Origin of the sequence: Microbacterium sp. RD1, assembly GCF_052220165.1 — a bacterium.
Classification (GTDB): Bacteria; Actinomycetota; Actinomycetes; order Actinomycetales; family Microbacteriaceae; genus Microbacterium.
On sequence record NZ_JBQPOL010000001.1, the window covers coordinates 1 to 56,643 of the forward strand.

Annotated in this window: 53 protein-coding genes (1 of these 53 only partly in view); 14 read left to right on the forward strand and 39 right to left on the reverse strand. The window is 68.9% G+C overall.

The genetic code is table 11. From position 1 onward, the window contains the following. Positions 1-78: 78 nt before the first annotated feature. Positions 79-834, reverse strand: coding sequence for an IclR family transcriptional regulator (locus ACTU3I_RS00005; protein ID WP_442923534.1), 756 nt, complete (start codon positions 832-834; stop codon positions 79-81). 96 nt (positions 835-930) lie between these two features. Between ACTU3I_RS00005 and ACTU3I_RS00010 the strand changes: the two genes are divergently transcribed. Continuing rightward, entirely contained in the window at positions 931-3,138 is a 2,208-nt protein-coding gene (locus ACTU3I_RS00010; protein WP_442923535.1) for a malate synthase G, read from the forward strand. A 73-nt stretch (positions 3,139-3,211) separates the two neighbouring features. Here the strand turns inward: ACTU3I_RS00010 and ACTU3I_RS00015 are convergent, their stop codons facing one another. From ACTU3I_RS00015 to ACTU3I_RS00060, 10 genes are all read right to left on the reverse strand, one after another. After that, positions 3,212-4,534 carry an MFS transporter gene (locus tag ACTU3I_RS00015; protein WP_442923536.1) on the reverse strand — a complete coding sequence of 441 codons (1,323 nt, stop codon included), beginning with the start codon at positions 4,532-4,534 and terminating at the stop codon, positions 3,212-3,214. Continuing rightward, positions 4,531-6,483: a hydantoinase B/oxoprolinase family protein gene (locus ACTU3I_RS00020; protein WP_442923537.1), complete on the reverse strand. Its 1,953-nt coding sequence runs from the start codon at positions 6,481-6,483 to the stop codon at positions 4,531-4,533. The genes ACTU3I_RS00015 and ACTU3I_RS00020 overlap by 4 nt, the downstream gene beginning before the upstream one ends. Before the next feature lie 24 nt (positions 6,484-6,507). After that, positions 6,508-8,535: a hydantoinase/oxoprolinase family protein gene (locus ACTU3I_RS00025; RefSeq protein ID WP_442923538.1), complete on the reverse strand. Its 2,028-nt coding sequence runs from the start codon at positions 8,533-8,535 to the stop codon at positions 6,508-6,510. A gap of 33 nt (positions 8,536-8,568) precedes the next feature. After that, positions 8,569-8,799 (reverse strand): hypothetical protein, encoded by a 231-nt coding sequence (locus ACTU3I_RS00030; protein WP_442923540.1) that lies wholly within the window; start codon positions 8,797-8,799, stop codon positions 8,569-8,571. 37 nt (positions 8,800-8,836) lie between these two features. Further along, entirely contained in the window at positions 8,837-9,598 is a 762-nt protein-coding gene (locus ACTU3I_RS00035; protein ID WP_442923541.1) for an SDR family NAD(P)-dependent oxidoreductase, read from the reverse strand. 41 nt (positions 9,599-9,639) lie between these two features. Further along, positions 9,640-11,067 (reverse strand): aldehyde dehydrogenase family protein, encoded by a 1,428-nt coding sequence (locus ACTU3I_RS00040; RefSeq protein ID WP_442923542.1) that lies wholly within the window; start codon positions 11,065-11,067, stop codon positions 9,640-9,642. Positions 11,068-11,179: 112 nt separating this feature from the next. Then, complete coding sequence (locus ACTU3I_RS00045; protein WP_442923543.1) at positions 11,180-12,415, reverse strand: acyl-CoA dehydrogenase family protein; 1,236 nt, start codon at positions 12,413-12,415, stop codon at positions 11,180-11,182. After that, on the reverse strand, positions 12,408-12,899 hold the full coding sequence (locus ACTU3I_RS00050; protein WP_442923544.1) for a MaoC family dehydratase: 492 nt from the start codon (positions 12,897-12,899) through the stop codon (positions 12,408-12,410). The genes ACTU3I_RS00045 and ACTU3I_RS00050 overlap by 8 nt, the downstream gene beginning before the upstream one ends. Beyond that, on the reverse strand, positions 12,896-13,870 hold the full coding sequence (locus tag ACTU3I_RS00055; protein ID WP_442925289.1) for an HpcH/HpaI aldolase/citrate lyase family protein: 975 nt from the start codon (positions 13,868-13,870) through the stop codon (positions 12,896-12,898). The genes ACTU3I_RS00050 and ACTU3I_RS00055 overlap by 4 nt, the downstream gene beginning before the upstream one ends. A gap of 2 nt (positions 13,871-13,872) precedes the next feature. Further along, a complete protein-coding gene (locus ACTU3I_RS00060) occupies positions 13,873-15,117 on the reverse strand; it encodes a CaiB/BaiF CoA transferase family protein (RefSeq protein WP_442923545.1) in 1,245 nt (414 codons plus the stop codon). A gap of 100 nt (positions 15,118-15,217) precedes the next feature. On the opposite strand from ACTU3I_RS00060, the gene ACTU3I_RS00065 reads away from it, so the two are divergent. Next, positions 15,218-16,564 (forward strand): MmgE/PrpD family protein, encoded by a 1,347-nt coding sequence (locus ACTU3I_RS00065; RefSeq protein WP_442923547.1) that lies wholly within the window; start codon positions 15,218-15,220, stop codon positions 16,562-16,564. Here ACTU3I_RS00065 and ACTU3I_RS00070 read toward each other — a convergent pair. The 16 genes from ACTU3I_RS00070 to ACTU3I_RS00145 form a co-directional block, all read right to left on the reverse strand. Beyond that, positions 16,556-17,293, reverse strand: coding sequence for an IclR family transcriptional regulator (locus ACTU3I_RS00070; RefSeq protein ID WP_442923548.1), 738 nt, complete (start codon positions 17,291-17,293; stop codon positions 16,556-16,558). The genes ACTU3I_RS00065 and ACTU3I_RS00070 overlap by 9 nt on opposite strands. 129 nt (positions 17,294-17,422) lie before the next feature. Continuing rightward, a complete protein-coding gene (locus tag ACTU3I_RS00075; RefSeq protein WP_442923549.1) occupies positions 17,423-18,571 on the reverse strand; it encodes a TetR/AcrR family transcriptional regulator in 1,149 nt (382 codons plus the stop codon). Between the two features lie 26 nt (positions 18,572-18,597). Beyond that, positions 18,598-19,206 carry a PaaI family thioesterase gene (locus ACTU3I_RS00080; RefSeq protein WP_442923550.1) on the reverse strand — a complete coding sequence of 203 codons (609 nt, stop codon included), beginning with the start codon at positions 19,204-19,206 and terminating at the stop codon, positions 18,598-18,600. Positions 19,207-19,208: 2 nt separating this feature from the next. After that, complete coding sequence (locus ACTU3I_RS00085; RefSeq protein ID WP_442923551.1) at positions 19,209-20,060, reverse strand: enoyl-CoA hydratase; 852 nt, start codon at positions 20,058-20,060, stop codon at positions 19,209-19,211. A gap of 10 nt (positions 20,061-20,070) precedes the next feature. Beyond that, positions 20,071-21,234: an acyl-CoA dehydrogenase family protein gene (locus ACTU3I_RS00090; protein WP_442923552.1), complete on the reverse strand. Its 1,164-nt coding sequence runs from the start codon at positions 21,232-21,234 to the stop codon at positions 20,071-20,073. Then, positions 21,231-22,055 carry an SDR family NAD(P)-dependent oxidoreductase gene (locus tag ACTU3I_RS00095; RefSeq protein WP_442923553.1) on the reverse strand — a complete coding sequence of 275 codons (825 nt, stop codon included), beginning with the start codon at positions 22,053-22,055 and terminating at the stop codon, positions 21,231-21,233. Before ACTU3I_RS00095 ends, ACTU3I_RS00090 begins: the two co-directional genes overlap by 4 nt. Positions 22,056-22,107: 52 nt before the next feature. After that, entirely contained in the window at positions 22,108-22,515 is a 408-nt protein-coding gene (locus ACTU3I_RS00100) for a MaoC/PaaZ C-terminal domain-containing protein (RefSeq protein ID WP_442923554.1), read from the reverse strand. Further along, a complete protein-coding gene (locus ACTU3I_RS00105) occupies positions 22,512-22,979 on the reverse strand; it encodes a MaoC family dehydratase N-terminal domain-containing protein (protein ID WP_442923555.1) in 468 nt (155 codons plus the stop codon). Before ACTU3I_RS00105 ends, ACTU3I_RS00100 begins: the two co-directional genes overlap by 4 nt. Next, the gene (locus tag ACTU3I_RS00110) at positions 22,979-24,163 is read right to left on the reverse strand and encodes a lipid-transfer protein (RefSeq protein ID WP_442923556.1); all 1,185 of its coding nucleotides are present in this window, start codon (positions 24,161-24,163) and stop codon (positions 22,979-22,981) included. The genes ACTU3I_RS00105 and ACTU3I_RS00110 overlap by 1 nt, the downstream gene beginning before the upstream one ends. A gap of 81 nt (positions 24,164-24,244) precedes the next feature. Next, the gene (locus tag ACTU3I_RS00115; protein ID WP_442923557.1) at positions 24,245-25,015 is read right to left on the reverse strand and encodes an enoyl-CoA hydratase/isomerase family protein; all 771 of its coding nucleotides are present in this window, start codon (positions 25,013-25,015) and stop codon (positions 24,245-24,247) included. Next, on the reverse strand, positions 25,012-26,550 hold the full coding sequence (locus ACTU3I_RS00120; RefSeq protein WP_442923558.1) for a long-chain-fatty-acid--CoA ligase: 1,539 nt from the start codon (positions 26,548-26,550) through the stop codon (positions 25,012-25,014). The genes ACTU3I_RS00115 and ACTU3I_RS00120 overlap by 4 nt, the downstream gene beginning before the upstream one ends. Positions 26,551-26,613: 63 nt before the next feature. Next, a complete protein-coding gene (locus tag ACTU3I_RS00125) occupies positions 26,614-27,714 on the reverse strand; it encodes a CaiB/BaiF CoA transferase family protein (protein ID WP_442923559.1) in 1,101 nt (366 codons plus the stop codon). After that, the gene (locus tag ACTU3I_RS00130) at positions 27,711-28,430 is read right to left on the reverse strand and encodes an ABC transporter ATP-binding protein (RefSeq protein WP_442923560.1); all 720 of its coding nucleotides are present in this window, start codon (positions 28,428-28,430) and stop codon (positions 27,711-27,713) included. Before ACTU3I_RS00130 ends, ACTU3I_RS00125 begins: the two co-directional genes overlap by 4 nt. Before the next feature lies 1 nt (position 28,431). Continuing rightward, positions 28,432-29,187 (reverse strand): ABC transporter ATP-binding protein, encoded by a 756-nt coding sequence (locus ACTU3I_RS00135; RefSeq protein WP_442923561.1) that lies wholly within the window; start codon positions 29,185-29,187, stop codon positions 28,432-28,434. Beyond that, complete coding sequence (locus ACTU3I_RS00140) at positions 29,184-31,178, reverse strand: ABC transporter permease (protein ID WP_442923562.1); 1,995 nt, start codon at positions 31,176-31,178, stop codon at positions 29,184-29,186. Before ACTU3I_RS00140 ends, ACTU3I_RS00135 begins: the two co-directional genes overlap by 4 nt. A 23-nt stretch (positions 31,179-31,201) precedes the next feature. After that, positions 31,202-32,452 carry a hypothetical protein gene (locus tag ACTU3I_RS00145; protein WP_442923563.1) on the reverse strand — a complete coding sequence of 417 codons (1,251 nt, stop codon included), beginning with the start codon at positions 32,450-32,452 and terminating at the stop codon, positions 31,202-31,204. Positions 32,453-32,657: 205 nt separating this feature from the next. On the opposite strand from ACTU3I_RS00145, the gene ACTU3I_RS00150 reads away from it, so the two are divergent. After that, a complete protein-coding gene (locus ACTU3I_RS00150; RefSeq protein WP_442923565.1) occupies positions 32,658-33,398 on the forward strand; it encodes an SDR family NAD(P)-dependent oxidoreductase in 741 nt (246 codons plus the stop codon). Between the two features lie 71 nt (positions 33,399-33,469). Here the strand turns inward: ACTU3I_RS00150 and ACTU3I_RS00155 are convergent, their stop codons facing one another. Both ACTU3I_RS00155 and ACTU3I_RS00160 read right to left on the reverse strand, forming a co-directional pair. Beyond that, complete coding sequence (locus tag ACTU3I_RS00155) at positions 33,470-33,934, reverse strand: DUF1772 domain-containing protein (protein ID WP_442923566.1); 465 nt, start codon at positions 33,932-33,934, stop codon at positions 33,470-33,472. After that, a complete protein-coding gene (locus ACTU3I_RS00160; protein WP_442923567.1) occupies positions 33,931-34,362 on the reverse strand; it encodes an ester cyclase in 432 nt (143 codons plus the stop codon). Before ACTU3I_RS00160 ends, ACTU3I_RS00155 begins: the two co-directional genes overlap by 4 nt. Positions 34,363-34,483: 121 nt before the next feature. On the opposite strand from ACTU3I_RS00160, the gene ACTU3I_RS00165 reads away from it, so the two are divergent. The 4 genes from ACTU3I_RS00165 to ACTU3I_RS00180 all read left to right on the forward strand — a co-directional run bounded on the left by ACTU3I_RS00165 (position 34,484) and on the right by ACTU3I_RS00180 (position 38,997). Continuing rightward, the gene (locus tag ACTU3I_RS00165; RefSeq protein WP_442923568.1) at positions 34,484-35,086 is read left to right on the forward strand and encodes a TetR/AcrR family transcriptional regulator; all 603 of its coding nucleotides are present in this window, start codon (positions 34,484-34,486) and stop codon (positions 35,084-35,086) included. A 59-nt stretch (positions 35,087-35,145) separates the two neighbouring features. Further along, positions 35,146-36,234: an alpha/beta fold hydrolase gene (locus ACTU3I_RS00170; RefSeq protein ID WP_442923569.1), complete on the forward strand. Its 1,089-nt coding sequence runs from the start codon at positions 35,146-35,148 to the stop codon at positions 36,232-36,234. A gap of 120 nt (positions 36,235-36,354) precedes the next feature. Further along, positions 36,355-37,200 carry a class I SAM-dependent methyltransferase gene (locus ACTU3I_RS00175; protein ID WP_442923570.1) on the forward strand — a complete coding sequence of 282 codons (846 nt, stop codon included), beginning with the start codon at positions 36,355-36,357 and terminating at the stop codon, positions 37,198-37,200. Between the two features lie 75 nt (positions 37,201-37,275). Continuing rightward, a complete protein-coding gene (locus tag ACTU3I_RS00180; protein ID WP_442923571.1) occupies positions 37,276-38,997 on the forward strand; it encodes an acyl-CoA dehydrogenase in 1,722 nt (573 codons plus the stop codon). 32 nt (positions 38,998-39,029) lie between these two features. Here ACTU3I_RS00180 and ACTU3I_RS00185 read toward each other — a convergent pair whose 3' ends face one another. Both ACTU3I_RS00185 and ACTU3I_RS00190 read right to left on the reverse strand, forming a co-directional pair. After that, a complete protein-coding gene (locus ACTU3I_RS00185) occupies positions 39,030-40,142 on the reverse strand; it encodes an FAD-dependent oxidoreductase (RefSeq protein WP_442923572.1) in 1,113 nt (370 codons plus the stop codon). Beyond that, positions 40,139-41,530, reverse strand: coding sequence for a M20/M25/M40 family metallo-hydrolase (locus ACTU3I_RS00190; RefSeq protein ID WP_442923573.1), 1,392 nt, complete (start codon positions 41,528-41,530; stop codon positions 40,139-40,141). The genes ACTU3I_RS00185 and ACTU3I_RS00190 overlap by 4 nt, the downstream gene beginning before the upstream one ends. Positions 41,531-41,619: 89 nt before the next feature. On the opposite strand from ACTU3I_RS00190, the gene ACTU3I_RS00195 reads away from it, so the two are divergent. From ACTU3I_RS00195 to ACTU3I_RS00215, 5 genes are all read left to right on the forward strand, one after another. Continuing rightward, positions 41,620-42,795 (forward strand): aminotransferase class V-fold PLP-dependent enzyme, encoded by a 1,176-nt coding sequence (locus tag ACTU3I_RS00195; protein WP_442923574.1) that lies wholly within the window; start codon positions 41,620-41,622, stop codon positions 42,793-42,795. Continuing rightward, positions 42,792-44,273 carry a carboxylesterase/lipase family protein gene (locus tag ACTU3I_RS00200; protein ID WP_442923575.1) on the forward strand — a complete coding sequence of 494 codons (1,482 nt, stop codon included), beginning with the start codon at positions 42,792-42,794 and terminating at the stop codon, positions 44,271-44,273. The genes ACTU3I_RS00195 and ACTU3I_RS00200 overlap by 4 nt, the downstream gene beginning before the upstream one ends. Positions 44,274-44,400: 127 nt before the next feature. Next, positions 44,401-45,324, forward strand: coding sequence for an amino acid ABC transporter permease (locus tag ACTU3I_RS00205; protein WP_442923576.1), 924 nt, complete (start codon positions 44,401-44,403; stop codon positions 45,322-45,324). Next, positions 45,321-46,109 (forward strand): amino acid ABC transporter ATP-binding protein, encoded by a 789-nt coding sequence (locus ACTU3I_RS00210; RefSeq protein ID WP_442923577.1) that lies wholly within the window; start codon positions 45,321-45,323, stop codon positions 46,107-46,109. Before ACTU3I_RS00205 ends, ACTU3I_RS00210 begins: the two co-directional genes overlap by 4 nt. Positions 46,110-46,187: 78 nt before the next feature. Continuing rightward, positions 46,188-47,087: an ABC transporter substrate-binding protein gene (locus ACTU3I_RS00215; RefSeq protein WP_442923578.1), complete on the forward strand. Its 900-nt coding sequence runs from the start codon at positions 46,188-46,190 to the stop codon at positions 47,085-47,087. A 62-nt stretch (positions 47,088-47,149) separates the two neighbouring features. Here the strand turns inward: ACTU3I_RS00215 and ACTU3I_RS00220 are convergent, their stop codons facing one another. Then, a complete protein-coding gene (locus ACTU3I_RS00220) occupies positions 47,150-48,217 on the reverse strand; it encodes a helix-turn-helix domain-containing protein (protein WP_442923579.1) in 1,068 nt (355 codons plus the stop codon). A gap of 320 nt (positions 48,218-48,537) precedes the next feature. On the opposite strand from ACTU3I_RS00220, the gene ACTU3I_RS00225 reads away from it, so the two are divergent. Next, complete coding sequence (locus ACTU3I_RS00225; RefSeq protein WP_442923580.1) at positions 48,538-49,740, forward strand: FAD-dependent monooxygenase; 1,203 nt, start codon at positions 48,538-48,540, stop codon at positions 49,738-49,740. Beyond that, complete coding sequence (locus ACTU3I_RS00230) at positions 49,737-50,621, forward strand: fumarylacetoacetate hydrolase family protein (RefSeq protein WP_442923581.1); 885 nt, start codon at positions 49,737-49,739, stop codon at positions 50,619-50,621. Before ACTU3I_RS00225 ends, ACTU3I_RS00230 begins: the two co-directional genes overlap by 4 nt. 73 nt (positions 50,622-50,694) lie before the next feature. On the opposite strand, the gene ACTU3I_RS00235 is transcribed toward ACTU3I_RS00230, so the two are convergent. The 7 genes from ACTU3I_RS00235 to ACTU3I_RS00265 all read right to left on the reverse strand — a co-directional run. Further along, the gene (locus tag ACTU3I_RS00235) at positions 50,695-51,453 is read right to left on the reverse strand and encodes an SDR family NAD(P)-dependent oxidoreductase (protein ID WP_442923583.1); all 759 of its coding nucleotides are present in this window, start codon (positions 51,451-51,453) and stop codon (positions 50,695-50,697) included. Positions 51,454-51,507: 54 nt separating this feature from the next. Then, on the reverse strand, positions 51,508-52,485 hold the full coding sequence (locus tag ACTU3I_RS00240; protein ID WP_442923584.1) for an ABC transporter substrate-binding protein: 978 nt from the start codon (positions 52,483-52,485) through the stop codon (positions 51,508-51,510). A gap of 46 nt (positions 52,486-52,531) precedes the next feature. Continuing rightward, positions 52,532-53,311, reverse strand: a complete 780-nt coding sequence (locus tag ACTU3I_RS00245) for an ABC transporter ATP-binding protein (protein WP_442923585.1) — start codon at positions 53,309-53,311, stop codon at positions 52,532-52,534. Continuing rightward, entirely contained in the window at positions 53,304-54,110 is an 807-nt protein-coding gene (locus tag ACTU3I_RS00250) for an ABC transporter permease (RefSeq protein ID WP_442923586.1), read from the reverse strand. The genes ACTU3I_RS00245 and ACTU3I_RS00250 overlap by 8 nt, the downstream gene beginning before the upstream one ends. Further along, positions 54,107-54,928: an ABC transporter permease gene (locus ACTU3I_RS00255; protein ID WP_442923587.1), complete on the reverse strand. Its 822-nt coding sequence runs from the start codon at positions 54,926-54,928 to the stop codon at positions 54,107-54,109. Before ACTU3I_RS00255 ends, ACTU3I_RS00250 begins: the two co-directional genes overlap by 4 nt. A gap of 128 nt (positions 54,929-55,056) precedes the next feature. Further along, on the reverse strand, positions 55,057-55,632 hold the full coding sequence (locus ACTU3I_RS00260; protein ID WP_442923588.1) for a maleylpyruvate isomerase N-terminal domain-containing protein: 576 nt from the start codon (positions 55,630-55,632) through the stop codon (positions 55,057-55,059). A 5-nt stretch (positions 55,633-55,637) separates the two neighbouring features. Continuing rightward, positions 55,638-56,643 carry the 3' portion of a cupin domain-containing protein gene (locus ACTU3I_RS00265; protein ID WP_442923589.1) on the reverse strand. It continues 74 nt past the right edge of the window, so the window shows 1,006 of its 1,080 coding nt (coding positions 75-1,080); its start codon lies off the right edge, out of view — the gene reads right to left on this strand; the stop codon is at positions 55,638-55,640.

Genomic DNA, 56,643 nt, shown 5'->3' on the forward strand with positions numbered 1-56,643 from the left:
GAACCCCCACCACCCACGAAGGGTCACACCCAGCAGCATCCCGACACGGTCGCACCGCGTATCGCGACCCCTCGCGCCTCAGGCGCGCGCTGCCGCCCGCAGGGCCGCGGCCGCCTCGCGGAGGTGCTCGACGATACGGTCGGCCGACGCCCTGGTCACTCGGGCGGCCGGCCCCGAGACCGAGACGGCCGCCGGGACGACCAGCCCGGGCGCGAGGAGGGCGAAGCACCGCACCCCCTCCTCCTGTTCGCCCTCGTCGATCGCGTAGCCGCGGCGACGGATGGTCGCCAGCTCGGACAGCAGATCCTCCTCCGTCACCAGCGTGGACTCGGTGAATCCGGGCATCCCCGTCCGCCGGACGATCTCGAGCACCTCGGGATCGGTCCGCTGCGCGAGGAGCACCTTCCCCACCCCCGTGGAGTGGGGGAACACCCGCTGCCCCACCTCGGTGAACATGCGCATGGAATGCGGAGACGGCGACTGCGCGACGTATGTCGCCATGTCGCCGTCGAGCACAGCGAGGTTAGCCGTCTCCCTCGTCGAGTCGGCCAGCCGCAGCAGCGCGGGCATCGCCCACGCCGAGAGGCGGCGCGTGGCGGCGTCCCCGAGCCGCATCAGCGCGGGCCCCAGCGCGTAGCGGCGGGACGGCAGCCGCAGCACGTATCCGCGGCGGTTCAGTGTCTGCAGGATCCGATGGACGGTGGGCCCGGGCAGTCCGAGCGTCAGCGCGAGCTCGGCCACGCCGGACTCGCCGCCCGCAGCGCTCAGCGCCTCGAGCACTTCCAGTGCGCGTTGCACCGACTGGACGTTGTGCTCGCCGGGGCCCTCCGTCATCTCGATCCTCCCTCGCGATGCATTCCACGATATGGAATGCATATTCCATTGTCGAGCGTCTGGTTGCTAGCGTGGCGGTCGACCCAGGGAGCACCGATGACCTACAACACCTCGATCGACGCTGAGATCACCCCCGCCGAACTCCGCGCGTCGCGCGCGGGACTCGACGTGGCAGCGTCCCTCATCTCCTTCGTGGAGGACGAAGCGCTGCCGGGATCGGGAGTCGATCCGGAGGCCTTCTGGTCGGGCTTCGCGGCATTGATCGCCGATCTGACGCCGGTCAATCGTGACCTCCTCCGCACGCGCGAACGCCTGCAGGCGCAGATCGATGAGTACCACCGCGCGTCGCCGGGCACGCCCGACCCGCAGGACTACGAGGCGTTCTTGCGCGAGATCGGCTACCTCCTGCCGGCCCCCGAAGATTTCACGATCACCACCACCGACGTCGACGGCGAGATCGCCGCGCAGGCCGGCCCGCAGCTGGTCGTCCCCGTCCTCAACGCCCGCTTCGCGGTCAACGCCGCGAACGCCCGGTGGGGCTCGCTCTACGACGCCCTCTACGGCACCGACGCGATCCCCCTCGAGGGCGCCCTCGCGCCCGGCGCTGCCTACAATCCCACGCGCGGCGCCGCGGTGATCGCACGGGGCCGGGCGCTGCTCGATGAGGCCGCACCCTTGGCGCAGGGCTCCCACGCGGATGCTGCCTCCTACCGCGTCGTCGACGGCGCACTGCGGGTTCGCCTCGCAGACGGTGGAGAGACTCCGTTGCGGGATCCGCGCGTATTCGCCGGCCACCAGGGGTCACCGGCCGAGCCCACCGGCGTGCTCCTTCGCCACAACGATCTGCACCTGGAGATCGTGATCGACCGCGCGGGGGCGATCGGTGCGGCTGACGCTGCCGGCGTTCAGGACATCGTCCTCGAGTCGGCGATCACGACCATCATGGATCTCGAGGACTCCATCGCCGCGGTCGATGCGGAAGACAAGGTGCTCGCGTACCGCAACTGGCGCGGCCTCATGCGCCGCACGCTCTCCGAGGAGGTCAGCAAGGGCGGCCGCACCTTCGTGCGGAAGATGTCGCCCGACCGGGTGTACACCGGTGCCGACGGTGCCGAATTGATCCTCCCGGGCCGCTCGCTCCTGCTGGTGCGCAACGTCGGCCACCTCATGCAGACCGACGCCGTGCGCGACGCGGCGGGCGAGCCGGTCTTCGAAGGCCTCGTCGACGCCGTCTTCACCACGCTCGGCGCCCTTCCCGACCTGCGCGGCGACACCGCGGGCGGCAACTCGCGCACCGGATCGATGTACATCGTAAAACCGAAGATGCACGGCCCCGACGAGGTGTCGTTCGCGGTCGAGCTCTTCTCACGCACGGAGGATCTTCTCGGCCTCCCGCCGCGCACCCTCAAGATCGGAATCATGGACGAGGAGCGCCGCACGACAGTCAACCTTCGCGCGTGCATCGCTGCCGCATCCGACCGGGTCGTGTTCATCAACACCGGATTCCTCGACCGCACCGGCGACGAGATCCACACCTCCCTCTCCGCCGGGCCGGTAGTCCCCAAGAGCGTCATCCGTTCGCAGCCGTTCCTGCAGGCCTACGAGCGCGCCAACGTCGAGGCGGGGCTTCGGTCCGGGTTCCCGGGCCGCGCGCAGATCGGCAAGGGCATGTGGGCGATGCCCGAGCTGATGCACGACATGCTCGAGCAGAAGATCGCGCACCCCCTGGCGGGCGCGAGTACCGCGTGGGTGCCGTCGCCCACCGCGGCCACGCTCCATGCGCTGCACTACCACCAGGTGGATGCCCACGCCCGGCAGGCCGAACTCGCCGGCGACAGGCAGCCTCTGGCGCCGATCCTCGTACCGCCGCTCCAGGACGCGCCTCTCGACCCCGACGCCATCCGGTCGGAGCTCGACAACAATGTGCAGTCGATCCTCGGGTACGTCGTCCGGTGGATCGACCAGGGGATCGGCTGCTCCAAGGTCCCCGACATCCACGGCGTCGCCCTGATGGAGGATCGCGCGACGCTCCGGATTTCGAGCCAGCTCCTCGCGAACTGGCTCGAGCACGGTCTTCTCACCGAGGCCGACGTGGATGCAAGCCTGCAGCGGCTCGCGCCCGTCGTCGATCAGCAGAACAGCGGCGATCCGCTCTACGAGGCGCTGGTAGGCCCGGACGGCCCGGGACTGGCATACACCGCGGCGCGGCGTCTCATTCTCGAGGGCGCTGCGCAGCCCAGCGGCTACACGGAGCCGATCCTCCACGAGATGCGCAGGGCGAAGAAGGCCGAGGCTGCGCGGTAGCCCGACACTTGCGTGAATCGGCTGCTAAACCTCCCGGTTTAGCAGCCGATTCACGCAAGACGAGGGCCGGTCTTCACTCGAGCGGACGACCCTTGGTCTCGGGGGTGAGGAGAGTCCCGGCGATCGTCACGAGGCCCACGAGCACCGTGAAGCCGATGAGCGGCCAGACGGCGCCCGTCCACAGCACGAGAGCGCTGAAGATGGCCGGGCCGAAGCCTCCCAGGACCACGGCGACCAACTGGTAGCTGATCGAGATGCCGGTGTATCGCACCCGCGTCGGGAACAGCTCACTGAAGAACGCGGGAAGCGGCGCGTAGAGCATGGTGTGTATCACCGCCATGTAGAACACGATGCCGGCCACCACCGCCCACAGCTGCCCTGTCTGCACGAGCGCGAAGATCGGCCACACGGCGATGATGAGCAGCACAGCGCCCGCCTCGAGAATCCGCCTCCTGCCGAACCGATCCGACAGGGCACCGGCGACGGGCATCAGGGCGACGTTGAGCGCCGACCCGACGATCACGGCGGTGAGCCCGTAGTAGGCGGGGAGCTCCAGTGTCGTGGTGACGTAGGAGACCATGAACACCGTGAACATGTAGTACGTGCCCGCCTGGCCGAAACCCGACATGACGGCGATCAGCAGGCGCTTCTTCTGCGTGCGGAACACTTCAACCAGAGGCGCCCGCTCGCGCTGCTGCTCCGCCGCCGCACGCGCGGCCTGTGCCTGAAGGAACGCCGGACTCTCCATCGCGCGGAGCCGGATGTAGAGCCCCACGCCGGCGAGGAGGATGCTCGCGAGGAATGGCAGTCGCCATCCCCATGTGAGGAACTGGTCACCGGACACCAGCTGGGCCAGCGCGACGGCGAGGGTGCCCAGAAGCAGGCCGCTGGAGACGCCGATCTGCGGCCACGCCCCGTAGAAGCCCCGCCGGTCGCTCGGCGCGTTCTCCACCGCGACGATGGCTGCCCCACCCCACTCGCCTCCGACGGCGAACCCCTGCAGGATCCGCAGCGCGCACAGGAGGATGGGCGCAGCCAGCCCGATTGCCGCGAAGTCGGGGAGCAGTCCGATCGCGGCCGTGGCGATCGTCATGACGAGGAACGTGAAGATCAGCGTCGCCTTACGCCCGATGCGGTCACCGAAGTGACCGGCGACCCACGCGCCGATCGGACGGGCGACGAACCCGACCCCGAATGTCGCCAGCGCCGCGATCTGCGACGCCGCAGGGTTCTCACTGGGGAAGAACAGCGGACCGAACACGAGTGCCGCCGAGGTCGCGTACACGGTGTACTCGTACCACTCGACCACCGCGCCGACCGTGCTGGAGAACAGCGTCCGACGTCGGCCGACCGGAGCCTGTGTCGCCGAGGTCGCGGTCGTCGCCGCGACGCTCACCGGGCACCTCGGATCTGCGCCCGCAGCTCCGCCGTGCCCGACACGTCCACGCGCAGCCCCTCGGGATCGCGCGCCGGGTCGCCGACGATCACCACACCGTAGTCCCGACGGGCACCCTCGAGGCTCACGTACTCGTCGCGCACATCCTGGCGAACTCTCTCCGGATCGCGGGTGAGCGCATCGCCCCACCCCCCTCCGCCGTTCGTGACGTAGCGGAAGACCGTGTGGGGATCGGTCCTCCAGCTCGTGCGGCTGGCGAAGTGGAAGTACTGACCCTCGGGATCGACCGTCCGCGCCTCGGGGTCGAGCATGCCTGCCACGGGCTCCGAGCCGGCATAGATACCCGCGTCCACCGGCAGCAGCTCCTGCGCCTCCACGACGTCGAATGTCTCCGGCGGGAACATCCAGGCCGCGCCGAGCGCCCCCGTGCCGCCACCGTAGGCGCCGATGCCGCTGGGCTTTCGCGAGTGGAGTGGCGACGGGAAATGCTCGCCGGCGGTGAGATACAGCGTGTCTTTGCGAACGGACGCTCCCCCACGGTTGGCCCCGGGCCCGGCGGAGTCGATCACGTACTCCTTGCGCATGATCACACCGGGAATCTCCGCCTCGATCGCCTCGGTGGCGGGGTCGAGGTTGTTCGCCAGGTAGTAGACGGTGTAGCTGTCGGCGTCGCCGTGCTTGGTGGCGCCCCACGGCCCGTGCTCGCCGCCGGTCTGTCCGGCTGTGAGCCAGGGGACGCCCTCATCGGTCTGGCCCTGGGCGTTGTGCAGCGCGAGCGTGGCGAAATCCCCCCCGATGGCATCCTCCCCGAGCGCGTCGTTGAGCGCCGCGAAGATGGCCAGGAGCAGCGGCTCGGAGGTCTCCCAGTAGATGAAGACCGCCCCGTCCGGTGGCGTCGCGCTCACGAGGGTTCCCGGCGGAAGCACGATGTCGATGTCGCGGTAGGTACCGGAGGTGAAGGGCGTCTGGCGGTCGATGAGGAACTTCAGCGCGACACCGACCGCGGTCTTCGCATCCAGTGAGGTCCCGTTCACGCTCGACCGCGCCTGCGGCGACGTTCCGCTCAGATCCACTTCGATGCGTCCGCCGATCTTGGTGATCTTGACGCGGATGCGGTACTCCACCGAGTCGTCGACGCCGTCGGCGTCGATCCCGTCCTCGCCGTAGTACACGCCATCCGGCACCGCCTGGAGCGCGGTGCGCATCGCATCGGCGGAGACGTCGGTGCTGTAACGCACCGCGCCGAGGTAGGCCTCGACGCCGTAGCGCTCGATCGTCTCCAGGATGAGCCGCTCCCCCAAGAGCAGGTTCTGGTGGATCGTCTTGATGTCGGGCAGCAGCAGAGCGGCGAGGCGCGCGTTGTCGAAGATGAGGTTGAACGTCGACGGGATCGGCTTCTCATCCCGGTACAGCAGGGTCGGGGCGATCACGAGCCCGTTCTCATACACGCTCTGCTTCGCACCGCTGAAGCCTCCAGGGACGATGCCGCCCATGTCGAGCTGGTGCGCGCGCAGCGACACGAACGTGGTCAGCTTTCCGTCGACGAACACCGGCTTGATGAAGAGGATGTCATTGACGTGCGTCCCGCTGCGATACGGGTCGTTGCAGATGAGCACGTCGCCGGGACGCAGGTCGCCGCCGTGCTCCTCCACGGTGTTGCGCACCGCGTCGCACATCGTGCCGAGGAACAGGGCGAGGCTGTTGCTCACCGAGCACATCGGGTAGTTCAGCTCCGCCGGGCCCGTGATGGTGGCCGCGAAGTCGTACCAGTCGCGAAGGATCTGGCTGAACGCGTTGTTGAGCAGGCCATTGCACATGTGGTCGACGATGTAGCGGAGCCGATTCGACACCACCGTCGCGGTGAAGCGGTCGGTGTCGTACGCATCGAGGAACTGCTCGTCGGTGAGGTCTTTCAACGCGGTGGGCGCGGCGGTGGACGTCGTTGTCATTGCTGTCTCCAAGGATGGGTGATGCTACGAACGGGTGATCGTGATCTCGCCGAAGGATCCGACGGTGGCCGTCTGGCCGGGGACCATGAAGGTGGTCGACAGGGCCTCGCGGATGATGGCGGGACCGACGATGACGTCACCGTCTCGCAGATCGTCGCGGTGATACTCCGCGGCGGTGGTGTCCTCGCCGTAGAGGTACTTGATGGTCACGTGGCGCACCGCTGTCAGAGTCGAGCCGTCCTCGCGCGGCGGAAGCACCGGGTAGGACACTTTCTCGGACGGCACGACGGCCTGCAGGCGGTAGGTGACCCCCTGAACGGGGAGCATCTCGAAGCGGTTGCCCGCGCGCTTCTCGTACGCGGAGTGGAAGTTGGCCACCATCTGCTCGATCGCGGCGGCGTCGATCTCTCCGGAGGGGACGTCGATGAACGGGGTCTCCCAGCTCTGCCCAGCGAGGCGGCCGTCGAAGCTGCGCTTGAACTCGACGTCGCCGTGGCGGTCGCCGATCTGGTCGCGGAGCTTCGCCTCCATCTCGGCGTACACCGCCGCGACCGTGGGAGCGGCCTCCGGCGCGAGCATCGTGTAGGCGCTCTGGCTGTCGGAGTACACCAGATCGGAGCTGACCAGTCCGAGAGCGGAGAACAGTCCCGGATGCGGCGGGATGACGACGTTCTTCGCGTGAGTCTGCTCGAGAACCGCGGGGAGCATCATCGGGCCGGCGGCCCCGTATGCGACGAGGCTGTAGTCGCGGGGGTCGATGCCGTTCTGCACGGCGATGCCGAAGACCCCCTCGGCGACATTGGCGACGCCGATGTTGAAGGCGTACTGGATGCGCTCCTCGAGGCTGAGCGAGGAGTCGAGGTTCTCGAACGCGGCGAGCGCGTCGGCGGTGTTCAGCGACATGGCACCGCCCGCGAACGTGCCGGCGTCGAGGATCCCGATCAGCAGGTAGGCGTCGGTCATGGTCGGCTCGGTGCCGCCGTTGCCGTATGCGGCGGGGCCGGGGTACGACCCGGCGCTGGCCGGACCGACCTCCAACTCGCCACGGGTGTTGACCGAGATGATGCTCCCCCCGCCTGCCCCGATGCTGGTCACCTCGTTGGACAGGGCGTTGACGATGAGGTCGTGCTCGAGCTCGAACGTGGTGTTGACCGAGGGCTTGCCGTCGGTGACCAGGGAGATGTCGCAGGACGTGCCGCCCACGTCGGCGCAGATGAGGTTCGGCGCGTCGATCATGTTGCCGAAGTGCGCGCACGACATGGTCCCCGCCGCCGGACCGGCGAACACGATGCGGTACGGGTGCTCCATCGCGACGTCGGCGCGGACCAGCTGCGCCGAGCAGTCGGCGAAGTTGAGGTCGCCGTCGAACCCGATCTCCCGCAGCCCGCTGTCCAGACGCTCGGTGTACGAACCGTAGATGAGCTGCATGAACACGTCGACGGTGGTGGTCGATGCGCGTGCGAACTCCTTGGCCAGCGGCGAGACCTCGCTGGAGATGGAGACCGGGACATCGCCCAGCTCCTCCCTCACGATCTCGCGCAGGCGCACCTCGTGGGCGCGGTCGACGTACGAGTTGATCAGGCAGATGGCCACGCCCTCGACGTCGCATTTCGCCAGCACGCGCAACTCCGCGCGCGCCTGCTCTTCATCGAGAGGTATGAGGGTCGAGCCGTCGGCGAGCTTGCGCTCCTTGATCCCGCGCCGCAGGTAGCGGGGGACGAGGGGACGGGACACGTCGCCGAACGTGCGCCGCCACGACGGATCCATCAGCCCCTCGGCCGGCCGCCAGACCCGCCCCATGTCGAGGATGTCGCGGTGACCTCCCGTGGTGAGGAAGCCGATCTTCGGCAGGCGCCGCGTGATGATGGCGTTCAGACCGTGCGTGGAGGCGTGGTTGAAGACCGAGGAGTTCTCTACCCCGAGCTCCTTCGCGCCTCGAACGACGCCGCGGTCGGTGTGGCGGGCATCCGTGGGCACCTTGGTGGTCTTGATGACCCCGTCGTGAATCGCGACCACGTCTGTGAACGTGCCGCCGACGTCAACTCCGATCATTGCTGCTTCGCTTTCTCGTTCGTCATCGCCCGCTCAGGTGAGCGAGAGTCCGTGGGAGGTGAGGTGGATGGGACCCAGCAGGTCCCAGGTGTCGCGGCTGGCCGAGGCGAGGCAGCTCTGACACTTGGTGGTCAGGAACCACCCGCCCTCGGACAGCACGGGGTAGCGGGCGAGGTCGTCGGCGCCGCACTCGGCGCAGGTGCCGTCGACTTTCTCGCGGGTCACGGCGGGGCCGAGGTTGATGTCGGTGTGCGCATTCGGCATGGCGGGATCTCCTTTGACAGCGATGTGCGAGTGACGGTCAGGCGAGCGAGCCGCCGTCGACGGGCAGATTCACTCCCGTGATGAACGACGACTCTGAGCTGGCGAGGAACAGTGCGGCGTGAGCCACGTCGGATGCCTCGGTGAGACGCCCGAGCGGAACGTTCGCGACAGCGGCGGCGGTGGCCGCCTCGATGTCGGCGCCCTCGCCGAGGAACTGACCCCACATCTGCGTGTTGGCCGCGAGCGGGCACACCGAGTTCACCCGGATCCGGAACGGCGCGAGCTCCCGCGCAAGCGAGCGGGTGAGCATGACGGCCGCCCCCTTGGACGTCTGGTAGCCGGCGAGGTCGGCGCGCGCCTTGAGGCCCGACAGCGAAGCGGTGATGACGATCGAGCCACCGCCGCGCTCGATGAGCGCCTGCTTGGCCGAGCGGGCGGCGAGCCACGGCCCGCGCGCATTGATCGCCATCAGGCGGTCGAACTGCTCGACTGTCGTGTCGGTGATCGAGGTGAAGGTCTGGGGGATGCCGGCGTTGGCCCACACGATGTCCAGACCCCCGAAACGCTGGACGGCCTCGGCGACCGCGGCGTCGTTGTCGGCCTCGCTCGACGCGTCGGCGACGACGTAGTGCGCCGAGCCGCCCTCCGCGCGGATCGAGTCCACCGCCGCCGACAGAAGGCTCTCGTCGATGTCGGTCAGGAGCACGTTCGCTCCCTCCGCGGCGAAGAGCCGCGCTCCCGCCAATCCCATGCCGTTGCCGGCACCGGTGATGATTGCGGTCTTATCGGTCAGTCGCACTTCAGATCTCCTGTCGGGTGGGGTTGTCTGCTCGCGCGGGCTCAGAGCCGCACGGTGATCGTCTTGGTCTGGGTGTAATGCGTGAGGGCCTCCAGGCCCTTCTCGCGACCTATGCCGCTGGATTTGAATCCGCCGAACGGGGTCTCCACACCCCCGGCGAAGTACTCGTTCACGTAGACCTGGCCGGCGTCGATGCGGCGGGCTACGGCGTGGGCGCGTGAGAGATCCTTCGTCCAGATGCCGGCCGACAGTCCATAGGGGGTGTCGTTGGCGATCTGCACGGCCTCTTCGTCACTGGAGAAGCGGATAACGGACAGCACGGGACCGAAGATCTCCTCCTGCGCGATGCGCATGCTGTTGGAGACGCCGGTGAAGATCGTCGGCTCGATGAACAATCCGTCGCCGGTGCCCCGCTCCAGGACTCCGCCCCCCACCGCAACGGTGGCGCCCTCTGCCGGACCGAGCGCGAGGTAATCCGACACGCGATCGAACTGCGCACGGTTGGCGATGGACCCCATGTCGAGGTCCTCGATTCCGGGCCCCACGCGGGCGGCACGGGCCCGCTCGATCAGCAGCGCAACGAGTCGGTCGTGGACGTCTTCGTGCACGAGCAGACGCGTGCCCGCGGAGCACACCTGGCCCGACTTGAAGGTGAAGGCGCCGTAGGCGCTGGCGGCCGCCGCCTCGAGATCGGCATCTGCGAACACGATGTTCGGGGACTTGCCGCCGAGCTCGAGCGTGAGCGGCAGGATGCGCTCGGCCGCGCGAGCCATGATCGCCTGCCCCGTCGCGACCGATCCCGTGAAGGCCACCTTTCGCACGGCGGGGTGAGAGACGAGGGCATCGCCGGTGCGCCCATCCCCGGTCACGACGTTGAGCACACCGGCCGGGAGCCCCGCCTCGACGCAGATGCGGGCCAGGGCGAGGGTCGTCAGGGATGCGTCCTCCGCCGGCTTGGCGACGACGACGTTGCCGGCTGCAAGAGCCGGAGCGATTCCCCGTGCACCCTGATTGATCGGCGCGTTCCACGGGAGGATGACGGCCACGACCCCGAACGGCTCGTTCTCGGTGTACGACACGTAGTCCACCCCGAGGGGGATCGTCTCGCCGTGCATCTTGTCGGCGGCTCCGCCGTAGTACTCGAAGTACCGTGCGGCAGTCTCGACGTCACCGCGCGATGAGGTGAGCGTCTGCCCCATGTCCAGCGTCTCCAAGAGCGCCAGGTCGGCGGCCTGGTCGCGGATGCGCGCGGCCACGGCGAGGAGGATCCGTCCCTTCTCCGACGGCTTGACGCGCCGCCAGGCTGCCAGCGCGGCAGAGCTGCTTTCCACGGCGGCGCCGACCTCAGCGACGCCGGCGGCCACGAACGAGCCGAGCACCTCGCCGGTCCCGGGGTTGGTGGAGGCGAAGACATCCGCGGTTGCGGGACGCCAATCCCGACCGTCGACATACAGGCCGTAGTCCGTCATTTTCACTCCGTTGTGCGGTCTCATCTGTGCCGATATTCGGAACAGTGTTTCGTTCTGCGTTCAGTTGTAGGACATCACGCTGACTGTGTCAACAGCGGACTGCCCTGATCCGTCACCCCAGCGGACTCCGACCGAGCAGCGCATTGGCGATGCTCCGCTTCTGGATCTCACTGGTCCCCTCGAAGATCGTGGTGAGCCGCGCGTCCCGCCAATACCGCTCCACCCGGTGCTCCGTGGTGTAGCCGTTTCCGCCGTGGAGCTGCATCGCCGAATTCGTCACCCGCACGGCCATCTCGGTGGCCTGCAGCTTCACCATGGCCGCATCCTGCGCGCAGGGGCGGCCCTCGTCCATGAGGTGGGCGACCTGGCGGTAGTGCGCGCGGGCCTGGTCCACCTGGGCGGCCATGTCGGCCAGTTCGAACCGCACGGCCTGGAAGTCGCCGATCGGATGCCCGAACTGGCGCCGCTGAGTCAGGTACTCGGCCGTGTCCTCGACGGCCGCTCTCGCGAGCCCCACGGCACGTGCGGCCGTGTGCACACGGGCGACGTTCAGGAACGCCTCCGCCTTGCGGAACGCGGAGCCCTCGACGGGCGCCCCGGGCGCCGACGCGAACTCGTCGCTCAGGACGTTCTCGACGGGCACTCGCACACCCTCCAGCTGCAGTTCCCATGTGCGAAAGCCGTGATAGCCGATCTTGTCGATCGCATACCCCGTCATGCCGTCGGGAAACTCCCCCGGCGGCTTCTCCAGAAGAAGAGTCACAAGACCCGCCGAGCGACTCTCCCCCGGCTCGGGGTCGCGTTCTCGGCAGAGCATCTGGATGAAGTCGGCCGCCAGAGCGTTTCCCGCCCACCGTTTTCGCCCGGTGAGCACGAAGTGGTCACCGACCCGTTCGGCTCGCGTGCTGATCGCGGCCAGGTCCGACCCGGCCTCGGGCTCGGAGAGGCTCACCGCACCGATCCACTCGCCGCGCGCGCTCTTCGCCACCAACGCAGATCGTCGCTCGCGGTCGGGCACGTTCGTCCCCAGCCCTTGAGCACGGGCGAGGATGCTGCCGACGCTGAGCCACGCGCGAGCGAGTTCCTCGGCGACGAGGCAGTATTCGAACACGCCCAGGCCCATGCCGCCGCCGGCGGCCGGGATCATCAGTCCGAAGTAGCCGAGCTCCCCGAGCCGCCGAAGCAGCGACGGGGGCATCTCGCCTTTCACAGGGTCGAGCTCGTCGGCGACGGGCAGCACCTCTTCCCACGCGAAGCGGCGGGCCTGGTCGAGCAGCGCCTGACGCTCCGGGCTCCACCAGGGAGACGGAAGCTCCGGACCGGGAAGGGGCGTCTGCGGATCAGTCATGCGGCACCGGGCGTGCGGCCTGCTCGGGCGACTCCCCCTCGGGACGCGTGCCGACGAGCACTTTCCGACGGAACACGCACACGATCTGCCCGTCCTGCTTGTACCCGCGCGTCTCCACAGTCACGATTCCGCGATCGGGCTTGGATGTCGGTGTGACCGAGAGCACCTCGGTCTCGCCGTACAGCGTGTCGCCGTGGAAGGTCGGTTTGATGTGTCGGAGCGACTCGATCTCGAGGTTCGCGATCGCGGCCCCCGACACATCGCTCACCGACATTCCCAGGAGGAGCGAGTAGACGAGGTTTCCGACGACGACGTTCTGGCCGAACTGGGTGGACTCGGCGTAGTGCGCGTCCAAGTGCAGCGGCGCATGGTTCATCGTGATGAGGCAGAAGAGGTGATCGTCGTACTCGGTGATGGTCTTTCCCGGCCAATGCCGATAGACCTCGCCGACGGTGAAGTCCTCCAGATAGCGTCCGAAGGTCATGCCGCACCCGCCTCGGTGGCCTCGGGCGCCGACTCCGGCTGCCAGATGTCCGTTCGCGTCATGGCCGACGCTCGTCCCGCAGCCGCGACGACGAGCGCCATCTTCCGCGAGGCCTCGTCGATCATCTCCTCGCCGAGCATCACTGCGCCCTTCCGCCCCCCGGCATCCGATGTCGCCCAGTCGTACGCGTCGAGGATGTTCTCGGCGTGGTCGTAGTCGTCCTGCGTCGGCCGGTAGGCCTCGTTGGCCGCGTCGATCTGCCCGGGGTGGAGCACCCATTTGCCGTCGTACCCGAGCGCTGCCGACCGCCGCGCGACCGCCGTGAACCCCGCCACATCACGGATCTGGGCGTACGGACCGTCGATGGCCTGCAATCCGTGCGCGCGCGCGGCCATGAGGATGCGCATCAGCGGATAGTGGAACGCGTCGGCGCCCTCGTAGCCGGGCGGCTGCTCCCCGATCACGAGGGAGCGCATCTTCGACGTCGCCATGAAATCGGCGGGGCCGAAGATGATCGTCTGAGTACGCGGCGACGCGGCGGCGATCTCATCGACGGCCACGAGACCGGCGGGATCCTCGATCTGCGCCTCGATGCCGATACGGCCGATCTCGTACCCCATCGTCTTCTCGATCTGCGTCAGTGTGAGATCGAGCCACGACACGTGCGCGGCAGACTGCACCTTCGGCAGCATGATGCAGTCGAGGTTCGCGCCGGCACCTTCGACGACTTCGACGACGTCCTGATACGTCCAGGCTGTCGTGAGGTCGTTCACCCGCACCACGCGCAGCTTGTCGCCCCACCCTCCTTCGTTGAGCGCCGCGACGATGTTCTTGCGTGCTCCGGCCTTGGCCAGGGGTGCGACGGCGTCCTCCAGGTCGAGGAACACCTGGTCGCTGCCCAGGCCTCTGGCCTTGTCGATCATCTTCAGGCTGGAACCCGGCACAGCCAGGCACGATCGGCGCTGTCTCATCGTCACCGTGTCATCTCCTTTGTCGTCGGGGAAGTGTTCCCCGGGGTCGTATCCGCAGGTGCGGAGGGCGTCCTCTCACGGCCCAACTGCCGCAGCACAGACGTGGTGTGCTCCCCCAGCAGCGGCGCGCGTCGAAGCGGTTGGCGTGGTGTGCTGAGAAACCGCAGGGGCGAGTTCACGATCGTCACGGGTCGAGCCGATCCCGGATGCTCCACCTCGGCGAGCATTCCCCGCGCGATGACGTGGGGATCGGAGTAGACGTCGGCGACGGTGTTCACGGGGGCGACGGGCACTCGTCCGCCGAGGATCTCGACGATCTCGGCCTTCGTGCGCGTGCTCGTCCACTCCTCGATGGCGCCGCGCACCAGTTCTCGGTTCGCCAGTCGGCTCGTGTTGTCGATCGTGCGGGGATCGGTCACGAGGTCTCCGCGCGCCATGGCTCGGCACAGCGCCGCCCAGTGCACCTCGTTCGGTGCCGCGATGCTCACCCAGCCGTCGGCGCCCGGGTAGAGGTCGAACGGGTTGAGAAGGGGATGCGTGTTGCCCTGACGCGAGGGGACGGCACCGGTATAGGAGTGCTGGTAGATCGGCCGCTCGAGCATCGTGAGGAGGGTGTCGTACATCGCCACATCAACGAAGTCGCCCTTCCCGCTCAGGCGCGCCCGGTGCAGGGCGGCCAGTGCTCCGACGACGCCGAACAGCCCGGGGATGAGGTCGCCGACTCCGGGCCCGACCTTCATCGGCGGCCCATCCGCCTCCCCGGTCAGGTCCATGAGGCCGCTCAAAGCCTGAACTGTCACGTCGTACGCGGGCCACGCCTGCATGGGGCTCTCCCCCGTCCGCTCGTCGCCGAATCCCCGAACGGCGACGTAGACGAGCGCCGGGTTGACGGCGCGCAGGGTCTCGTAGGAGATCCCCAGCGCGTCCATCACGCCGTTGCGGAAGTTCTCGACGATGCAGTCGGCGCCTGCGGCGAGATCCTTGAGAGCCTCGACGCCCTCCGGGGTCTTCAGATCGAGCACGACGCTGCGCTTGTTGCGGTTGACGCTCTGGAAGTAGCCGCCATAGTCGCGAAGGTCGTCGTCCTCGGTGAACGGCCCCTGCTGACGGATGAAATCCCCCCGCGGCGGTTCGACCTTGATGACGTCGGCGCCCAGATCGGCCAGCACCATCGTCAGGAACGGCCCGGCGAGCATCGCGGTCAGATCGACCACGACGAGGTCCGACAGGGGTCCTTCGGCGGGCATCGACATCTCTTCCATTCGCATCGGCCTTGACGGGGATCCGGGGGTACCGGAGACTAACTGTGCCAATTATTGGCATAGTGTTTCGATTTAGGGAAGCCCAATGACCAATTCCACCGCCACGCTCGCCGCACACGTCGCTGCACTTCGCTATGAGGATCTGCCTCCCGACGTCGTCACCGTCGCCAAGCAGTGCGTGCTCGATCTCGTCGGAGTGACCGTCGCCGGCGCCCGCGAACCCGCACCCTCCGTCCTGTCCGACGTGCTGCGAGGCTCCGCGCCTGCGGGCACGAGCCCCCTCATCGGCGGCAACGGATTCGCGTCGCTCCTGGACGCCGCGCTCATCAACGGCACGGCCGGCCACGCGCTGGATTACGACGACGTATCCGTCCCGATGGTGGGGCATCCCACCGTCCCGGTGCTCCCCGCCGTCTTCGCGCACGCGGTCTCCCGCGAACTCACGGGCGCACAGTTCCTCACTGCCCTGGTCGCCGGCCTCGAAGCGGAGATCCGGCTCGCGCGTGCTCTCGGCTCAGATCACTACGCGCGCGGCTTTCACACCACGAGCACGACGGGTGCCGTCGGCGCCGCGGCGGGGTCGGCGCATGCGCTCGGACTCGACGCGGCAGCTACGGCCACGGCGCTCGGCATCGGTGCGACACAGGCATCCGGGATCAAGGCGAGCTTCGGATCCGATGCCAAGCCGCTCAACGCCGGCCGCGCCGCCGCCGCGGGAGCGCTCGCCGCCCTTCTGGCCGAGGCCGGGTTCACCGCATCCGCTGACGCCCTGGGATCACCGCAAGGCATGCTCGCCGCCTTCTCGGACGCGACTGACACCACCGAGCTCGAGCGGGCCTTCGGCCCGCACTGGGAAGTCCCCGACCTGCTGTTCAAATACCACGCCGCCTGCTATCTGACCCACTCGTCCATCGACGCGAGCCTCGCCCTTCGCGACGCGGTGTCGGTCGACGATATCGAGCGCATCGTCGTGGACATCCCGACCGGCCACCTCGACGTGTGCGCCATCGCCGACGCGCGCACCGGCCTGGAGGGCAAGTTCAGCCTGGCCTACGTGTGCGCACGGGCACTCGTGAGCGGGAAGGTGGGGATGTCGGAGTTCACCGACGACGCCGTGGCGGATCCGGCCGTGCGCGCGCTGGCGGCCCGCGTCGAACTGCGCCCGGACACCGGCCGTGCCCGCTTCACATCGACGGTGTCGATCTTCTCGGGCGCAACGGAGACCAGCCGGTCCTTCGATGTCAGCCGGCGCCGCTGGACCTCGCGTCCCGAGGAGCAGTGGGAGCCGCTCCGAGTGAAGTTCCTCGACCTCGTCACCCCGGCGCTCGGTGAGAGTGCGGGCTACGGGCTGTATGACGCGATCGTGGCGTTGGAGTCGGCGGAGAATCTGGAGGCGGTCGCCGCACTCGTCAGCGCGGCGCGGTCACAGTAGTGCGGCGATCCGGCGAGCGGCCGTCGTCACCTGCGCGCCCCACTCGGGGATGCGCTCGGGGTCGAAGCGCCCCTCGGGCACCGAGATCCCCACCCCCGCCACCGGCGCACCTCGGGAGTCGAGGACGGCGGCGCCGACGCCGCGCACGCCGGCGCGGTTCTGCCCGAGGTTGACGGCGTACCCCTTCTCCCGCACCTCCGCGATCATCTTTCGCAGCGCCGCCGGATCGGTGACCGTGTCGGGAGTGCGCTGCTCGATCGGCGCTGACAGCACCTCGTCGACCTGAACGTCGGGCAGCGCGGCGAGGATCGACAGGCCGCCGGAGGTCATCGTGATCGGGGTCACCGAACCGATGTCGATGAAGGTGCGGACCGCTTGGAGCGACTCCACGCGTTCGATCTGCACGGTCTGAACAAGCCCGTCCCTCACCTGAAGCGATGCGGACTCGCCGGATTCGTCGCGGAGCAGCCGCAGGGGCTCCATCGCGACAGTGCGAAGGTCCCCCGCGCCCAGCACGCGCTGCCCGATCCGCAGTGCCACCGGAGCGAGGCGCCACCGGGTATAGCCGGCGGGGTCCTCTTGAATCCATTCGGCGGCGGCGAGCGCGACGAGCGTCCGCTGCATCGTAGACTTCGGCACGCCCAGCCTCTTCGCCAGCTCCGTCACACCCACCGGCTGCAGGTCAGCGATGAGCTCGAGAGTGCGCAAACTGCGCTCGATTCCATGCATGTGTGAATCGCACCTCCTGTGCCAGTATGCGGCACAATGAACGCAATCTGCTAGGCCCACCCTGCCACGCGCAGAATCAGCGTCCGAAATCGCCGCGTCGCGTCTGCCGTCGCGAGCCGCGAAGCCTTCTCACGCCGTCAGCAGGGCGAAGAGGGCGGCCGCGAGGTTCGCTTCGTACCGCTCGTACCCGTTCACCGTCGGAGTGCGGCTGAGATCGTCGGCGATGGCGAACGCGGTGAGCACGCGCAGGTAGGCGACGGGCTTGGCGAGATCGGGGCGCGCCAGCAGAAGCAGATGCACCCACTCGCGCACGTAGTCCGCCTGCGCGCGCCGCCCGACCGTCAGAACGTCGTCCCCGCCCAGCGGCGGCAGCCGGGTCTGGATCCACAGCTTCGGCAGCGCGGCGTGCACTCGCGTCATCCTGTGGAGGGCATCGACAGGGTCGGATGCCTCGGCATAGACCTCCCCCAGTTTCAGCCAGGCGGCATGGACGCCGCGACGGAAGGCGAACGTGAACAGCTCCGCCTTGCTTTCGAAGTGGGAGTAGAGGTTGGGGCCGGTCACTCCGACCGCGGCGCCGATCGCCGACATGGACGTGGCGTCATATCCGTCGGCGCCGAACTGATCGATCGCTGCGAGCAGGAGCCGTTCCCTGATGGACGCGACGGTGACCTGGGGTTCGACCACGACTGCCGGGCCGCCGCTGGGCTCCAGCTCGGCCGCGAGGAGTCCTCCTGCCATGTCCTTCAGCGCCCGCAGCAGCTGCTCCCGTCCGAGCGCCTCCCGCGCGTCGTTCGGCGCGGTGAGCACCGACTGCATCGCCCAGCCGATGAGCTTCGCCTGGCCGTCGTCGAGTTCGGGGCGTTTTCTGCGGACCAGATCGACGAAGGTCTGGACCCACGCGTTGAGTTTGTCGCGAAGCGCCTGCTGCGACTCGGGCGGAAGATAGCGTCGATCCCACCGCCAGAGCTCCGCGACGTACGAGTGGTCTCCGACGCGCTCGAATGCGGCATCCATGAGAACGTCCGGGTCGTTCTCGGGAGGAAGAGGCGCGTCCAGGTGACTCAGGTTGTAGGTGAACACCTCGTCGAGCAGGGTCGCCTTGTCGGCGAAGTGCCGGTAGATCGCTCCGGCCGTGATGCCGACCCGCTCCGCCACGTCGGCGAGGGTGATGTTGGGGTAACCGTGCTCGACGATCAGATCGCGCGCGTGGATCAGGATCTGCTGCTTCCTGTCCTTCGGGCGCGTCCGTCGAGGTACCGTCGCCGCTTCGTCCACGCTCAGCAGGATAATCCCCGTCTTCGCTACCTGTGGTCGGGGCGGAGTTCGATGAACAGCGCCTCGGCCTCCGCGCACACGACCCCGCCATGCCGGATCTCGCCCGTGATGAAGCGCTTGCGACCATCGATACGCTCAACGGTCGCACTCACGCCGAGGGGGACTCCGATGGGCGTGACGGCGCGGAAGGTCGTCGTCAGGTACGCCGTGCGCCCGGGTGAACGCCCGGCTCCGGCCAGGCGGCCCAGGGCCTCGTCGAAGATGAGCGGCAGCACGCCCCCGTGTGCCGCACCGTTCATTCCGAGGAAGAAATCGCCGATCGTCACGGTGCCGCGGTAGGTCTCCGGCGTGATCTCGTCGTGGAGCAGCTCGGGGACCATGCACTGCACCCGGCTGCTCCCCGATCGCCAGTGCGCCCAGAGCCGGTGCTCTTCGTCCACGGGCGTGCGATCGGTGATCTCCCGGATCGCGGCGACGTGGGCGCGGAGCCGCCCGATGTCGGCCTCGTCGGGGTCGGCGCGCGCGAAGGAATCGAGTGCGTGTCGCAGTTCATCCACGAGCGCCGTGTACGCCTCGACTCTGGCGTCGCGCGGACGGTCGGCCATACGTCGGCGCAGCATTTCGATGCCACTCATGCTCATGCGCTGACATGCCCTCCTGATCGGCGGACGGCGACGACTCCCTCGAGGTCGATGAGCCCGCCCGTGCGCACGGCCGTCGCGGCGTGGCCGAGATTGTGCAGTGCGAGCGCCGACTGCATGGCCACCGATTGACCTTGCGCGTCGAGCGAGCGATTGACGCTCTCCTTCGCCAATCGGTTGCCGAACGGGCTTCGCAACGTGATCCGCTGAGCCATGTCGAGGGCGAACTCGCGCGCGGCCTCGTGGGTCGGAAGGACGTGATTGACCATTCCCGACCTCTGGGCCTCGGCGGCGGAGATGGCGTCTCCCGTGTACAGGATCTCCTTGGCCCGGCGGTGCCCGAGTTCCCACACGTGACTGAAGTACTCCACTCCGTTCACCCCGAACGCCGCGACCGGGTCGGAGAAGGTGGCCTCCGCCGTCGCGATGATGATGTCCATCGGCCACAGCAGCATGAGACCCGCGGCGATCGCGCGCCCCTGCGCAACCGCGATCGTGGGTGTGGGGATGTCGCGCCACCGCCGCGACAGCCCGTAGTAGGCCTCGCACTCGAATCCGTAGTGGCTCTCGACGAGGCCTGCCATACGATGACCCCCCGTGGTGGCCACCGGCTCGTCGGGAACCTCGAATCCCGCACCGAGATCGTGCCCCGCGGAGAAGTCCGGCCCGTCGGCCTCGAGGAGGATCACCCGCACCTCGGCGTCGCTGGAGGCACGCACGAACTCGGCGTCGAGGGCGTACAGGAGCTGCGGGCTCTGGGCGTTTCGCTTCTCCGGGCGCGCGAGCACGATCCGGGCCACGTGCGGCGCCGGGTCTTCGCGGCGAACCAGCGGACCTTGCTCGGACATCTCTCTCCTCCTACAGCGCGCGGGCGACCAGCATCCGCATGACCTCGTTCGAGCCGCCGTAGATGCGCTGCACGCGCGAATCCTGGTAGAGGCGGGCGATCTGGTACTCGCGCATGTAGCCGTAGCCCCCGTGCAGCTGCAGGCAGTCATCGACGACCGAGCACTGCATCTCGCTGAGCCACCACTTGAGCATGGCGGCCGAGGTCGCGTCGAGGTCCCCCGCCAGGTGGCGCTGGATGCAGTCGTCGATGAAGACGCGGCCGATGTGAGCCTGCGTCGCGGACTCCGCGAGACGGAACTGGGTGCTCTGGAAGTCCCAGAGCGTGCCGTCGAACGCCTGCCGGTCTTTCACATAGCGGGTCGTGATGCTGACAGCCAGCTCGGTCACGGCCACCGCCGTGAGCCCGAGGAACAGGCGCTCCTGCGCGAGCTGGGTCATCAGCTGCCCGAACCCCCTCCCCTCGACGCCCCCCAGCAGGTTGGCGACGGGGACACGCACCCCGTCGAAGAAGATCTCCGAGGTGTCCGCTCCGAACTGGCCCAGCTTGTCGAGGTTTCGTCCGCGCGAGAAGCCCTCGCGGTCGCCCTCGATGACAAGGAGCGACACGCCGCGGCTGCCCGCCGCCGGGTCGGTCTTCACCGCGGTCACGAAGATGTCGGCCTGCTGGCCGTTGCTGATGAAGATCTTCGAGCCGTCGACGATGTAGTCGTCGCCGTCGCGACGAGCCGTGGCGCGGAGGCGTTTGAGATCCGAGCCCGCACCCGGCTCGGTCATCGCTATCGCTGCGACGATCTCCCCCGTCGCCATCTTCGGGAGCCATCGGCGCTTCTGCTCCTCCGTCCCGTAGGCGAGGATGTAGTGCGCGACGATCCCGCTGTGAACGCTGTTGACCCAGCTCATGTCACCGCAATGGGCCTGTGCCTCGGCCACTGCGAGATCATGCACGAGGGAACCGCCCCCGCCCCCGTACTCCTCCGGAATGCTGCAGCAGAGCAGTCCCAGCGCCCCCGCCTCCGTCCAGACCTCCCGGTCGACCATCTTCTGCTTCTCGTACGTCTCGCGGTTCGCCACCAGGGTCCGCTCGAAGAACTTCTCCGCGGTCTCATAGACCGCCGCGACCGACTCGTCCTTCCACGCGGAGCGGTATCCGGTGACCGGTGACAGGATGTTCATCCGAGGAACCCCCCACCGGTGACGATCATCTGTCCACTGACGTAGTCCGACTCGGGGTAGGTGAGCATCAGGACCGAGCCCGCCGCCTCCTCCGCGGTTCCCGGCCGGCCCAGGGGCACCGTGGCGTTGAGGTTCTCCAGAACCTGCGGATTCATGCCGACCCGGATCTCCCTCCCCTCGACGGTGATGGTCGATCCGCCCACGACAGGCTCGGTCAGCCGGGTCTGGATGAGACCGAACGCGACGGCGTTCACGTTGACGTGATACCGGCCCCACTCCTTGGCCAGCGCGCGCGTCATGCCCAGCACACCTGCCTTCGCCGACGAATAGTTCACCTGGCCCGCGTTGCCGTAGAGCCCCGATATGGACGAGATGTTCACGACCTTCCGGTGCACCCGCTCGCCCCGCTCCGCCTCGGCTTTCGCGCGCGCGCTGATGACGGGCTGAGCAGCCCTCAGGATGCGGAACGGCGCCTTGAGGTGGACGTCGAAGATCGCGTCCCACTGTTCATCGGTCATCTTCTGGATCACGCTGTCCCACGTGTACCCGGCGTTGTTGACGATGATGTCCAGTCCGTCGAAGCCGTCGACGGCCGTTGCCACGAAGCGCTCAGCGAAGCCCGGGTCCGTGACGCTGCCCGCGCATACGAGCGCCTCTCCGCCGAGGGCGGCGATCTCCTCGACGAGCTCGTTCGCCGGTTGAGGGTCCAGGTCGTTGACGACCACTTTCGCTCCTTCGGCGACCAGCTTCAACGCGATGGCGCGGCCGATTCCCCGGCCGCTGCCCGAGACGAGCGCAACCTTGCCCTGCAGTTTTCCCATTGGTGTCTTCTCTTTCTGGTGCTTCAGACCGACGAGGCGGCTCGGATCGACGTCAGTCGACGGAGATCTCCGCGCTGCCGATCAGCGTGAGGGTGCCGTCTTCGAGTTCGGCGGTCAGCTGCAGGGTGGCGATCCGCTCGGCGCCGCGGTCCTCGACGGCGGTCACCACCGCACGGCAGGTGGGCCGCGCATGCAGCGGGGTGATCGCCGTGAACCGAACCCCGTAGCGGCGAAGCCGCTCCTGAGGAGCGATGTCTGTCAGCATCCGCGCAAGGTAGGCCATGGAGAGCATCCCGTGGGCGAAGACGTCGTCGAGACCCGCCGACTTCGCGACATCGAGGTCGATGTGGATGGGGTTGTGGTCTCCGGATGCTCCGGCGAACAGTGCGAGCGTGGCACGCGAGATCGGCGGGTGTTCGACGGGCGCGAATTCGTGCCCCACGCGCCAGGCCGCGCTCACCGCTCATCCTCTCGCTCGAGCTCGCGCACGACGGTGGTGGCTGTCAGCTCGGCGATCGGTTCGTCATGCGCGCCGGTGATGGTCGTCACGCGTACGAGGAATGTCAGCGCGCCGCCCCTTTTCTCATAGACGTCGGAGATCTCGCTTCGGGCGGTGACGGTGTCACCGGCGTACGCGAGCCGGTGGTAGACGAACTGCTGCTCGCCGTGCAGCACGGCGCGCAGATCGATGCCGAGGTCGGTCATCCAGCGGAACGGATCGGGCGATTCCAACTCGATGCCGAAGAAGAACGTGGGCGGAACGGGGAGGTCGGGGTGCCCTGCCGCTCGTGCGACATCGATGTCGGTGTACACGGGATCGGTCTGCCCGGTCGCCGTCGCGAAGAAGCGCAGGCGGCTGCGTGAGATCTCCAGGGTCTGCGGAGGCGTCACGACCCCCACGGCGGCGGCGTCCAGCGTCACCATCAGGCCACCTTCTCGTACAGGGTCACGACGCACGCGCCGCCCAGCCCCAGATTGTGCTGCAGCGCGAGCGTCGCGCCCTCGACCTGTCGTGCGTCGGCGTCGCCCCGCAGCTGCCACACCAGCTCTGCGCACTGCGCCAGACCCGTCGCTCCCAGCGGGTGCCCCTTGGAGAGCAGGCCACCCGAGGGGTTCGTGACGACCCGCCCGCCATAGGTGTTGTCACCGTCCAGGATGAACTTCTCTCCCGTTCCCTCGGGCGTGAGGCCGAGCGCTTCGTACGTGAGGAATTCGTTCGTCGTGAAGCAGTCGTGCAACTCGACGACGGGGACATCCCGCGGATCGATTCCGCTCGACTCGAAGACCTGCCGGGCGGCCTCCTTGGTCATGTCGTATCCGACGACCTTCCGCATGTCGCGATCCTCGAACGTCGAACCGTAGTCGGTGGTCATCGCCTGCGCCCGGATCGCCACGGGCTTGCTCACGCCGTGCCGCGCGGCGAACTCCGCGCTCATGACGACCGCCGCGGCCGCGCCGCAGGTGGGCGGACAGCACTGGAGGCGGGTGAGCGGCCCCCAGATGTGCGGAGACTCCAGCACCTCGTCCAGCGAGATCGGATCGCGGAACACCGCATAGGGATTGTTCCGAGCGTGGGAGCGCGCCTTGACCGAGATGCGGGCGAAGACCGAGGGATCCATGTCGTATTCGTCGACGTACGCCTGACCGCCTCCACCGAAGTACTGGGCGGCGGTGGGCGCAGCGGGATCCGTGCCCTGGATCTCGTCGCGTACGCGAGCGAAACGGTCCAGAGGGGAGGGGCGGTCGGTCCAGTGGTCGATCAGGGCACCCGGCTGCATCTGTTCGAAGCCCACGGCGATCGCGCAGTCCACCATTCCCGACTCCACGGCCTGACGCGCCATATACAAAGCGGAAGATCCGGTCGAGCAGTTGTTGTTGACGTTCACGATGGGGATCCCGGTCATGCCCACCCCGTACATCGCGGCCTGCCCCGCCGTCGAGTCGCCGTACACGTAACCGACGTACGCCTGTTGAATCAACTCGTATCCGATGCCGGCGTCGGCCAGCGCGCGGCGCGCCACCGTGGCGCCCATGACGTCGTACGACTCGCTGCGACCGGGCTTCGTGAAGGGGATCATTCCCACCCCGGCGATGACGACATCACTCATTTGCCTGCCTCACAATCCTAATTTCTCTTATTCTACATTTACTTAGCTGGCGACTCCACCACACGCGGCGAAGCCGGCGTTTCAGCGAGCGCGTTCCAGGAAGCCGGCGATCCGCCGGCCGGCCTCGTCGGAGCCGACGAGACCGAGCATCGCCGCGTACTCGTCATCCAGCGCACTGGACAACGGCACGTCGGCGGCGTTCAGCATCAGCTGACGGGCAGCGGCATGCGCGGCGGGCGCGGCGGCTATGCGTGCGGCGAGCGCGGTCACTCGCGCGCTCCCCTCATCCGCCGGCACCACCTCGGAGACCAGGCCGCGGCGAAGCGCCTCGGCCGCGTCGAGGTCGGCACCCGTCAGAGCCATGGCCATGGCGGGTCGGGCTCCGATGGCTCGGGGCAGCAGCCACGAGACGCCGCAGTCCGGCGGCAGGCCGACGCGGGGATAGGCGAACACGAACCGAGTGGCGGGCTCCGCGATGATCACGTCGGCCGACAGAGCGATGCCGAGGCCCCCGCCCGCCACAGCCCCCTGCACGAAGGCCACGACCGGACGCGTCCCGCGACGCAGCAGCGCGATCGCTGCGTTCATCCGCCCGAGGACGTTCGCCACCATCCCCGCGCGATCGGGGGAAGCGGCCATGGCCGAGAGGTCCCCGCCGACGCAGAAGCTGCGCCCCCGGGCCTGCAGGACAATGACCGCCACCGCGGGATCGGCCACTGTCGCGTGGACGGCGTCGGCGAAGCCCCCCGCCAGGGCCGCATCGATCGCATTGCCGGCGCCGGGGCGATTGAGCGTCAGCGTGGCGATCCCGTCACGCACTTCGACCAGGACCGCGCCATCGACGCCGGTCACGCAGACACCGGTGCGCTCCGCTGCGCTCGCAGCTCGCGCTTGAGGATCTTGCCGGCCGCCGACATCGGCCAGCTCTCGACGACCTCCACCGTCTGCGGTGCCTTGTACCCGGCGATGAGCGGACGGCAGAACTGCCGGAGTTCCTCGATCTCCAGGGCGGGAGCACCCGGTCGCAACTGGACGACGGCGTGCACACGCTCACCCCACTTCTCGTCGGGGACGCCGATGACGGCGACCTGCACGACCGATGGATGCTGCGCAACGACGTTCTCCACCTCGATGGAGTAGACGTTCTCGCCACCGCTGATGATCATGTCCTTGATGCGATCGACGACGTAGACATATCCCCTGTCGTCCATGTACCCGCTGTCACCGGTGTGCATCCAGCCGTCGCGGACAGCCTCGGCCGTCTCCGCCGGCTTCTTCCAGTAACCGAGCATCACCAGGTCGCCCTTGGAGCAGATCTCGCCAACGGTCCCGCGCGGCACCTCTGCGTCGTTCTCGTCCACGATCTTCACGAGGGCGTGGATGGTGGGCCGTCCGGCGCTGCGCCGGAGGGTCTCATCCTCGTGATCCTCGTTGAGCAGCATCGTCGTCGTCGGGGACAGCTCGGTCATCCCGTACGCCTGGCACAGCTGCACGTCGGGGAGAGCCGCACGCGTCCGGATGAGGAGCGCCTCGCTGATCGGCGAGGCTCCGTAGACGAGTGAACGCAGCGAACTCAGGTCGTAGTCGGCACGGTTCGGGTGGTCGATGATCATCTGGATCATCGTGGGGACCAGAAGCGCCTGGCTGACCCGATACCGCTGGATCAGCCGACTCGCCTCCTGGGGGTCGAACATCGGGACCAGGAGGATCGCCTGATCCAGGATCATGCCCACGACGATCCCGCACAAGCCCGCCATGTGGAACGCCGGAGCGATCGCGAGGTTCACGCCGCCCTTCGGGTAGCCGGCCGTCGCGCACATACCCAGGGCCGAGATCAGCACGCCGCGATGCCCGAGCACGACGCCCTTGGGAACGCCGGTCGTGCCGCCGGTGTAGAAGACACCCAGCGGACTGTCCCCCTGACGTCGCGCGTCGGGAACGGGGCCGGCTGCGAGCACCTCGCTGAGCGGCACGGCCCCCGGCGGCGTGACCGCACTCCCGATGTGCACGACGTGGCTGAGGCGGGGGAGCGCCGCGCGGAGGTCGTCCACGAGGCCGACGAAGGCGTCGCCCACCAGGAGCACCTCGACATCGGTCTCCTCGAGCGAGTACGCCATCTCCGGCACCGACCAGCGGAAGTTCACCGGCACGATCATGGCGTCCGCCCACGCGATCCCGAGCGCGGACTGGAGGAAGTAGTCCGTGTTCAGGTCCAGGAGCGCCACCCGATCGTCGTGGCTCACCCCGTGCGCACGTAGCCACCCCGCGATCCGTGCGACGCGGTCGACGGTTTCCGCATTCGTCGTCTCTCGGCCCTCGCAGATGCTGAACACCGCGTCGGGGTCGGACTGCGTGCGACGGTGCAAGGCGTGTGTGAAGTAGACCATGTCCCTCTCCTCCGAATCTCTGCGGCCCCGCACCACTGCGAGGCCCTGCTTTCGTGTGTGTTGCTAACCGGCGGCCGCGCCGACAGTGCGCTGCCACTGCGCCGCCACGTGCGAGACAGAAGCGGGGCGCACTCCGGCCGTCTGCGGCTGCGACGAGCTGCGGGAGAACCGCGGTGCCGGACGCACCTCGATGGCCCCGGCCTCCTCGCGGAACACTCCTCGCCGTCTCATGTGCGGATGCTCCAGCGCTTCGTCCCACGACAACACCGGTGCCACGCACGCGTCGGTTCCGTCGAAGCGAGCCACCCAGACGTCTCGAGAGCGGGTGGCAAGTGTCGCCGCGAATCGCTTCCGGAGCACCGGCCATCCGGCAGGATCCCACTGCGCGGGAAGGTCGTTCCGGTCCAGTCCCAGCCCAGCGAGGAACTCCGCGTAGAACTGGGGCTCGATCGGAGCGACGGCGACGTAACCGCCGTCCGCGCACCGGTACGTGTCGTAGAACGGCAGCTCCCCGCTCAGGGGCCGCTGCACTCCGTCGATCCCCGCCAGCGGGCGGGAGCGGAAGTCCCAGAGCATCTGCGAGAGCACACTCACACCGTCGACGATGGCTGCGTCGACGACCTGGCCGCGGCCTGACGAGACCCGCTCGAGGAGCGCGGCCAGTATCCCGGTCACGAGGAAGAGCGATCCGCCGCCGAAATCGCCCACGATATTGGCGGGGGGCACCGGCTTGCCGTCGGGTGCGCGTATGACCGAGAGCGCGCCGGTCACGGCGATGTAGGTCAGATCGTGTCCGGCGCGTGCGGCGAGAGGGCCGTCCTGTCCCCACCCGGTCATCCGCCCGTACACGAGCCCTTCGTTGCGCTGCGCGCAGTCGTCGGGTCCGAGTCCCAGTCGCTCGGCGACTCCCGGGCGAAAACCTTCGACGACGACGTCGGCGGACGCAATGAGGTCGAGGATGCCGTCGCGCTGACGGCGGTCCTTCAGGTCTGCCGTCACGACGCGGCGCCCCCGCTGGACGCCCTGCGACGGCGGCATCGGGGCACTCGGCGGCTCGATCCGCACCACGTCGGCTCCGAGATCGGCCAGCATCATGCACGCGTGCGGCCCCGGACCGACGCCCCCGAGTTCGATCACCCGGATGCCGTGGAGCGCACCGGTCATCGCTGCTCCTCGCCGCCGAAGTAGGCCGCCTCCAGGCGGCTCTGGTCGGCCAGGAGCGAGGCCGCGTCATCCTCCAGCACGACCTCGCCGCGTCCGAGCACCATCGCGCGGTCCGACGCGGCCAGGGCGAGTTGCGCGTGCTGTTCGACGAGCAGCACACCCATCCCCTCCTCCTTCGCCAAATCGCGGATCTTCGGCAGGATCTGCTGCACGATGATCGGGGCGAGCCCCAGGCTCATCTCATCGATGATGAGGACCCGCGGAGAGAGCATCAGGCTCTTCGCGATGCCCAGCATCTGCTGCTCGCCGCCGGAGAGGAGCGCGGCCCGCCTCCCCAGGAGATCGCGGAGCGCGGGGAAGTACTCGAGCACGAGGTCCCTGCGCTGGCGCGACGACCTGCGGGATGCGAGCCGGAAATGCTCGTCGACGGTCAGCTCGGGGAAGATGCCGCGGTCGTCCGGGATGAGGGCGACCCCCGCGCGCGCCAGCGCGGCGGATCTTCCCGGTCGAGACTCGATGCCCAGGCAGCGCACCAGCCCCGCGGTGTGCGGGAGGATGCCCACCAGGCCGAGCAGCGTGGTGGTCTTCCCCGCTCCATTCGCGCCCAGGAGCGTCAGCACCTCGCCGGCGTGAAGGCGCAGATCGACGTCGCGGACGGCGGACACGCCGCCGTAGCCGACAGTCAGACCCTCGGCCTCGATCAGCAGTTCGGCCATGTCACCCCTCCACCGGTGATCCGAGGTACGCGGCGACCACCCGGGGATCGCTGCGGACCTCCGTCGGCGTCCCTCGGAAGATGAGCCGGCCGAATTCGAGCACGTAGACGACATCGCACACGCGGAGCATGAGATCGACGTCGTGGTCGATGAGGAGGGCTCCCGGGCCGTCGGAGACGATGCGACGGATCCGGTCTGCGAACTGGAGGCTCTCGGTCGAGTCCAGCCCGGCCGCAGGCTCGTCCAGAAGCAGGATGGAGCATCCCCCCGCCATCGCCCGCGCAACGCCGACGAGCTTTTGCTGGCCGAGGCTGAGGGCACCGGCCGACACGGAAGCGAGACCCGGGATGCCGACGGCGTGCAGCAACGGCTCGACGCCGGCGTCGATCGATCGCCGTGGTGCGAACAGATCGCGGGCGAGCGTCGACCACGTGGGCGGTCGCGCGGAGGCGAGCACGTTCTCCGCCACCGTCAAGCTCGCAAACAGCTCCCCGGACTGCCACGTTCGGGACAGTCCTGCCTGGCGACGGCGGTGCGGGCGCATCCGTGTCAGGGAGACGCCGTCGAGCGTGATCTCCCCCTGCGCCGGCGCGAATCCGGTGAGCGCGTCGACGAAGCTCGTCTTGCCTGCGCCGTTCGGGCCGATGAGGCCGACCACCTGCCCGGGCTCCACGGAGAGATCCACGTTGTCCACCGCGGTGACGCCGCCATAGCGCACGGTGACTCCGCTGGCCTGAAGGCCTCGTGAACCAGTCACGCGCGCACCTCATTCTCATCGCGGAGCTCGACCGGCGCATCCGGCGGGGCGTGGGGGGATCGACGGCGCGCTCTCACCGCGTGCAGGAGGTGCTGCGCGGCGCCCACGGCTCCGAGGGGGTTCAGGATGGCGGTGAGGATGAGGAGAACGCCCGCGACCAGGGCGTACACGTCGCTCATGCCCCACACCTGGTCCACGATCGTGTGCACGATACCCAGGGGCGCCAGGGCACCGGCGACGATGGCACCGGGCCAACTGGTGATCCCGCCGATGTACGCGAACGCCAGGATCTGCAGACCGACGAAGACCGTGAACGAACTCGACGAGAGCTGTCCGTGCGAGTACCCGATCAGACAGCCGGCCACCCCCGCGACGAACGCGGAGACGGCGAACCCGGTGAGCTTGGTCAGCCGCACGTCGATCCCGGCCGACGCCGCCGCGCGCTCGTTCGCGCGAACAGCGAGGAAGGCACGACCCATGTCGCCCGACGCGAGGCGGATGAAACCGATCAGGATGACCGCCGCGACCGCGAGCACGAGCAGCGAGAACTCGAGACGGCTCACGTCGGTGCCCTCCCGGATGCCGAGGTCGATGCCGAACAGCCCGGGTGCCGCGATGAGGTTTCCCTCCGGCGGGGTGAGGGCGTAGTTGTTGAAGACGAACCGCTCGATCGCGAGAGCGGCAGCCAGCGTGACGATCGCCAGCTGGGCGCCGCGGATCCGTAGGGCCGGGACGGCGACGATCACGCCGAGGATCGTCGGGATCAGGGCGGAGAGGAAGATCGCGATCGGAAAGGGCAGGCCCATCCCTTCGCCGATCTTGGAGAGCACGAATCCCGCGGCACCGGCGAAGGCCACCTGCGCGAGGGAGATCTGCCCGAGGTAGCCCGTGATGATGACGTACGACAGAGCCAGCAGCGCCATGATCAGCGACATGGTGATGCCGAACCGCCATGCACCTCCGGTGACCACGAGGATGCCGGCGCCGATGGCGAGCAGGGCCAGTGTCGGCAGTGGCCGGAGGCGAGGGATCGCCACGTCGGGGAGCCGCACGGACTGCAGCGACCCGCGCGCGGGCAGACGTTTGCCATAGAGCGCCAGCACCACCAGGACGATCAGGAGCGGCAGCACCTGATCGATCCCCGACGCCGCCCACTTGGGCCACCACGGGGTCGCCGCCAGGAAGGTGAGGATCGACTGGATCATCCCCAGCGCCAGGCCGAAGGCGGCAGCAATTCCGAGCGATGACATGCGTGCGACGAGCATCACCGAGAGGGCGGGAACGATGAACAGCGTGAACGTCAGCGGGTTGAGCCCGGTCGCGGTGCTTCCCATGACTCCCCCCACCACCGCCACGACCCCGGCGAGTACCATCGCGACCGCCGCCAGCCTGCTGGGGGCGTACCCCATCAGGATGGCCGCTCGTTCGTTGCTCTGGGCGGCACGCGTGGCCACCCCCATGCGTGTGAAGCGCAGATAGCCCGCGATCAGCGCGACGACCACGAGGACGATCGCCGTCATCCAGAGGTAGTCACCGGTGACCCGCACCCCTGCGATCTCCAGCGCATCGGAGGGGAGGAAGCCGGGTACTCGCTGGCCGCCCGGTCCGAACCGCAGCACGACGAGCGCCTGCAGTGTCAGCATCACCGCGATGGACACCACCACCTGCGCCAGCTCGGGCGCTCTGCGCACGGGCTTGAACGCTCCGAAGTAGATGACGAGAGCGATGCCTACCGTGGAGAGCACTGCGAGCAGCAGTGCCACGCCGGGACCGGGGTCGCTCCCCCCGAGCGGGATGTCTCCGATCGGAAGGACGAGCCTGCCCTCGTTCCTCACGAAGGTGTAGACGTAAACGCCCCACATCGCCGTGGTGCCCATCGCGAAGTTGATGACACCGGTCGCCCGGTACACCAGGATGAGGCCGGTCGCGAGACCCACATAGATGACCCCGACCCCGAGCCCGAGGACGGCGAACTGCACTATCGACGTCATGAACTATCCGCTGCGTCCGTGGCTTACGTGAGGGTGTCGATGATGACCTGGGACAGGTCGGTGAAGCCCTCGGCGTCGCCGGGCTTGAGGGTGCCGTCCTGCTGCACGACGAAGTAGATCGACTGCGAGCTGCACGCGGTCGGTGCACCCGGCCACTGCTCGCCGTCGCACGTGATCTGCGGTCCGAGGAACATCTGCTCTCCGGCGATGCCCTCCAGCGCAGCCGTGACGCTCTCGGCAGTGACGTCCCCTTCTACCGTGGCGAGGGCGCGGGCGGCCGTCACGAGCCCGGCGAAGGCATACGTGGCGCGAGCGGAGATCTGGTCCTCGGCGCCGACGGCGGCCATGGCATCGGTGAACGCCTCGATCTCGGCGGCTACCGCCTCGGGAGCGTGGTCGAGTGCCAGGGGACTCCACAGGCGGGGGACGGTGTACGTTCCCGCGGCGTCGGGGCCGAGTTCATCGATGTACTGCGAACAGGAGCCGACGAAGATCTTCCCGTCCGGGTCCTGCTGACGCAACGCTCCGAACAACTGCGTGCAGCCCTCTTCGGGAAGCGATACCGACCCGGTCATGTCGGGCTCGCCCTGAAGCTGCGCGGCGGCGACTGCTGCCCAGTTCGCCTGCGCGGGATCGACGTACTGGATGGTCATCTCGACGCCCAGCGCGTCGGCGAGGGGAATCAGCACGTTGTCGATGTAGGTGTGGACGCTGGGGGCGTCCGTGACGGCGTAGCTCGCCGTCTCGACGTCCTCCTGCTCCCAGATGTTGGCCAACCCCGCGGCCGTGATCGCGAGGGGCCCGGTGAAGAAGAATCCGGTCGGATACGGGGCGGTCTCGCTCTTGGGGTCGCCCGCGACCGTTCCCGCCCACGGGATGCCCGCCTCCTCGAGGATCGGGCGACCGGCACCGGTGCTGAGGTCGTAGGGATCGAGGACGAACGCGTACCCGGCGCTGACGAACTCATTGGCACATCCCACGCCGGATTCCGCGCTGCCGTTCGTCACGCACGTGTGGACATCGAGTGGCCGATCGCCGATACCGCCGAGCTCGTTGTTCACGTACCACTCCGCGGCGCGGACGCCAGCCTCCACCTCAGGCCACGCGTTCGATCCGGAGGACGGGGCGTACGAGCCGATCGAGATCGGCTCGCCTTCTGGAGTCGCATCCCCCGCCGTCGAGGCCGGCGCGGCGCTGCCGGCGCACGCGCTCAGGAGTAACGCGGTGGCGCCGACGGCGCTCACCAGGGCGGTGCGCTTGCGCGAAGTGAACATCGATTGCTTCCTCATTCCTCGTTGAATCAGTGCAGTCCGTGCGAGCCCCGTCACCGGGGGCTCCCTCGAAGCGGGCCGTCGGGATCGCCCGCCCCTCTTGTGTGATGACGTTAGTGATGACACATATGTAAGTCAAGAGTAAGCTCGCTCGCCATCGACAGGATGAGCTGCCCGAGAACCGATTCGGGCGGGAGAGGAGCCGAGGATGCCGCGATTTTCCCGCAAAGTTGCGCTGGTCACGGGAGCGGCGGGCGGCATTGGCGCATCCGTTGCCATCAGGTTCGCGCGCGAAGGGGGCACCGTCGTCGTCGCCGATGTGAATCTCGTTAAAGCAGATGAAGTCGCCGATGAGGTGCGCACAGGCGGTGGGACGGCAACGGCGTGGGCCCTGGACGTCTCAAGCGAGGCGTCGTGGCGACGAGCGGTCGCCGAGACGGTCGATCTGTACGGTCGCCTGGATGCCCTGGTCAACTGCGCCGCCGTGGCGGACGGCCGGACCATCGACACGACGTCTTTCGAGAGGTACCGCGATGTCGTGGCCGTGACGCAGGGCGGCGTCTTCCTCGGGATGCATGTCGCCGGGCCCGAGCTGAAGGCTGCAGGAGGCGGCTCCGTCGTCAACGTCGGCTCGATGTTCGGCCTCGTCGGGGGCTTCGGAACCGGACCCGCCTATCACGCGGCGAAAGGCGCCGTCCGCACGCTCACCAAGAATGTGGCTCTCGCGTGGGCAGCCGACGGAGTGCGGGTCAATGCGGTCCATCCCGGATTCATCGACACCCCCCTCCTCGGCACCATGGATCGCGAGGTCCTCACGCGGTCGACCCCCCTCGGCAGACTCGGCACACCCGACGACGTCGCCGCCCTCATCCTCTTCCTCATCAGCGACGAAGCGGCGTTCATCACGGGGAGCGACATGACCGTCGATGGGGGCTATACGGCGCGGTGAGCCCTTCACTTGCGTGAATCGGCTGCTAAACCTCCCGGTTTCGCAGCCGATTCACGCAAGGGGACGTCGTGTCAGACGAGGAGGCTGACGCCGAGCGCGAGCACGGCGAGCCCCTGCAGGGTCGCGCGCAGCGTGATGACGCGGTCCCAGGAGCGCTGCAGGGCGCGGGCGTCCGGAAGCGTCTCGCTCCGGTCGGCGGCCGCCGTGAAGCGGCGATTGATGGGCGCGCTGATCCGCGCATAGAGCAGCAGCCAGATGACGAGCAGGACGAGGGCGACGCCCGCGAGCACGGCGGCGACAGGGCGAGCGGCGAGCGCGGCGAGCACCGTCGCCGCGAGAGCACCGACGAGGCCGACGACGCCGGGGACCGGCATCCGCTTGTCGCCATAGCGATGGACGTTTCCCGCCGCGGCGGTGAGGGCGGCGTCATCGAGCCGCGCGAGGGCCGGGCGCAGCACGAGCGCGCAGAACACGTCGGTGCCGTAGACGACGCCCGCACCGAGGATCGCGACGAGCGCGGCGATCTGGCCGATCATCGGTTCGAGGTCTCCTCGGGGCCGACGGCGGGCACGGCGCCGATCTGCTGGAACACCTCGAGCGAGTTGATCTCGTCCCAGTGCTCGACGAAGACACCGTTCTCGACGCGCCAGATGTCGATGGTGCGCATCTCGACCGGGTTGTTCGTGGCAGGAAAGCCCATGAGCTCTCCGGTGTGGGTGCCACGCGTGACGAAGCGACCGACGACCCGGTCGCCGGCGACGATGAGGTCCTCCATCGTCGTGGTCAGACCCGAGATCGCGGCGAAGAACGACCCCCAGAACTCGCGATTGGCCTCGCGACCGTCGGCGACGAACGCGTTGTGATTGACGTAGTCCTCCGCGAGGAGCTCGTCGACGAGGTTCGCGTCGTGCGTGTTCAGCATCGTGACGTATTTCTCGGCGAGGGTGCGTCCTGTCTCGTCCATTGGAATCTCCTTCTCTCCCCGTCCGTCGAGGCGACGAGACGATGTGGTAGCGACGCTAACCCCTGAGGATCGCCAGTGTCAATAGCATTGCTACCTTTTCTATCGTTGCTAACATGGGCGCATGAGTGGAGAAGAGCGAGTACAGCGTGAGCGCGCGGCACGCCGAGCCATGATCGTGTCGGCGGCACGCGACCTGGCAGAGAAGGAGGGCTGGGATGCGGTGACCACGCGGCGTCTTTCCACCGAGATCGAGTACAGCCAGCCGGTGCTCTACAAGCACTTCGCCTCGATGGAGGACATCGTCGCTGCGGTGGCCCTCGAAGGCTTCGCTCATCTCGCCGAGACACTGGCCCGGGCGCGCACCGACGCCGTCGATCCGCTGACGGCCCTGCGCCGGGTGGCGCACTCCTTCCGTCGATTCGCGGTGGACAACCCCGCCCTCTACGACGCGATGTTCGCGCGTTCGTCGCAGCTCACGTTCGCCCAGGAGAGCACGGCGACGCCCATGGTGCACGCCTTCGCGGAGCTGCGCACGGCTGTCGCGGATGCGCTCGGCCACGACGATGTCGACACGCTCACCGAGGTGCTGTGGGCCGCATTGCACGGCTTGGCCACGCTGGGGCGCGGCGGCCGGCTCCGACCGGGACTCGACGACCAGCGCGTCGATCTCCTCGTCGACCAGTTCGTCTCCGCCCACGCCGCAGGCCCGCGCACCGCCCCCTAGCGACACCGATCTCGCAGTGCGGGGGTGTGCGGTCGGCGATCGACTCCTATGATGGCCGCGTGGACAGGCTCAGAGCCGATGCCGTCCAAGACATCCGGTTCGCACGATCCGCCGACGGGGTCGGCATCGCCTACGCCGTGCACGGCTCGGGGCCGCCGCTGCTGATCGACGCATGCTGGCTCAGTCACCTGCAGTTCGACTGGGAGAGCCCGGTCTGGCGCCACTACCTCGTCGAGCTCGGCAAGGTCGCGACGGTCATCCGCTATGACGAGCGCGGGCACGGCCTTTCCGACCGGGGCGTCACCGACCACAGCCTCGAAGCGCGCGTCGCCGACCTCGAAGCCGTGGTCGAGGATGCGGGGCTCGGGCCGTTCGCCCTGATGGCCATGGCCCAGGGAGGACCGGTCGCGATCGAGTACGCGGCGCGTCATCCCGAGCGGCTCACGAGGCTTCTCTTCTACGGGAGCTACTCCGGCGCCCAGGCCGCGGCCACTCCCGAGGAGCTGGAGCTGCTCGCCGCCTTCGAGGCGCTCATCAAGGTCGGCTGGGCGCGTCCGACGTCGGAGTTCCGCCGCGTCTTCAGCAGCATGATGATCCCCGGGGGGACGGAGGAGCAGATGCGGTGGCTCGACGACCTCCAGCGGCGTGCGTGCGACACCGAGACCGCCGTGATCTCCCGCGCGCAGCGACAGGTGAGCGACTCCACGTGGCGGCTTCCCGCACTCGATCTCCCCACGCTCGTCATCCACAGCCGCGGCGACCAGATGAACGAGTTCCACCATGCGCGACATCTCGCTGCCAGCATCCGCGGCGCGCGCTTGGTGGCCCTCGACAGCGACAACCACATCGTGCTCGCCGACGAGCCGGCGTGGCCCGCATTCCTCCGCGAGGTCACGGACTTCCTCGAGGCCGACCGCGCCGCCCCGGTCGAGGCGGACGCGCCGGATGTTGCGGCGCTCGTCACACCGCGCGAACTCGACATCCTGCGGCTGGCGGCCGCCGGGCACGACAACGAGGCGATCGCGACGACGCTCTTCCTTTCCGTGCGCACCGTGGAGCGGCACCTGCAGAACGCATACGCCAAACTCGGGGTGAGCGGGCGGTCGGCCCGCACCGCCGCCGTCGCGCGGCTGCTCTCGCGCGCGTGACGCCTACGCGTCAGCCGCCATCCCCCTCACGCCGCCCGCACCGAATGCGCGTCGGCGCTGATGCGGCGTACCGTGCGCGATTCCTACCGTGGGGACACCCATTCCGACAGGAGGAATCAGATGTCATCATTCACCAGCACGACCCGGTCGCTGACCGCGACGGAGGAGGACCGGGCGCTCAAGGCCAAGCACGCCGCAATGTGGGCGAGCGGCGACTATCCGACCGTCGCCGACGAGGTCGTCCACACGCTGGGCGGCGTTCTCGTCGACACGATCGGCGTTCAGCCAGGATCCCGCGTCCTCGACGTGGCAGCCGGCACCGGGACGTCGGCCATCCCCGCCGCCCGGCGCGGGGCGACCGTCGTCGCCACCGACCTCACCCCCGAGCTCCTCGCCGTCGGCCGGGCAGCCGCGGAAGCGGAGGGCCTGGCGCTGACCTGGCAGACCGCGGATGCCGAGGCTCTGCCGTTCGCCGACGCGGAGTTCGACGTCGTCATGTCGAGCATCGGTGTCATGTTCGCCCCGCACCACCAGCAGGCCGCCGACGAGCTGGTCCGCGTGACGAGGCCGGGCGGGACGATCGGCGTGCTCAGCTGGACGCCGAGCGGGTTCATCGGGCAGCTCTTCGCCACCATGAAGCCGTACTCGCCGCCGCCGCCCCCGGGCGCCTCGCCCGCCCCGCTGTGGGGGAGCCTCGAGCACGTTCGGGAGCTGTTCGGCGATCGTGTCGAGAACATTGTCGCCTCGCAGCAGGTGCTCCGGGTCGACCGCTTCTCCTCGGGTGCCCAGTTCCGCGACTTCTTCAAGGCGAACTACGGACCCACGATCGCGGTGTACCGCTTCCTCGCCGATGACCCGGCGAAGGCCGCCGCCCTCGACGTCGACATCGCCGCACTCGGCGACCGGTTCCTCGCCGCCGACGTCATGACGTGGGAGTACCTCGTGGTCACCGCCACCCGGCGCTGACGAGGACTCGACGCGAGACGGAGTTTCATCTAGAGTGAGACTCCGTCTCAGCGTTCGTCTCATGAGGGAGCCACCATGCCCGCGTCTGCCGCCGACTATCGTCCCCCGGTCGAGGACTATCAGTTCCTCTTCGGTCAGGCTTTCGGGCGCGACCTCCTCGCGCAGGCCACCGGGGGCGAGCTCACCGCGCAGGACGGGGTCGAGATCGTCGCCGCCGCCGGGGATTTCGCCAGTTCCGTCCTCGCCCCGCTGCAGGACGCCGGCGATCGGGAGGGCGCTCGCCTGGAGGACGGGCAGGTGCACCTCCCCGCCGGGTTCGCCGAGGCGTACCGCGCCTTCGTCGAGGCGGGGTGGATCACCGCCGAAGCCCCGGTGTCTGCCGGCGGCGACGGACTGCCCGGGGCGGTACGAGCCGGGCTGGGTGAGATCTGGAACGCTTCCAACGCCGCCTTCGCACTGTGCTGGCTGCTGACCGCCGGGCAGATCCACGCCCTCGACGCCGTCGCATCCGAGGAGATCCGCCGGCGCTACCTGACCAAGCTCGTCTCGGGCGAGTGGACCGGCACGATGAACCTCACCGAGCCGGAGGCCGGCACCGACCTGGGCGCGATCCGCACGATCGCGACACCGCGCCCCGACGGCTCGTGGGGTCTTCGCGGCCAGAAGATCTTCATCACGTGGGGAGACCACGACGTCGCCGACAACATCGTGCACCTCGTGCTCGCCCGCACCCCGGATGCCCCGGCCGGCGGCAAGGGGCTGTCGCTGTTCGTCGTTCCGAAGTTCCTCGTGAACGACGACGAGACCCTCGGCGAGCGCAACGCCGTGACGACCGTCGCCATCGAGCACAAGCTCGGCATCCACGGGAGCCCGACGTGCGTGCTCTCGTACGAAGACGCGACAGGCTATCTCGTCGGCGAGCTGCACGGCGGTCTCGCCGGAATGTTCGTCATGATGAACTCCGCCCGTTCCGCCATGGGCTTCCAGGCGACCGGGATCGCCGACCGGGCCTACCAGAAGGCGGTCGACTACGCGGCGGAGCGCATCCAGGGCCGGGTGCTCGACCGCGCCGAGGGCACGTCGATCGCCGAGCACCCCGACGTGCAGCGGCTCCTGCAGTCGATGTCGAGCAAGATCTTCGCGATGCGCGCCGTCGCCGTGTACGCGACCGACCTCTTCGATCGCACCGATGACGCCGACGCCCGCACGCTCGCAGAGCTCTTCGTGCCGATCGTCAAGGGCTGGAGCACCGAAGAAGCGCAGCGGATCACCAGCGACGCCATCCAGGTGTGCGGCGGCATGGGCTTCATCGAGGAGACCGGGATCGCCCAGCACTACCGTGATGTGCGCATCACGACGATCTACGAGGGCACCACCGCGATCCAGGCCAACGACCTCCTCGGCCGGAAGGTGCTCCGAAACGGCGGCGCCACGGTGGACCGGCTCCTCGCCGAGATCGACGAGACGACCGCGCGACTGCGGGCCGCCGAGCAGCCGGTGGCCACTCGCACGGCCGAGCGGCTCGACCGCGCCGTGGGCGCGACGCGGAGAGCGACCGCCGACCTGCTGGCGTTCGGTGCGACGCGTGACGCGTACGCCGTTGCGGTGCCCTACCTCCTGCAGCTCGGCACGCTCGCCGGAGGATGGATGCACGGTCTCGCTGTGGTCGCCGCGCTCGCCGACACGACGGTCACGCCGGATGCAGCCCGCCTGGAGTCCGCGGACTTCTACGGCGCGCACCACCTGCCCGCTGTGCACGCTCTCGCCGAGACCGTCGCGGCCGGCGAGGTGGCCTGAGCGGACGGTCAGCGCGAGCAGGGACCGACGCCCTAGGCGGGCACTCGATCGATGCGGAACGTCCGCGGCGCCGGCACGTCCCGGGCGAGATCCGCGAGGATCCGACCCACGACGGGCGTGAACTTGAAGCCGTGTCCGGAGAATCCGGCGCCGATGACGATCGGCCCGACGCGGTCGAGGATGAAGTCCTCTGTCGGGGTCGTCGTGTAGGTACAGCTGATGGCCTCGAACCGGTCGGGGTCGGCACCGGGCACCCATTCGGAGACGTACCGACGCAGCCGGTCCATCTGGCCCGGCTCGTACGTGAAGGTGCGCGCGTCGGGGTCGGTCACCGGCCCCGATCCGTGCCATCCGACCTTGATGCCCTCCCCCGGGGTGCGCATGCCGTACACGGTGCTGGCCCACCAGGCGTCGCGATCGCCCGGTTCGGGTGACTGCATGAAGCCGGGCCATGTCCTCTCACCCGCGCGCTCGGCGAAGTGCGCGGGCTGCTCCTGCGTGACCCGCAACGCGGGAAGGGTGATGTCGCCGGGCACGATCTTGCGGGTCCAGGCCCCGGCGGTCACGATCGCCCGGCGAGCACGGATCGTGCCGCCGTCGACGTGCACGGTCACCGCATCGAGCTGTGGTTCGATCCCCCGCACCGTCGTCTCGAACCGGAACTGCGCCCCGGATGCTTCGGCGCGTGCGCGGACGACACGGAGCGCATCCGACGCGCGGATGCGACCGGCCTCCCGCGTGTAGAGCACCGGCCCGGCGAAGCGGAGCCCCGGCCACCTCTCACCGGCGTCCTCGGGCGCGAGGAACTCGCTCGCGATCTCGTGGCGACGGTGCGCGTCGCGGATGGCGTGGAGGGGGCCCTGCGCCCCGTGATGCACGAGGCCCACGCGATCGATGAGGGTCTGCCCGGATTCGGATTCCAGCTGCGCCCACAGCGCCCGCGTCTCCCGGAGCATGCCCTGGTAGACGTCGTCGGCATAGGCCGCGGTGATGTTGCGCGTAGACCCGTGCGAGGCCCCTATGGTGTGACCCTCGGCGAATTGCTCGAGCACCACCACGTCGCGACCGGCTGCGGCGACGTGCCACGCGGCCGCGGTTCCCATGGCACCGGCACCGACGACGACGACATCGACCTCTTCGATCATCGCTCCTCCTCCCCTTCCAGACGCAGCAGGAAGAGCGTCTCCGCGGCGATCGCCTTCTCCAGAACGCTGAGAGAGAGCGACTCGTTCACCCCGTGCGCGCGGCTGGCGGGATCGATGATCCCCGACATGAGGATGGCGGCCTCAGGGAATCGGTCGGCGAGCTCGGCGACGAGCGCCACCGATCCGCCGCTGCCGAGGCGTTCGGGGGCAGCGCCCCACCCATCGTCCAGCGCCTGCAGGAGAAGCTCTTCGGCCGGATGATCGGCGGGGGTGAAGACGCCCCGCGCGGCGCCGCCGTCCTCGATGCGCACGTGCGCGCCGAACGGCGTGTGCGCCGCAATGTGGGCGCGCAGCGCCTGCCACGCGTCGTCGATGGACTGCTCGGGCGCGAGGCGCACCGTGACCTTCGCCGAGACGGAGGGAAGGAGCACGGTCGGCGCCGACCGGGGGTCAGGGAGGTCCATCCCGGTCACGGTGACGGACGGATGCCGCCAGAGTCGGTCCGCCAGCCGGCCCGACCCGATCGGCTCCACGCCGTCCAGCACGCCCGACGACGCTCGGTGCGCGGCCTCGTCGAGGTCGAAGGTCGAGCCCGCGCCGCGGAGGAGGCCCGCGACCGCCACCGAGCCGTCGGAGGCGTGGAAGCTCGCGAGCAGCCGGGCCATCGGCATCATCGCGTCGGGATAGCCGCCTCCATTCGCCCCGGCGTGCACCGCATCCGCGTGCGTGGAGACGGTGACGACGAGATTGATCTGTCCGCGGAGGCTGTGCACGAGCGCGGGGACGGTCTCACTGCGGTTCTCGGAGTCGGCGATGACGACGGCGTTCACCTCGCCGACGTCGCCGAGGGCGGCGAGGACGTCGGGAAAGGTCGGCGAGCCTTCCTCTTCCTCGCCCTCGATCACGACGGCGATCCCCAACCGAGGATCCGGACGCAGCCCGAGGAGCGTCTCGAGCGCGCTCACGTGGACGACGACCCCGCCCTTGTCGTCAGCCGAACCGCGCCCGAGGATCCGCCCGTCCTCGCGCACTGGCTCGAAGGGGGCGGCGCGCCATCCGCCCGATTCCGCGGGCTGGACATCGTGATGCGCGTACAGCAGCACCGTGGGAGCGCCCTCGCGGGCGGGTCGCACGGCCAGCACCGCCGGCCCGCCCGCTCTGCCGTCGGCGCGGCGGCCGGTGACGACCTCGACGCGGGGGAAGAGACCCGTGGCCGCGAACAGCTCTGCGACCGCCGCAGCCGACTCGCCGAGCGCGGCCGCGTGATCGGGGCCGGCGATCGAGGGGATGCGGACGAGGCCGCTCAGGCGGTCGACCGCGTGCGGCAGGGTGGCTTTCACCGCGGTGCGCACCGACTCCGCGAGGGATGGCTGGGAGCGATCGGGCATCGATTCTCTTCCGTCTTGTCCATTTGATTCGAAGGATGACTAATGTAGCGATTATGGCACCTGTCGTCTCATCCACAACGCCTCTCTCCGTGTCCGAGGTCGACGCTCTCCGTGCGGACACCCCCGGAACCGCGGAGGCGGCCTACTTCATGAGCGCGGGAGCCGCTCTGGCGCCGCTTCCGGTGGATCGGGCCATCCGCCGCCACCTCGACCTCGAGCTGCGGATCGGCGGTTACGAGGCCGCCACCGCCCGACACGACGAGCTCGAAGCGGTCTACGGCTCCGTGGCCAGGCTCATCGGCGCGGCCCCGGACGAGATCGCCCTCACCGAGAACGCGACAGTGGCGTGGCAGCTGGCGTTCTACTCCCTTCCGTTTCAGCCCGGCGATCGGATCCTCACGGGAGAGGCCGAGTACGGCGCCAACTACGTCGCCTACCTCCAGGTGCAGCGCCGGCACGGGGTGAGCGTGGAGGTCGTGCCGAGCGACCCGCACGGCCAGATCGACACGACCGCTCTCGAGCAGATGATCGACGAGCGCGTGCGGCTGATCTCCCTGACCTGGGTGCCGACCAATGGCGGGCTCGTCAATCCCGCGGTGGAGGTGGGTCGGATCGCGCGCCGACACGGCATCTTCTACCTCCTCGACGCCTGCCAGGCCGTCGGCCAGCTCCCGGTCGATGTGAGCGAGCTGGGGTGCGACGCGATGTCCGCGACCGGCCGCAAATTCCTCCGCGGCCCCCGGGGGACGGGCTTCCTCTTCGTTCGGCGGGAGGCGCTCATCTCCCTCGAGCCGCCGATGGTCGACCATTACTCGGCGCCATGGACCGCGCTCGACCGCTACACCCTGCGAGACGACGCCCGCCGGTTCGAGACGTGGGAGAACTCCTACGCGCTGCGGGCGGGCCTGGGCGCGGCGGTGGACTACGCCCTCGCGATCGGGATCGACCGCATCCGCGAGCGCACCAGCGCGCTCGCGGAGCGTCTGCGGCACGGGATCGAAGACATCCCGCGTGCACGGATGCTGGACCTCGGCATCGAACGGTGCGCCATCGTCTCGTTCGCGCTGGATGGCGTGCCCGCCGACGATCTGGTTGCGGCCGCCCGAGCCGAGCGGATCGTGGTCGGCACCTCCGGACCCCACAGCACCCTCGTCGACGCGTCGCGGCGTCATCTGGGCGTGATCAACCGCGCCTCCCCGCACTACTTCAACACCGAAGACGAAGTCGACCAGCTCGTCGGGTTCCTTCGGGGGCAGGCGAGATGACCGCATCCGCCGACACCGTCTCCGTCACCGGCGGCCTCGTGCGCGGGACGACGTCCGACGACGGCGTCCGCGCCTTCCTCGGCATCCCGTTCGCGGCGCCGCCGGTGGGCGCCGATCGATTCCAGCCTCCCCGTCCCGTCGTGCCGTGGCCCGGCGTGCGACCCGCCGATCGTTTCGGCCCCACCGTGCCGAAAGCGCGACTCTCCCCCCACTTCGAGCAGATGTGGCCCGAGCGGTGGATTCCGGGGGACGAGTCGCTCAACCTCAACGTGTGGGCACCCGCCGCAGCCGACATCCCCGCCCCCGTCCTCGTCTGGATCCACGGCGGCGGCTTCACGAACGGATCCGGGTCGGCGCGCGAGCTCGACGGGCACGCGTTCGCCGCCGACGGCGTGGTCTGCGTGACCATCAACTACCGCGTCGGACCTGACGGCTTCCTCGCCCTCGACGACGGCATCGCGAACGTCGGACTCCTCGACCAGGTCGCCGCCCTGGAGTGGGTGCGCGACAACGTCGCCGCCTTCGGCGGCGACCCGGGCCGCGTCACCCTCGCCGGGCATTCCGCCGGCGGGTCGAGCGTGGCGTGCCTGCTCACCTCGCCGCGCACCGACGGCCTGTACGCCCGCGCGATCATCCAGAGCACCTCCGGCATCGCACGCCTCACCGGTCCCGCGTTCGCCCAGCGGGTGGCCGTCGACCTCGCCCAGCGCCTGGGGATCGCCCCCCGACGCTCGGAGTTCGCCCGCGTGCCGACTTCCGACCTCCTCCACGCTGTCGGCCGGCAGCAGGGCGAGCTGGCCGGATGGGGCGGCGAGGCCGCGACGATGGCGCCCTGGGCGCCGCAGCCGGACGGCGATGTGCTGCCCATCGATCCGATCGGAGAGATCCGAGCCGGTCGCGCCGCGACGGTGCCGCTTCTCACCGGCACCACCCGCGACGAGTTGCGACTGCATCTGACCCCCGAGTACCTCGCCACGATCGGCACCGAGGAGCTCGTCGCGGAGGCGGCCGCCTTCGGTCTGACGTCGCGAGAGGTTGCGATCTATCGCGACCGCCGACCTGCCGCGACGGCGGGCGACGTGCTGGCGGCGATCGAGACGGACTGGTACTTCCGGCGCCCCATCGTCACCTTCGCCGAGGCCCGCGTGGAGGGGGGCGCGGCAGACACCTGGCTCTACCGCTTCGATCACCCCGAGCCCGACGAGAACGCCGGATACGGCGCTGCCCACGGCGTCGAGGTTCCGTACGTGTTCGCCACGACCCACATCGGCGAGACCCACGCGCGCATCGGAGCGCACCCCTCGGCTGCCGTCGAGCGATTCATCCACCGCACCTGGGTCGACTTCGTCCGTGGCGCCGCCCCGGCGTGGCCGCGATACGACCTCGGGAATCGGATGACCGCGCTCCTCACCGACGTCGCGGAGGCGGCCTCGGATCCGGACGGCGAGGAGCGCGTCGCGTGGAGCGTGTTCCGCTGAAGCGACCCTTGACCCGCACTTAGAAATCCATCTAATCTTTCACCACGGAGCGCCGGCGCTCCCCCGACCCTGGAGGCGCGACATGCTCACATCCCCAGCGGCCCCCCCGGGCGCCTCGCACGAGTCCGTGCGAGCGCGTCCCGACCTGCCCCTGCGACGAGCGCACCGGATCGGCGAGACGCTCGCCACCCTCGCGGTGGCCGCCCTCGGTGTGGCGTTCGTGATCTGGTGCGCCACCAACGAGGGGTTCGGCTGGCAGTACGTCGGCGAGTACCTCTTCGCCCCCGGCATCCTGGTGGGGCTCGGCAACACCCTGCTCCTGACCGTCGAGTCGGCCGCCATCGGCCTCGTGCTCGGCACCCTGATCGCGGTCATGCGCCTCTCGCCCATTCGTGCGCTCGCCGTCCCGGCCTGGTTCTTCGCTCTGTTCTTCCGCGGCACTCCGCTGCTGGTGCAGGTGATCTTCTGGTACAACCTCGCCGTCCTCATCCCTCGCGTGGAGCTGGCGATCCCCGGGATCGGGACGGTGTTCCACGCCGACGTGAACGCGATGATCACGCCTCTGACAGCGGCGCTGCTGGCTCTCGGCCTGAACGAAGCCGCCTACATGTCGGAGATCATCCGTGGGGGCATCCTCGGCGTGGACCGCGGGCAGGTCGACGCCGCGAAATCCCTCGGCATGAGGCCGGGGCGCATCCTGCAGCGGATCCTGCTGCCGCAGGCCATGCGCACGATCATTCCGCCGATGGGCAACGAGATCATCGGGCTCCTGAAGGCGACGTCCCTCGTGAGCGTCATCGCGGTGTCCGACCTGCTCTTCGCCGCTCAGGCGATCTATTCGCAGAACCTGCGCATCATCCCGCTCCTGATCGTCGCGTCGATCTGGTACCTGGTGGCGACCACGGTGATGTCGATCGGGCAGTTCTATCTCGAGCGGTACTACGCGCGAGGGACGACCCGGACGACGGCGCCGACCTTCCGGCAGGTGCTGACGTCGTCGATTGCACGATTCCATGCCCCGCAGGCCACGCGGAACGGAGGCGACCTGTGAGCGAGCCGATGGTGATCGCGCACGACGTCCACAAGCAGTTCGGATCGCTCGAAGTGCTCAAGGGCGTCTCCTTCGAGGTCGAGAGGGGCGAGGTCGTCTGCCTCATCGGGCCCTCCGGGTCGGGGAAGAGCACGCTCCTGCGCTGCGTGAACCACCTGGAGGCGCCGACTTCGGGATGGGTGTCCGTCGATGGTGAGTTCGTCGGCTATCGCCGCGTGGGCGACAGGCTGCACGAGCTTCCCGAAAGACAGGTCTGCGCCTACCGCGCCGACGTGGGAATGGTCTTCCAGTCCTTCAACCTCTTCCCGCACATGACCGCGCTGCAGAACATCGTGGAGGGTCCCATCCGGGTGCGCGGCGAATCGACCGCCGTCGCGCGCGACCGGGCGCGCCGACTCCTGGACCGCGTCGGCCTGGCGCACAAGGCAGACCGGCATCCCAAGCAACTCTCCGGTGGTGAGCAGCAACGCGTCGCGATCGCACGCGCCCTGGCGATGCAGCCGAAGGTCATGCTGTTCGACGAACCGACCTCTGCTCTCGATCCGGAGCTCGTCGGAGAGGTGCTCACCGTGCTGCGGGACCTCGCCGCGGACGGAATGACCATGATGGTCGCCACCCATGAGATCGCCTTCGCCGCCGACGTCGCCGACGCCGTCATCTTCATGGATCAGGGGGCGATCGTCGAACACGGCACTCCCCAGGCGGTGATCGGCGGATCCCGCAACGAGCGGACGCGTCGTTTCCTCAGCAATGTCCGCCGAGAGGCTCCTGCCCCGACCGATTGACAATAGATTCGAGATTCTTCTAATCTTCAAGTGGAGCGCCGCTCCCACGCAGCACCTCACCCGAAGCGAGGAACAGACATGCACCGCACCATCCGTCCGCGCACCACCGTTACCGCTGCCTTGGCGATCGTCTTCGCGACCGCGCTCACCGCGTGCTCGACGACCCCTGCCTCCGACACCTCCAGCTCGACCCCCGCGACCGGCTCGGGCACCGATGCCGCCGCGCTCCTCCCCGACGACGTCAAAGAGCGCGGTTACATCACCGTCGTCACCGACCTCACCTACCCGCCGTTCGGGTTGCTGGATGAGGACGGCACCACCCCGATCGGCATCGACATCGACACCGCCGCCGCCTTGGAGGAGGTGCTGGGAGTCGAGGTGCGCGTGGAGAACATCAGCTTCGACGCCTTCATCCCCGGACTGTCCGCCAACCGCTACGACGCCGGTTTCAACGCGATCTCCGACCTGCCCGAGCGCCGCGAGGTCGTCGACTTCATCGACTTCAACCACTACGGGGGACTCTTCCTCACCCCGCCCGACACCGAGATCGAGGTGAGCGAGGCGATCGACGTCTGCGGATACACCGTCGGCGCCTCCAAGGGCAGCGACACCGTCATCTATCTGGAGGACCTGCAGAAGGAGTGCGAGGAGGCCGGGCGGGAGCCCGTCGAGATCTCGGTGTACGGCAACCAGGCCGACGCCCTCGTGGCCATGGAGAGCGGGCGCGTGGACGCGGTGCTCGGCGGCAGCACCGCGGGGTATCTCGCTGAGAACTCCGGCGGCGCCTACGTCGTCAACGGACCGCTCTTGCCCCCCTTCGACATCGGCGGCATGGCCCTGCCCAAGGACTCGCCGCTCACGCCCGCGCTGCTGGCCGGCATCACCGAGCTCTACGAGAACGGCACCCTCGCCGAGATCTACGCGCAGTACGGGATCGCGGAGGACTTCCTCATCGAGCCGGTCGTCAACGGCGGCTGACCTCCCCGGGATGCAGAAGCGGCGGTGGCCCCGGTGGCCACCGCCGCTTCTGCATCCCCGTGTCAGGAGAGTCGACGGCCCACCTCGACGGTCGGGTCATCCAGCAGGAGCCGCCCGATGCCTCCGAGGAGCAGAAGGATGCGGTCGCGATCGAGAGCGTGCAGAACGCTGTGGGCGTCGCGCGTGCTGGTGACCAGGCCCGAGGAACGGAGCATGGCCGTGTGATAGTGCACCGTCGCCTGGGTGAGCTTGAGCGCCTTCGCCAGGGTCTGGCCACTCGCCGGCTCACGGCCGATGTGCTGCAGGATGGCCACGCGCTGCTCGCTGCTGAGCGCACGCGCGATGGCCGCGACGTCATCGGCGGACAACTCCCCCGATCGCTCGGGGGGCCGACCGAAAGCCACCGTGATGCGGCCGTCGGGGAGGAGCCGGGTGATGACGAGCGGGCCGAGCGAGTCGGTGGGGATCAGCACCAGCGGCTGGGACTCATCACGCAGGGTCCAGCCACCCGTCAGCGCCAGCAGCGCCCGCTCCCGGCCCTCGGCGACCAGCAGGTCTGTCGTGGCGCCGGCGCGATCGGCGAGTGCGCGGGCGATGGCGTCCTCGTCGAGGGCATCCGCCTGTTGCGTCAGCAGCTGTGCGAGTTCGTGTTTCACCCGGGCGGGATCCTCTAGGAGGTACTCGACGTCGGGTCGCGCGTAGGCGTTGCGTCGCGCGATCTTCTTTGCTGCGGCGAGGCGCGCCTCGGGATCGCGGAGGGCCTCGTCGACCAGCGTCGCGGTGGTTCGTCGATCGACTTCCTCGAGCGTCGTCGAAGCCAGGAGCGCCGCCACCAGCTCCTCCGGGGCGAGCGCCCTCACCCCCGCGGCCAGATCCGCTGCCGTCCACCATCCGCGCGACAGGGCGAGGGAGTTCAGGCTCATCCCGACGGAGAAGTCGGCGCCGAAGTAGCGCTGGAGGACGGGGCGCAACGCGTCGTCCTCCGCATCGTCGGCGAGTTTTCGAGGAAGCTGCTCGAAGTCGCCGCTGGAGACGTGCGTGGCGACGTAGAGCCGGCAGACGAGCTCGACGGCGCTGCTGGTGACGACCTCGGTCGTGGAGTCGACGGTCGACGTCGGTGTCGTGCTCATTCGGCTCCTCAACCACCTGCAAGATCAGAGAGATATGAAATCAAGACACTGAACTATAGCGGCTCCCCTCTCCTCGCGGGCGCCTCCGCCTCGCACCGCTCGCACCTCCCCGCCCGGACGGTCGGCGTGCGCGGGCGGGGCGGGGGCGATCTCCGCCCTCAGTACGAATGCGGAACACTCGAACGAGTTCGCCTTTTCTTTGTCTTGATAGCGCCCTCGGTGATATTCTCCGTATACGGAGAAGTTATCTTCTGCGCGACGCCACCCCGCCGTGCCGCTGAGACTCGCCGTCGCTCCGCCCGCAGGAAAGGTTCTCGTAGATGACGTCCCCACACCCGACCCATGCTCTCGTGGTGGGCGCAGGCATCGGCGGCCTCGCCGCCGCGCTCGCCCTCGCTCGCAAAGGGGTCGACTCCGTCGTCCTCGAGCAGGCCGAGGAGCTTCGCGAGATCGGCGCCGGGATCCAGCTCGCGCCGAACGCTCTGCGGGTCCTCGACCGCCTCGGCGTGCTGGACGAAGTGCTCGCCACCTCCGTCCACCCTGCGCGCGCCGTCATGCGAAGCGCGGTCACGGGTGACGAGATCGTCGCCATCGACTTCGACGAGACGTTCCGCCTCGCGTTCGGCTATCCCTACGTCGTCACGCACCGTTCCGATCTGCACGCGGCCCTGCTCGATGCGTGCCGGGCCGAACCGTCCGTCTCGATCCATACGGGCCACCGGGTCGTCGGCGTGGAGGAGCACGGCGACGGTGCCCGTGTGACGACGGAGACGGGAGCCGCCTTCAGCGCCCGTCTGGTCATCGGTGCCGACGGCCTGCACTCGGCCGTTCGTCGATTCGTCCTCGACGCCTCACCGCCCGTCTGCGCGGGCGATGTCGCCTACCGCGGCACGGTGCCGCGCCCGAGCGAGGGCCCGGATGCGGTCGACTTGACGTGGTGGGTGGGGCCGCGGATGCACTTGATCCAGTACCCGGTCCGCAACGGAAAGGTACTGAATCAGGTCGCGGTCTTCACCAGCACCGCGTACCCGGGCACGACCGCCGAGGACGAGTGGGGTGGACCGGAGGAACTCGACGAGAGCTTCGGCGACAAGTTCGCGGCCGTCCGCGAGGGGGCGGCGCTGATCGACCGGTCGCGCCACTGGAAGCTCTACGACCGGGATCCCGATGACGCGTGGACGAGGGGAGCGGTGACCCTCCTCGGCGACGCCGCTCACCCGATGCTGCAGTACCTTGCTCAGGGCGGGTGCCAAGCACTCGAGGATGCCCTGGTACTGGCCGAGTGCGTCGCGGAGCGTCCTGGCGACATCACCGGGGCTCTCGGCCGCTACCAGGACGAGCGCCTCCCCCGCACCGCACGCGTGCAGCGCTCCGCACGTGCCATGGGCGACATCGTGCACGGAGACGGTGTCACGTCGGCATTGCGCGACGAACTCCTGGGACAGCTTTCGCCCAGCGACTTCCGATACGTGGACTGGCTCTACAGCTACGACTATCCCCGACCGAACGGAGTCGGCCGATGAAACTGGCCACCTTCGACGACGACCGCGTCGGGATCGTCGTGGGCGACGACGGAATCGTCGACATCACCGACCGCATCGGCGGTTCGGCAACCGACGGCTGGTCGCGGATGCGTCGCCTCATCACCGAGTGGAACGGAAGCGACGAGGCATCCCTCGCGGAAGGCGCGCCTCTTCTTTCCCTGTCGGCGGTGACGCTCCGCGCACCCGTCCCCGACCCGAGCAAGATCCTCGCCGCGCCGGTGAACTACCGCGATCACCAGAGCGAGATGCAGCAGCAGTGGCACGTCAGCGGTCTGGGATTCTTCCTGAAGGCGCCGTCCTCGATCGCTGATCCTGGCAGCACCGTCTTCCTCCCGTACCACGACCGCCGCTTCGATCAGGAGGGCGAGCTCGGATGCGTCATCGGCCGGCGCGCGCATCGCGTGTCGCCGGAGGACGCCCTGAGCCACGTGTTCGGGTTCACCGGCGCATTGGACATCACGATGCGCGGCGGTGAGGATCGCTCGACGCGCAAGTCGTTCCAGACCTTCACTCCGCTCGGTCCGTGGATCGTCACCGCGGACGAGTTCGGCTCGCCGGACGATGTGGACCTGCGGTGCTGGGTGTCGGGCGATCTTCGACAGGAGGCCAATACCCGAGACCTCATCTGGGGCGTGGCTCGGCTGGTCTCCTATGCGTCCTGGATCTCCGCTCTTGAGCCCGGAGACATCTTGATCACCGGGACTCCCGCGGGTGTCGGCCCGCTCGCGGACGGCGACACCGTCCGTCTGGAGCTCGCACGCCTGGGCGCGCCCCTCGAGGTGACGGTGAGCGACAGCGGCGCCGTCGCCTCGCACACCGACGGCAAGGACCGCGGTCCCGTCCCGCCGCCGCCGCGCTGACGACTCCCGACGCGCGCATCGGGCCCGCCCTCTTCCGAGGTGGCGGGCCCGATGCGTACGTCCGACGCGATGATCAGCGGTGCATGAGACCGCCGTTGACGCTGATCGTCTGTCCCGTGACGTACGCGCTGGAATCCGACAACAGGTACACCGCAAGGCCGGCCATGTCCTCGGGCCCGGCGGTGCGCTTGATCGCCTGAAGGTTGAGCATCGCGTTCTTCTGCGCCTCCGTCACTGTCGCGCGCGATACCTCTGTGTACACCGGCCCCGGCGAAAGCGTATTCACCCGGATGCCGAACTCCCCCAGCTCGTGCGACAGCCCGAACGTCATCCCCTGGATGCCGGCCTTTCCGGTGGTGTAGTGCAGATACCCGGTGCGGCCGAACTGGGCCGCGTCCGAACCCACGTTGACGATGCTCGCGTTCCCCGACGCCTTCAGCAGCGGCAGCACCGCCTTGATCAGCAGCCACGGCCCGCGCAGGTTCACCGCCATCAGCTGGTCCCACTCCGCGACGGAGATCTCCCACGACGGCTTCATCTCGATGGTCGAGAAGATCGCCGCGTTGTTGATCAGACCGTCCAGACGCCCGTAGCGCTCTCCGACGAAGTCGGCGAGCTCCCCGCATCCGGACTCCGAGGCGATGTCGAAGGCGAACGCGACAGCCTCCCCCGGGCCCTCGGCCGCCTCCGCGGTGGTCCGGGCACCCGCGAGGTTGCGGTCGGCCACGACGACGGACGCCCCCTCGCGGACCAGCCGCCGCACGTACGCGGCACCGATCCCCTGGGCACCGCCGGTGACCACGATCACTTTGTCCTGCAACACCTCTGTCATTTCCTGCCCTTTCTCAAAAGTGCCGTCGCTGAAGGCTCCGTCGCGCCGGAGTCGCTACTTGCCATATCCCCCGTCGAAGGAGGTGGTGTCGACCTCGCCTGCGAGCAGGCCGAACTCGATGGCGGGCTTCATCCAGACGTCGAAGTCAGCCTGCGACATCTCCGAGCTGAGCATCGGGAGCTCGAACTCGGCTGCGACATCGGCGTTCACACCGAGATGATCCACCACCGCGGCTCGGATCGCATCCGGATTCTCCGCCACGTAGTCGTCGACCATGCGCATGGCTGCGCGCCAGGCATCGGCCTCCGCCTCGTGCTCCTCCAGCCACTTGGAGCTGACCGTCCAGCAGCTGAAGGTGGGCTGATCGCCCACCGCGGCGATGGGATCCCGTTCGAGCACGGGGAACTGCGAGTCGCGCATGATGGTGTTGAAGGGCTCGACGGCGAGGGCGGCGTCGATCTGTCCGGAGGTGAGGGCCGACGCCTGGTCGGGGAATCCGACGGCGACGAAGTCGATCTTCGTGGGGTCCGCACCGTTTCGCGCGGCCCAGTTGCTGACGACGAGCTGCGCGACGTTGCCCAGGGTGTTGATGCCGACCGTCTTCCCCTCGAGGTCAGCCGCCGAGGCGATGCTGCCTTCTGCCCCGGGGGCGAGAATCAGGCTCTGCGACGAGGTGCCCTTGAAGATGCCCGCGATGCACTTCAGGTCGAGTCCCTGCTCCTTCGCCTGCAGGTTCGACAGGAGATTCGAGCTGCCGATCTGCATCGAGTTCGATTCCAGCGCCGGCACGAGTGCCGATCCGCCGGCGAGCGGCTGGATGGTGACATCGAGCCCCACATCGTCGAAGAACCCCTGCTCCATCGCGATGAAGGGTGCCGTGACGTCGGCGGCCGGGGTCGCGCCCACGACGATCGCCTGGAGGGCCCCGCCCTCCTCCGGCGGCGTGGGCGCGGAGCACGAGCCGAGCGTGGCGGCCGCGGCCAGGACTGCCAGGGCAGCCGCGCCGCGGACGGCGGTTGTTGACGTCCTCATGATGTGATGTCCTCTCGGTGAAGTCGCGGTGTGGGGTCGGTCGGGATCACGGCTGTGAGATCCCGCTCGCGCCCACACCTTCGATGAGCCCGTACACGTGCGTGCGCAGCTCTTGGAACCGGGGGAGGGCCTTCGTCGCGAGGGGATCACGCGGCCGGGGAAGGTCCACGACGATCTCCTCCCGCAACGTGCTCGGCCGGGGCGAGAGCACGAAGAGGCGATCGGCGAGGTACACGGCCTCCTCGATGTCGTGCGTGACGAAGACGCACGTGAAGGGGGTCTCGTGCCAGATCTTCAGCAGAAGCTGTTCGAGGTGCACCTTGGTGAGCGCGTCCACCGAGGCGAACGGCTCGTCCATGATGACCAGCCCCGCCTCGGCCGCGATGGCGCGGGCGATGGTCGCACGTTGCTGCATCCCGCCCGAGACCTCCCACGGATGCAGATCGGCCGCGTCCGCCAGACCGACTCGGTCCAGCGCCTCCCGCGCCCGCGCCCGAGCCTGACCGCGGCTCACGCCGCGGAGGCCGAACGTGACATTGCGCTCGAGCGTCAACCACGGGTAGAGGCTGCGGTTGTAGTCCTGGAACACGACCGCGACGTCGCGGGGGACGCTGCGGACCGGCGTGCCGCCGACCTCGACGACTCCCGAGGTCACCGGTGTCAGACCCGACAGGCATCTCAGCAGCGTCGTCTTGCCGGCGCCGGACGGACCCAGGACGACGCTGAACTCGCCGGCGCGGATGCTGAGATCCAGTCCGCCGATGACGTCGCGATCGGGAAACGACTTGACCAGTCCGGCGGTGCGGAGGGTGACAGGTTCAGGCATGGTTCTTCTTCCGGAATGCGGGATGCCAGCGGAGGAGGCGACGCTCGACTGCCACGAACGCGGTGTCGAGGACCCAGCCCAGAAGTGCGAGCAGGATCACCGCCGCGTAGGTGGTCGGCACGTCGAACGTCTGTTGCGCGTAGCTCATGAGGAAGCCCAGCCCGTCCGTGGAGGCGAGCACCTCTGCCACGACCATGACGATGACCGACACGCTCAGGGCGATTCGCAGGCCCGCGAGGATCGAAGGAAGGCTGGCGGGGAGGATGACGCGCAGCAGCAGGGTCGTCCGCGGCACGTGCGCCACCCTCGCCACATCGCGGTAGAGCGGTTCGACCCGCCGTGCGCCGTCGAACGTGTTCAGCAGCACGGGCCAGAATGCGCCGAAGACGATGACCGAGACGACCAGTTGCGGCCCCAATCCCAGGACCACCATGGCCACGGGGATGATCAGCGCCGGCGGGATCGAGCGGAAGAACGAGATGGTGGGATGCACCCAGGGATCGAGCGCCGGGAGGCTTCCGAGCACCAGACCCACGACGACACCCGCGACCCCGGCGACGGCGAAGCCCAGGAGCACCCGTGCGATCGACGGCAGGACGTCAGCCGTCAGGGACGGCCCGGTGACGATGTCGAAGAAGGCCGAGACGCTGGTTGAGAAGCTCGCGACGGATGCCGCCGGTGCGGCGGTGGCGGCGACCTGCCAAATGAGGAGCAGGATCAGGAGGACGATCCAGCCGAGCGACGAGCGAAGGACACCCAGCGCTCCTCGGCGAGCCGGAGAGACGATCGCCGCGCTCATCCGTGCGACCTCCGGTTCTCCGGGCTCCACCTGAGAGCACGACGTTGCGCGAGACCGACGATGCCGACGATGCTCACTCCGAGCAGCCCGCCCATGAGGATCCCGGCGTAGGCCGACGCGATATTGCCGGTGGCGCGGGATTGCACGATGTCGCCGCCGAGGCCGGAGGCGCCCACGATCAACTCCACCGACACCGTGACCACCAAGCCGATGCCCGCGGCGATCCGGACGCCAGTCACGATCGCGGGCAGCACGGCGGGAAGTTCCACACGGAAGAATCGCCCGATGCGTCCGTAGCCGAGCATGCGGGCGGTCTCCACGTACTCGACGGGCATTTCTCGAAACGCGTACATCGTGTTGAACAGGACCGGCCAGATGCATCCGAAGGCCACGAGCGACAGCACCATCGACGGCCCGAGGCCGAGCGCGAGGATGGCCACGGGGACCAGCGCCACGGGAGGCACCGGCCGAAGGAAGCCGAAGACGACTCCCGATCCGGCGGAGAACCATGTCGAGGCGCCCGTCAGCGCCCCCAGCGCCGCGCCCAGCACGACGGCGACCGCGAGGCCTCCCAGCCAGGCGAACAGCGTCGGCGGCAGGACACGCAGCCAGGAGCCGTCGACGAAGCCGAGGAAGAACTCCCCCACCATGGCCGCGATCGACGGCGCCGCGATGACGGGGAGGACACCGGTGGCCCTCCCGAGCTCCCACAGCAGCGCCACGACGACGAAGCCGGTGGCGCCCTTGGCGACGACCCACGCTCCTCGTCTCCGGGGGCGGGCCTTGGCTCGCCGCAAGCGGACTTCGGTTACCGGCACGAGCGCGCGCCTCGCGGAGTGCGTGGATAGTTCGTATGACAACTGATCGCTCGACACCTTTGTCTCGCCTGCTCAATGGCGGGCATCACCATCTATTCCGTATACGGAAGACTAGCGGAAACGACGCGTCACGTCCAGAGCTCCGGATGGCGCGGGACCTCGCCCGCCGCGCCATCCGGGGACGCCCCGCGCCCGGCGATCGCGTCGGGAAGCTCCGAGGGCTCGGCTCCGCAGTCCAGCGCGAGCGCACCGTGCCACACCTGCCGGGCGCGAAGAAGGGGAGTTGCGGACACCGGCATCCGGGGGGCATACCCGCCGCCCACCTCCTGCTGCCACTCCGCGTCCGTCAGGTCACGCCACTCGACGCTCAAGTGGACCGCCGCATGGTCGGAGAGCGTACGGAGAGCCTCGACGGGAAGGGTCGCGGTGAAGGCGATCTCCGCGTCCCGCGCAGACCGGCTGACCCAGGCCTCCTCCCCCGCGCCGCGGCGCGCCCACTCCGTCAGTTTCGTCAGAGCCCTGGCCGAGAGGCCGACGAACGCCACGACGTCGGCCCGCGTCCACCCCTCGACGAGCGAGGGCGCAGAGAAGTCCGCGTCACGCAGATTACGGACGTGGCGGGCGAAATACGCCTGTCCGCGTCGCGCAGTCAGCAGATCCCGCTGAATGGCGGGCGTGGTCACCAGGTCCGCGCGTGCGCTCACGCCCGTCAGCCCCTTCGTTCCCCGGGGACGTGCGTGCGGTCGAACCGCAGGCGCTCGACGATGGGGCCGTCGTCGAAGCGGAAGAGATCGAAACCGGTGTCGGCGTGCAGCGACCACGGCACCCAGCTGGGCACGACGAACAGGTCGCCCGTGGAGATCCGATGCTCCTCGTTCCCCAGGACCACGGTCCCCTGACCTTCGAACACCTGCCACACGGAGGACCCCACCTCGTGCCGGGGACGAGTGGACGCGCCGGGCCGGAACCGGTGGAATTCGCACCGTAGCGTGGGCATCACGTCGCCGCCCGTCGTCGGATTGACGTAACGGATCGCGGCGTGACCCTGCCCGACGGTCGCCGGATATCCGGCGTCTTCCAACGCCAGCTGCTCACGGAGGGCGGCGTCGGTGGCTTCCCAGCGGTAAGCCATGAGCGGAGAGCTGGCCCGGTCGTCGAGCTCGGAGAGCGGCCTCAGCCCGGGATATGCCCAGAGCCGCTCGTTGCGCGAGACGGAGGGGGATGCCTCGTCGGTGACCCGCTCCGACCCGAACTCGAAGAACCCGACATCGGTGTAGTGAGCGAACGGCAGGTCGAGACCGTCGATCCATGCCATCGGCTGATCGGTGTCGTTGTGGTGACCGTGGAAATGCCATCCGGGAGTGAGCAGCAGATCGCCCCGCCGCATCGCGACCGGGTCGCCGTCCACGACGGTCCAGACACCCTCGCCCTCGACGACGAAGCGGAAGGCGTTCGGGCTGTGCCGATGCTCCGGCGCGGTCTCGTGCCCGGCCAGATACTGGATCGCGCACCAGAGCGTCGGGGTGGCGTACGGCGTTCCGGGCAGTCCGGGGTTGGCGAGCGCGATCGCGCGGCGTTCCCCCCCTCGCCCCACGGGAACGAGCTCCCCCGAGCGCTCGGCCAGGGCGAACAGCTCCGACCACCGCCACACGAACGGTACCGCCCTCGGGCTGGGGACGAAGGGCAGCAGATCGTCCCGCTGGGTCCACAACGGC

What these genes read in the sequence shown, in the direction of transcription:
- ACTU3I_RS00005 (WP_442923534.1), bottom strand. Translation starts at nt 834, where the DNA reads ATGACGGAGGGCCCCGGCGAGCACAACGTCCAGTCGGTGCAACGCGCA.
- ACTU3I_RS00010 (WP_442923535.1), top strand. Translation starts at nt 931, where the DNA reads ATGACCTACAACACCTCGATCGACGCTGAGATCACCCCCGCCGAACTC.
- ACTU3I_RS00020 (WP_442923537.1), bottom strand. Translation starts at nt 6,483, where the DNA reads ATGACAACGACGTCCACCGCCGCGCCCACCGCGTTGAAAGACCTCACC.
- ACTU3I_RS00025 (WP_442923538.1), bottom strand. Translation starts at nt 8,535, where the DNA reads ATGATCGGAGTTGACGTCGGCGGCACGTTCACAGACGTGGTCGCGATT.
- ACTU3I_RS00030 (WP_442923540.1), bottom strand. Translation starts at nt 8,799, where the DNA reads ATGCCGAATGCGCACACCGACATCAACCTCGGCCCCGCCGTGACCCGC.
- ACTU3I_RS00040 (WP_442923542.1), bottom strand. Translation starts at nt 11,067, where the DNA reads ATGACGGACTACGGCCTGTATGTCGACGGTCGGGATTGGCGTCCCGCA.
- ACTU3I_RS00045 (WP_442923543.1), bottom strand. Translation starts at nt 12,415, where the DNA reads ATGACTGATCCGCAGACGCCCCTTCCCGGTCCGGAGCTTCCGTCTCCC.
- ACTU3I_RS00050 (WP_442923544.1), bottom strand. Translation starts at nt 12,899, where the DNA reads ATGACCTTCGGACGCTATCTGGAGGACTTCACCGTCGGCGAGGTCTAT.
- ACTU3I_RS00055 (WP_442925289.1), bottom strand. Translation starts at nt 13,870, where the DNA reads ATGAGACAGCGCCGATCGTGCCTGGCTGTGCCGGGTTCCAGCCTGAAG.
- ACTU3I_RS00060 (WP_442923545.1), bottom strand. Translation starts at nt 15,117, where the DNA reads ATGCCCGCCGAAGGACCCCTGTCGGACCTCGTCGTGGTCGATCTGACC.
- ACTU3I_RS00065 (WP_442923547.1), top strand. Translation starts at nt 15,218, where the DNA reads ATGACCAATTCCACCGCCACGCTCGCCGCACACGTCGCTGCACTTCGC.
- ACTU3I_RS00070 (WP_442923548.1), bottom strand. Translation starts at nt 17,293, where the DNA reads ATGCATGGAATCGAGCGCAGTTTGCGCACTCTCGAGCTCATCGCTGAC.
- ACTU3I_RS00080 (WP_442923550.1), bottom strand. Translation starts at nt 19,206, where the DNA reads ATGAGTGGCATCGAAATGCTGCGCCGACGTATGGCCGACCGTCCGCGC.
- ACTU3I_RS00085 (WP_442923551.1), bottom strand. Translation starts at nt 20,060, where the DNA reads ATGTCCGAGCAAGGTCCGCTGGTTCGCCGCGAAGACCCGGCGCCGCAC.
- ACTU3I_RS00090 (WP_442923552.1), bottom strand. Translation starts at nt 21,234, where the DNA reads ATGAACATCCTGTCACCGGTCACCGGATACCGCTCCGCGTGGAAGGAC.
- ACTU3I_RS00095 (WP_442923553.1), bottom strand. Translation starts at nt 22,055, where the DNA reads ATGGGAAAACTGCAGGGCAAGGTTGCGCTCGTCTCGGGCAGCGGCCGG.
- ACTU3I_RS00105 (WP_442923555.1), bottom strand. Translation starts at nt 22,979, where the DNA reads ATGGTGACGCTGGACGCCGCCGCCGTGGGGGTCGTGACGCCTCCGCAG.
- ACTU3I_RS00110 (WP_442923556.1), bottom strand. Translation starts at nt 24,163, where the DNA reads ATGAGTGATGTCGTCATCGCCGGGGTGGGAATGATCCCCTTCACGAAG.
- ACTU3I_RS00120 (WP_442923558.1), bottom strand. Translation starts at nt 26,550, where the DNA reads ATGGTCTACTTCACACACGCCTTGCACCGTCGCACGCAGTCCGACCCC.
- ACTU3I_RS00125 (WP_442923559.1), bottom strand. Translation starts at nt 27,714, where the DNA reads ATGACCGGTGCGCTCCACGGCATCCGGGTGATCGAACTCGGGGGCGTC.
- ACTU3I_RS00130 (WP_442923560.1), bottom strand. Translation starts at nt 28,430, where the DNA reads ATGGCCGAACTGCTGATCGAGGCCGAGGGTCTGACTGTCGGCTACGGC.
- ACTU3I_RS00140 (WP_442923562.1), bottom strand. Translation starts at nt 31,178, where the DNA reads ATGACGTCGATAGTGCAGTTCGCCGTCCTCGGGCTCGGGGTCGGGGTC.
- ACTU3I_RS00145 (WP_442923563.1), bottom strand. Translation starts at nt 32,452, where the DNA reads ATGTTCACTTCGCGCAAGCGCACCGCCCTGGTGAGCGCCGTCGGCGCC.
- ACTU3I_RS00150 (WP_442923565.1), top strand. Translation starts at nt 32,658, where the DNA reads ATGCCGCGATTTTCCCGCAAAGTTGCGCTGGTCACGGGAGCGGCGGGC.
- ACTU3I_RS00155 (WP_442923566.1), bottom strand. Translation starts at nt 33,934, where the DNA reads ATGATCGGCCAGATCGCCGCGCTCGTCGCGATCCTCGGTGCGGGCGTC.
- ACTU3I_RS00160 (WP_442923567.1), bottom strand. Translation starts at nt 34,362, where the DNA reads ATGGACGAGACAGGACGCACCCTCGCCGAGAAATACGTCACGATGCTG.
- ACTU3I_RS00165 (WP_442923568.1), top strand. Translation starts at nt 34,484, where the DNA reads ATGAGTGGAGAAGAGCGAGTACAGCGTGAGCGCGCGGCACGCCGAGCC.
- ACTU3I_RS00175 (WP_442923570.1), top strand. Translation starts at nt 36,355, where the DNA reads ATGTCATCATTCACCAGCACGACCCGGTCGCTGACCGCGACGGAGGAG.
- ACTU3I_RS00180 (WP_442923571.1), top strand. Translation starts at nt 37,276, where the DNA reads ATGCCCGCGTCTGCCGCCGACTATCGTCCCCCGGTCGAGGACTATCAG.
- ACTU3I_RS00185 (WP_442923572.1), bottom strand. Translation starts at nt 40,142, where the DNA reads ATGATCGAAGAGGTCGATGTCGTCGTCGTCGGTGCCGGTGCCATGGGA.
- ACTU3I_RS00190 (WP_442923573.1), bottom strand. Translation starts at nt 41,530, where the DNA reads ATGCCCGATCGCTCCCAGCCATCCCTCGCGGAGTCGGTGCGCACCGCG.
- ACTU3I_RS00200 (WP_442923575.1), top strand. Translation starts at nt 42,792, where the DNA reads ATGACCGCATCCGCCGACACCGTCTCCGTCACCGGCGGCCTCGTGCGC.
- ACTU3I_RS00215 (WP_442923578.1), top strand. Translation starts at nt 46,188, where the DNA reads ATGCACCGCACCATCCGTCCGCGCACCACCGTTACCGCTGCCTTGGCG.
- ACTU3I_RS00220 (WP_442923579.1), bottom strand. Translation starts at nt 48,217, where the DNA reads ATGAGCACGACACCGACGTCGACCGTCGACTCCACGACCGAGGTCGTC.
- ACTU3I_RS00225 (WP_442923580.1), top strand. Translation starts at nt 48,538, where the DNA reads ATGACGTCCCCACACCCGACCCATGCTCTCGTGGTGGGCGCAGGCATC.
- ACTU3I_RS00230 (WP_442923581.1), top strand. Translation starts at nt 49,737, where the DNA reads ATGAAACTGGCCACCTTCGACGACGACCGCGTCGGGATCGTCGTGGGC.
- ACTU3I_RS00235 (WP_442923583.1), bottom strand. Translation starts at nt 51,453, where the DNA reads ATGACAGAGGTGTTGCAGGACAAAGTGATCGTGGTCACCGGCGGTGCC.
- ACTU3I_RS00240 (WP_442923584.1), bottom strand. Translation starts at nt 52,485, where the DNA reads ATGAGGACGTCAACAACCGCCGTCCGCGGCGCGGCTGCCCTGGCAGTC.
- ACTU3I_RS00245 (WP_442923585.1), bottom strand. Translation starts at nt 53,311, where the DNA reads ATGCCTGAACCTGTCACCCTCCGCACCGCCGGACTGGTCAAGTCGTTT.
- ACTU3I_RS00250 (WP_442923586.1), bottom strand. Translation starts at nt 54,110, where the DNA reads ATGAGCGCGGCGATCGTCTCTCCGGCTCGCCGAGGAGCGCTGGGTGTC.